We start from the raw sequence: 55,991 nt of genomic DNA on the forward strand, positions 1-55,991 counted from the left end.
GCGGGCGCTGGCCCTCACCGCCCCGGCCGACCCCCGGTGGTTCCCCCGTGCCCTGGCCGCGGTGAACGCCCTCCTCGCCGCGGGACGGCCGGCCGAGGCCGTCGAGCTCGCCGAGCCCGCGCTGCGCCACGGCACGGCCGGCCCCGCCACCGCCGAACTGCTGACCGCGCTGTCGTTCGCGCTGCTGTCGACGGGCCAGGTGGCCAGGGCGTCGGCGGCGGCCACGGCCGCGCTGGACATGCCCGGCCTGCCCGACGAGCTGCGGGACCGCGCCGAGCTGGCCCTGCTGCAGGCCGAGGCCGAGCGGGCCGGCGGCACCGGTGTCCGGGAACGGGCGCGGGCGATCGTCGCCGCGGACCGGCCGCACAGACGGGCCGTGACCACCGGGGCGCTCACCGTCCTGGCCCTGGGCTGCTGGGACGAGGGCGACCTGGGCGGCGCGCTGGAGTTCGCCCGCGCCGCCGTACGGCAGGCGGCCGACGGCCCCGCGGACGCGCGCCGCCTCCACCCGGGCGTGATCCTGGCCATGCTGCTGGCCGACGTCCGCCGCGCCGACGAGGGAAGGCAGGCGATGGCGGTCGCCGCCCGGGAGGCCGAGGCCCTCGGCCAGGCCGGCCAGGAGATCCCCCCGGCGATCCTGCGGTCCCGCCTGCACCTGGCCGAAGGACGGCCGGGCGAGGCGATCCGGGAGGCCGGGAACGCCCTGGAGACGGCCACCGCGATCGGTGCGCACCTGCTGGCCACCGCCGCGCGTTCGGCGCTGTCCCTCGCGGCCCTGCGCTCCGGCGACCTGCAGACCGCCGCCGGGCACCTGCGCGGCGACCGGGCCCGGCCGGCGCGTCCGGGCTCCTCCCTCACGGCCGACCGGGCGGAACTGATCGAGGCGCAGGTGATCGAGGCGTGCGAGGGCCCGCGGGCGGCCATGGCCGCGCTGACCGGGCTCTACGAGGGCCTGCCGGAGCACAACTGGGCGCTGGTCGGCGACCCTGCCACCCCGGCCTGGCTGGTGCGGACGGCCCTGGCGGCCGGTGAACGCGAGCGGGCCGAGCGTGTCGTGGCCGTGGCCGACCGGCTCGCCAGGATCAATCCCGGCTTCCCCGGCATCGTCGCCGCCGCCGTGCACGCCCACGGGCTGCTGCACCGCGATCCGGACGCGCTGGCCCGCGCCGCCGCCGAGCACCCCGACCCCTGGGCCCGCGCCTCGGCCGGCGAGGACCTGGGCGTGCTGCTGTGCGAGGAGGGCGGTGCGCGCAGGCGGGCGATCCAGTGCTTCGATGAGGCCCTGGCCGGATATCTGGCGACCGAGGCGACGCGGGACGCGGCCCGGGTGCGCGGGCGGCTGCGCCGGCTCGGTGAACGCCGCCGTCACTGGGAGCGCTCCGACCGGCCGGCCACCGGATGGGCCAGCCTGACCGGAACCGAGCGGCGGGTCTCCGGGCTGGCCGCCCAGGGGCTGACCAACCGGCGCATCGCCGAGCAGATGTTCGTCAGCTCCCACACCGTGGCGTTCCACCTGCGCCAGGTGTTCCGCAAGCTCGGCATCGGCTCGCGCGTCGAGCTGGCCCGCTTCGTCCTCGAACACGCCGAGGACCGGACGCCGCCGGAGAACGGGACCCGGCCCTCGGGGAAGCCGCGGGGATCGCGGTCCCGGCGGCCGGGGACCACCCGTTCGGGGACACGGGGGAACTGATCGTCGGCACCCGCCGTCGCGGGCGTCCCCGAGCCCGCCCTCGGCTCAGGGGGTCGCGTGTCGTTCCGCGCCGAGCAGGGAGGCGAGCCGGGCCGCGTTCTGCTGGGAGTGGTCGGCGCAGCAGTTGTTGAAGATCAGGTGGGTCGTCTCGGCGCGCTCGGTGAGGTCCTTGATCCTGGCCGCCCAGGAGCGCATCTCCTCCTCGCTGTAGAGGTAGGCGAACCGTTCGCGGACGTCGCCGCTGTTCCACCGCTCGCTGTGGCCGTGGAACCGGACGACGGCCAGGTCGCTGGTGGCCGCCAGCACCGGCGGAATGGAGGTCGGGTGGCCCTGCGGCATGTCCACGCTGACGTACGGCAGGTCGTGCTCGGCGAGGAAGCCCAGCGTGGCGGCCCGGTTCTCCTCGCTCATCCAGGTGGCGTTGCGGAACTCCACGCAGATCCGCATCGGCGCGCACCGCTCCTTCACCTGGAGGATGTACCGGCGGTTGCGCTCCCCGAACGGGAACCATCCCGGGAACTGGAACAGCAGCACCCCGAGCCGGCCCGCCTCGTGCAGCGGCCGCAGCGCGCCGAGGAACCGCTGCCACACCTCCTCGACGACGTCCGGGGGCACGTCCTGCGGATACAGGTTCCGCTTGTTCGGCACCCTGTCGCGCAGATCCCGGTAGAGCGCGCCCGGCCGGGTGGGGTGCCCGGTGAGCAACGAGAACGCCTTGACGTTGAACGTGAAGTCCTCCGGCGTGCGGTCCCGCCACAGGGCGACCGTCCGTTCGGCGGGCGGCGAATAGTAGGTCGCGTCCACCTCGACCAGCCGGAACCTGGAGGCGTAGAAACGCAGCCGGTCCTCGGCGGTCTTCGCCTCCGGCGGATACCAGCCCGAGGCGAGCAGCGTTTTGTCCGTCCAGGAGGCGGTGCCGACCAGGATCTTCCCCATGCCCGCAGCCTAGAGGCCCTCCGGGACGGCCCGCGGGGCTCAGCCCAGCGCGTTCACCGCCGCCGCGAAGACGCCGGGAAGGCGTTCGGCCAGCGGGACGATCCGGTGGCCGAGCGCGGGATGACGGCGGGCTCGTATCAGGCCCTCCGTCAACAGCCGGTAACGGCGGGTCGCGTTCCGCCAGTCCGTTTCGTAGTTGCCGGGGGTACCCCGGCGCAGGTTGCCGACCAGGGCTTCGGCGCCGGCGAGGGCCAGGCTGATTCCCTCGCCGGTGAGCGCGTCGATGTAACCGGCGGCGTCGCCGACGAGCAGCACCCGCCCGTGGACGCGCGTACGGGCGCTCTGGCGCAGGGGGCCCGCACCGCGTACGGCGGTGAGGGCGGCCTCGGCGGGGAACCGGGCGGCCAGGCCTGGAAAGGCGGTCAACTGAGTGTCGAAGGGGGACCGTTGGGTCGTCAGCAGGGCGACGCCGACGAGCGCGGGGCCGAGGGGGGTGACGTACGCCTCCCCGCACGGCCCCCAGTGCACCTCGACACAGGACGACCGCGGCGGCACGGCATAGTGGCGGCGCAGGCCGTACCGGGGCGTCCCGCGGGTTGCGGCCTCCAGGCCGAGCGCGCGCCGGATCGGCGAGTGCAGACCGTCCGCGGCGGCCAGCCAGCGTGCGCGCAGACCGGCGCCGACCGCCGTCACGCCCGTGGCGTCCTGCCGGATCTCTCCCACGCGCACGGGCAGCACGGGCACCCCCGCGTCGATGACGGCCTGGTGGAGGGCGGCGTGCAGGCCGGTGCGGCGCACGCCGAGACCGGGGGAGCGGCGGAACGCCGCCTGGACGTGGCACGCCCCCTGGACGTAGCGGATTCCCGTGATGGGATGGCCCGGAACGGGCACGCCGAGCGCATGCAGGGCGCGGACGGCCCCGGGCATCAGGCCCTCGCCGCACGCCTTGTCGACGGGCGTCCGGCGCGGCTCGGCCACGACCACGTCGAAGCCGGCGCGCACGGCGTGCAGAGCGGTCGCCAGACCGGCCGGGCCGCCTCCGACGACCAGCAGGTCGTGCCCGCCGCTCACTGGTGCACGATCCTCTTGTCGGTAGCCATGTGACTGCTCATGCGGACACGGCCCGGGCGAGCGCCGCATTCTCGCAGCGGATGCGGACGGTGAGCAGGGCCGCGTTGGCCACGGTGAACGTCGTGGCGGTCAGCCAGGCGGAATGCACCAAGGGCAGCGCGATGATCTCCGCCACGACGGCGACATAGTTGGGATGGCGCAGGAACCGGTAGGGCCCCGTACCGACCAGCCGGGCGCCGGGGACCACGATGACACGGGTGTTCCAGTACGGCCCCAGCGTCGTGATGCACCACCAGCGCAGGGCCTGGGCCAGCGCGGCGAGCGCCAGCATGGGCCACCCCAGCGCGGGCAGGAACGGCCGGTGGGCGAGCAGGGGTTCGAGGAGACAGCAGACCAGCAGGCCCGTGTGCAGGGCGACCATGACCGGGTAGTGGCCGCGGCCGTACTCCACACCGGCGTGGGCGCGGGTCCAGGCCGCGTTGCGCCGGGCCACGGCGAGTTCGGCGATCCGCTCGGCGGCGACGGCGAGGATGAGGAGTGCGTACCACTGCATGATGGGCGCTCACCAGCGCAGCAGGACGAGTTCGGAGGAGAAGCCCGGCCCCATCGCCATCAGCAGCCCCCACGTGCCGGGAGCGGGCCGCTCCGATTCCCAGGTGCTCTGCAGGACGTGCAGCACGGAGGCCGAGGACAGGTTCCCGACGGCGGCGAGCGAGCGCCGGGTGGCGTCCAGCGCGTCGTCCGGCAGGTCCAGCGCGTCGGCGACGGCGGAGATGACCTTGGGGCCGCCCGGATGGCACACCCAGGTGCCGATGTCGCCGACGGTGAGGCCGTGACCGGCGAGGAAGCCGTGCACCTCCCGGCCGAGATGGGCGCGTACCACGGCGGGGATGCCCGCGCCGATGACGACGCGGAAGCCGGTGGCGCCGACGTCCCACCCCAGGAGCCGTTCGGTGTCGGGGTACAGGCGGCTGCGCGTGGCGACCACCGCCGGCCCCGCGTCGTCCCGCCCCGCGTCGGCGCCGTACGCGACGACCGCCGCCGCGCCGTCGCCGAATAGGGCCCCGGCGACGAGGTTGGCCATGGAGCCGTCGCGTCGCTGCAGGGTCAGCGAGCACAGTTCGACGGAGAGCAGCACGGCGACGTCGCCGGGGTGCCCGCGCAGGTAGTCGTGCAGCCGGGCCAGCCCGGCGGCGCCCGCGACGCAGCCCAGGCCGAACACCGGGAGCCTCTTGACGTCCGGCCGTAACCCCAGCCGCCCGGCCAGCCGGGCGTCCAGCGACGGGGCGGCGACGCCGGTGATGGACACGCACACCAGCAGGTCCACCTCGGCCGGGGTGCGCCCGGCCGCCGTCAGGGCGCCGGTCAGGGCCTCCTCGCCCAGGTCGAGCCCGGCCGCTATCCAGGCGTCGTTGCTCTGCCCGAAGTCGCCGAGTCCGGCGTACCGCTCGATCGGCAGGGCGAGATGGCGGGTGCGCACCCCGGCGGCCGTGTGCACGCGGCGCAGCAGGGCGCGATCGTCGCAGGGGGCCAGGGACAGGTCGCCGATCAGCTCGGTGATCTGGTCCTGCGTGTACCGGTGAGGCGGCAGGGCGGTGTGGACGGCGGCGATCGTGGTCGCATGGCCCGGTCCGGTCGCCCGTCCCGGTGCGGCGGACAGATCACGCCTGCCACTGGATGTCACGCAGAGTCCTTCTGGCATACACATATCGTTACCATGTTGCCGTGTCCGCATTCTCATCCGAGGTCCTCGTACGCCCGGCCCGCCGCCTGGCGGCGCTGCTGCGCTCCTGCCACCCGGAGCCGGCGGTCGCGGTGACGGTGCTGCTGACCGCGCTGGCCGTGGCGGCGGGCCGGGGACCGGCCGGTTCGGCGGCGGTGGCCGCGGCCGTGCTGGCCGGCCAGCTCTCGGTGGGCTGGTGCAACGACGCGGCCGACGCGGAACGCGACAGGGCCGCCGGACGCCGGGACAAACCGGTGGCCGGCGGTGAGATCTCCTCGCGCACGGTGGCCGTTGCCGCGCGGACGGCCCTGGTGCTGTGCGTGCCGCTGTCACTGCTGAGCGGTGCCCTGGCGGGAACGGTGCACGTCATGGCCGTGTTGGCCGGAGGCTGGGCCTACAACCTGTGGTTCAAGCGCACGGTGCTCTCCCCGCTGCCCTACGCCCTGGCCTTCGGCGCGGTGCCCGCCTTCATCACCCTCGGCCTGCCGTCACACCCCTGGCCGGCCTGGTGGGTGATGACGGCGGGGGCGCTGCTCGGGGTGGGGGCCCACCTGGTGAACGTGCTCCCGGACATCGAGGACGACCTGGCCGCCGGCGTGCGCGGGCTGCCGCAACGGCTGGGCCGCACGGCCTGCCGATGGCTGGCCCCGTTCGTGATGCTGACCGCCGTGGGGGTGCTCGTCGCCGGGCCGCCCGGGCCGGTGGACGCCCTGAGCGGGACGCTGGCGGGGGCGGCGGCGATCATCGCGATCGCGGGCACCGCCCTGCCGTCCGGGGCCCGCGGCAGGCGGCCGTTCCGGGCGGCGATCGCGGTGGCGGGCCTGGCCGTGATGCTGCTGCTGTTGCGGGGCTCGGACCTGGCCTGAGCCCGGACGGTACGGGGCGGTCAGGGCGGCGCCGGTCAGGCCAGTTCCAGGACGCTCAGGACGGTGCGGGCGGTGTGGCCCCCCTCTTGCTCGGCGATGGCCAGGGCGGTGCCGGTGTCCAGGTCGTCGAGCAGCGCCGCGGTGGCCGCCTCCTCGGCCGCCGGCGCCGAGCCCGGACGGCCCGCCGCGGTGTGCAGCCGGTCCAGGCGCGCCGCGGCGGCGGGCAGGTCGTCGGGGGAGTAGTCCCACTCCTGCGCCCACGGCCTGCTCAGCAGGGCCAGCCGGATCACCGAGGCCGGGTGGTCGCGCAGCAGGTCGGCGACGAAGACCAGGTTGCCGGTCGACTTGGCCATCTTGACGCCGTCCTTGCGGACCACGCCGACGTGCAGCCAGGAGCGGGCGAAGGGACGTACCCCCGTCATCGCCTCGGCCAGGGCCGCCTCGTAGGCGTGGTGCGGGAAGCGCAGGTCGGCCCCGCCGGCGTGCAGGTCGAGGGCGGGACCGAAGGTCGTCATGGCCATGGCCGCGCACTCGGCGTGCCACCCCGGCCGCCCGGGGCTCCACGGGCTCGGCCAGGCCGGCTCCCCGCTGGTGGAGGGCCGCCAGACGGCGATGTCGAAGGGGTCGTCCTTGAGCGGGTCGTCCGGGTCGTCGCCGTACTCGGCCAGCAGGTCCAGGGCGGCCTGCCGGTCCAGCCCGGCCCGGGCGGGGACGTCGGCCCCCCGGAAGTACACCGCGCCCTCGCGCAGGTAGGCGTGGCCGAGGTCGAGCAGGGCCTGGGCGAGCGCGATCACCTCGCGGACGTGGTTGTGCGCGCGGGGCTGGTGGGTGACCGGGTGCACGCCGAGGGAGGCCATGTCCTGCTCGAAGTAGTACTGCTGGACGGCGGCGAAGCTGTCGTAGGGGCTGCCGGCGCGGTGCGCGGCGCGGGTCAGCACGTCGTCGACGTCGGTGACGTTGCGGCAGACCTCCACGCTGTTCCCGGCGTGGCGGAGGACCTGGGCGGCCACGTCGGCCCACACGAAGGTCCTGGCGTGGCCGAGGTGGGTGGTGTCGTACGGGGTGATCCCGCAGACGTACATCCTGGCGTGCCCGATGGCGGGCAGCGGCCGTCCGCCGAGCCGCAGCGAGGGAGCGGTGGAGTCTGGATGCACGGGTGGTCTCTCCTCCTACACGGGGCCGGGGCTGCCGTTCTCGGCCCTGTCCAAGGTACTTGCCCGCCGGGCGGGTCCCGCCCGGCGTCCCTTCACCAGGGCGGACGCGTGGGGTGCGTCACGTTGACACCCGAGGGACACTGAGACAAATTCAAGTAACTGTCTACTTATGCACTGGAGGGGTGGGGCCGTCGCGGCGCCGCCGGAAAGGCCGCACGAGGTGACGTCGACCGCTGTGACCCCGCTCGGGCCGGACTCGCTGACCTGGCGCTTCTTCGGCGACACCCGGCTGCTGCTGGTCGGCCCCCGGGCCGCCGTGCTGCAGAACATGCTGCCCGCGCTCGGCCAGGGCGTGCTCGACCACTCGGTGTTCTTCTCCGAGACGTTCGCCCGGCTCAGGCGCTCGGCCGGACCGATCCTGAACACCGTGTACGGCGGGGACGAGGCGGCCGCGACGGGACGGCGGGTCCGCGACTACCACACCGAGATCAAGGGCACCATGCCCGACGGCTCCCGCTACCACGCCCTGGACCCGGAGACCTACTACTGGGCGCACGCCACGTTCGTGGACCACATGCTGTACGGCGTCGAGACGTTCATCCGCCCCCTGTCGGAGGGGGAGAGACGGCGGATCTACGAGGAGTCCAGGACCTGGTTCCGCCTCTACGGGGTCAGCGACCGGGCCATGCCCGAGGACTGGAAGGGCTTCCAGGCGTACTGGAAGCACATGCTCGAAGAGGTGATCGTCCCGCACAAGACCGCCAGGTACGGCGTCGGCTACGCCACCAAGGGCCTGCCCGCCCCGCCGAAGGTCCCCGCCCGGTTGTGGCGGGCCGTCAGCCCGCCGCTGAACGGGATCGCCTCCTTCCTCACCATCGGCGGTATGCCCCCCGCCGCCCGTGAGCCGCTCGGCCTGCCCTGGAGCGCCGACGACGAGCGCCGTTACCAACGCTTCGCCGCCGCGGTACGACGCGCGGGCCGCCTGTGGCCCCTGCTCCCCGAGGCCGTGCGCTACTTCCCGCAGGCCCGCAGGGCGTTCGCCCGCACCCGCCGCACGTCCCGCTGACCCGCCGCGGGCGAGGCCGCCGAGCGACCGCCGTCCGGAGGACCGAGGCCGCCGCGGGCTCGGGCAATGCCGGGGGATCCTTTGTCCAAAGGATTCCCTATCTGGGGAAACGTGGCGTTCTGGCTGCTGTTCGCCCGGGTACGAGGGCGGGAACCCGCGGCCCTCTTCCGCGGCCGCGGTCACTTGTCCGGTGGGCAGGAGGAGCGGGCGTGACCAATCCGCAAAGGCCCGGGAAGACTCTCAGGCTGCTGAAGGAACAGGGCCGGGCGGTCGACGACCGGTACGGCGGCGCGAAGTTCGGGGCCAAGGCGATCAAGAAGGCGTTCCCCGACCACTGGAGCTTCCTGCTGGGCGAGATCGCGCTGTACTCGTTCGCGATCCTCGTGCTGACGGGGGTCTTCCTGACCTTCTTCTTCCGGCCCAGCGCCACGGAGATGATCTACCACGGCTCGTACGCCCCGCTGAACGGCGTGCGGATGACGGAGGCGTACGCCTCGACGCTGGACCTGTCCTTCGACGTGCGCGGCGGGCTGCTGATGCGGCAGGTCCACCACTGGGCGACGCTGATCTTCCTGGCCGCCATCCTGGCCCACATGCTGCGGAACTTCTTCACCGGGGCGTTCCGCAAGCCCCGCGAGGGCAACTGGGTGATCGGGGTGGTGCTGTTCCTCCTGGTGCTGCTGAACGGGCTGTTCGGGTACTCGCTGCCGGACGACCTGCTGTCCGGGACGGGGGTGCGCATCCTGGCGGGGGTGCTGCTGGCCCTCCCGCTGGTCGGCTCGTACCTGACGATGTTCGTGTTCGGGGGCGAGTTCCCCGGCGACGCCTTCATCCCGCGGCTGTTCACGGTGCACGTGCTGCTGATTCCGGGGATCCTGGCGGCGCTGATCCCGCTGCACGCCGTCGTGCTCACCTGGCGGCAGACCCACACCACCTTCCCCGGCCGGGGCGCCACCGACACCACGCAGAAGGGGTATCCCTTCTTCCCGGTGTTCGTCGCCAAGACCACCGCGTACCTGTTCTGGACGTTCGGGGTCATCGCGTTGCTGGCCACGTTCTTCCAGATCAACCCGGTGTGGCTGTACGGGCCGTACGACCCGGGGGCGATCAGCGCGGGCTCCCAGCCGGATTGGTACATGGGCTTCCTGGACGGCTCGCTGCGGCTGATGCCCGGCTGGGAGATCGACTTCCTGGGCCACACGCTGCCGATGAGCGTGCTGATACCCGCGCTGGTCATCCCCGGGCTGCTGTTCACCGGACTGATCGTGTACCCGTGGCTGGAACGCTGGGTCACCGGCGACCACGAGGTCCACAACGTGCTGGACCGGCCCCGCGACGTGCCCGTCCGCACCGGCATCGGCATCGGCGGCGTCGTCTTCTACGGGGTGCTGTGGCTGGCCGGCGCCAGTGACATCATCGCCAAGACCTTCCACGTCCCGCTGTACGGCACCATCTGGTTCTTCCGGATCGCCCTGCTGGTGGGGCCGGTCATCGGCTACTTCGTCGCCTACCGCATCTGCCTGGGCCTGCAGCGCCGCGACCGCGCGATGCTGGAGCACGGCGTGGAGACCGGCGTCATCGTGATGGCGCCCGACGGCAAGTTCGGCGAACTGGAGGCGCCGCTCTCCCGGGACCTGGCCTCGCCGCTCGTCGAGAGACGGCGGCCGACCGCGCTCCCGCTGAGCCGCCCGGAGCTCCCCGGCGTCCGGGCGCCGCGGGCCCGCGGCGGGCTCACCACCCGGTTCAGGATGGAGCTCAACCAGATCTTCATACGCGACCTGTGGGAGGCGACGAAGCCTCGCCCCGACGGCGAGGTCCGCAGCGAGGAGGAGCAGCGGGCCCTGGAGAAGTGACCCGTACCCGGCGCCGGGCTCACCGGCCGCTGCGCGGCGACAGGCGCCACCGCGGACCTGTGGCGGGCCGTGCGCGGGCGGGCCGAGGCCGCCAGGTGGCCAGGAGGGACAGCGCCAGCAGCATTTCGGCGATGTCGCCGCCGTAGTACATCAGCTCGCCCGCCCCGCGGAGTTGGTCGGCCGGAGCCGGGACCTGAACGAACAGCCCCGCGTACATCAACTGGGACAGGACGGCGTGGACGGTGACGGCCACGCCGAGGACGACCAGCCGTACCGGCACCGAAGGCCGGTGCGGGGCCGGATCCGGCCCGGTGATGACCCAGGCGAACAGGTAACCGGCGGCCAGGAAGTGCAGGTGCAGGAGAGGGTGCGTGCCCAGGACGCCGTACAGCGGGGTGAAGTACAGCACGCCCAGGCTTCCGACGTTCAGGGTCAGGGCGGTGACCGGATGTGTGATCACCCTGGCGGGACGGCTGCGCAGCGCCCGTCCGATCAGCCGGCCCGTACGGGGCGGGACGGAGCGCAGCACCAGCGTGATCGGGGCGGCCAGCACCAGCCCGAGCGGGGCCACCATCCCGATCAGCAGATGCTGGAGCATGTGACCGCGGAAGTCGCCCTCCGCCCACGGCGACAGGCCGGGGGTCAGGCCCACCGCGAGCACGGCGCATCCAGCCAGGAAGCTCACCGTGCGCCGGCCGCTCCAGTCCCGGTCCCGTACCGCCAGCAGCACGTAACCCGCGGCGGCGACCGCCACGGCGACCAGCGGGAGCAGCACGGCCAGCAGTGGTGAGCCATGGCCGTGACCCCCGTGCGCGGGCGTCATCTCGCGGTCTCCGGCGCGCCGATCTCCACGGGAGCCGCGCCATGCTGCAACGCCCAGCCACCGGCCACCAGCAGTGCGCCGAGGACCAGGAAACCGATGTCCCACCAGGTCTGGTACGCGTCGGTGCGCACATGGTGGATGCCCAGGACGTGGTGGTCGACGATCCCCTCGATCAGGTTGAACAGCCCCCAGCCGACCAGCACCCAGCCCCACAGCTTCCGGGAGGTCCACAGCCGGCCCCGGGCGTGCGTGACCCGCGAGTACAGCAGTGCCAGGCCGGTCAGCACCAGCAGCCAGGTGACCGCGTGGAAGAACCCGTCCCACATCGTGTTGATCTGCAGGCCGTGCACCGTGTTCGCCGGGTAGTACCGCACCCCGATGCGGGCGGTGTCCGTGCTGGTGAGCATGTGATGCCACTGCAGGATCTGGTGCAGCAGGATGCCGTCGACGAAGCCGCCGAGGCCCGCCCCCAGGAGGATCCCGGGAAGGCCGATCCGCGCCGCCCGCCGTTCCCGCCCGGCCGTCGTCTCTGAACCGATCACCATGGAGGCGCTCTACCCCTCCGCAGTGGATCTGGCACACAAAGTGATCGACGCCGTCCGTCCGAGGACGCGTCCTGCGTCCCGATGTCCGATACCTACAAGACACCTGGGGGCCTTGGGAGGTGAGCTGGGGCCATGACCTCCCCGCCCAAGGCGGGGATTCCCACGTTTCAGGAGCCTGATGACCACCGCACACGGCACCGGCCCGCAGGCCGGCTGGGCGGGCGTGGACCTGTCCGCCGCCGCGTCCTTCATGGCCGCCCACGCGCGCACCCTGGACCGCCGCCGCTTCCAACTGCTCACGGGCGACACCGACCCGTCCGCCGTCCTGGCGGCCCTGGACGGCTACCGTAACCCGGACGGCGGCTACGGCTGGGGCTTGGAGCCGGACCTGCGCTCCCCGGAAAGCCAGCCCGGCGGCGCACTGCACGCCTTCGAGACCTACGCGGACGTGACCCCGGCCAGGTCCCCGCACTCCGGCGCGCTCTGCGACTGGCTGGCGTCGGTGTCCCTGCCCGACGGCGGCCTGCCGTTCGCGTTGCCCGTGACCGACGACGCCGGCTGCGCACCCTGGTGGGCTCAGGCGGACCCCACGGTCTCCTCGCTCCACATCACCTCCGCCATCGCGGGCATGGCCCACCGGGTGGCCGCCCATGATCCGGCCGTCGCCGAACACTCCTGGCTCGCCCGGGCCACGCGGTACTGCCTCGAAGTGATCGAGGCCATCGACACCGCTCCGCACGCCCTCGAACTGCTCTACACGCTGCAGTTTCTCGACGCCGTCCACGACACCCACCCGGAGGCCGCGCCCCTGCTGGCCCGACTCGGCGAGTACCTCCCCGACGACGGCCTGCTGCACGTCGAGGGCGGCACCGAGGACGAGATGATGCGCCCGCTGGACTTCGCCCCGCTACCCGGCCGCCCCGTCCGGTCGCTGTTCACCCCGGACGCCATCGCCGCGGAGCTGCGCCGCCTGGCCGAAGGCCAGCAGGCCGACGGCGGCTGGACGGTCGAGTACGCCAGCTTCTCCCCGGCGGCCCGCCTCGAATGGCGCGGCTACATCACCGTGCGCTCCCTGGGGATCCTCCGCCACAACTCCTGAGCGGGTACGCCCGCCCGGCTTTCACAGCGACCGGCTGGGCGGGAGCGGGCCAGCCGGTCCTGACCACTGAGGTGAAACAGGTTCTACTATCGGGCCATGCGACATGGCATCGTGCTCTTCACCAGCGACCGGGGCATCACGCCCGCCGCCGCCGCACAGGCCGCCGAGGCTGCCGGGTTCAACACGTTCTATGTGCCGGAGCACACGCACATCCCGGTCCGGCGCGATGCCGCGCACCCGGTGACCGGCGACGGGGCGCTGCCGGACGACCGCTATATGCGCACGCTCGACCCGTGGGTCTCGCTGGCCTCCGCGGCCAGCGTCACCTCCAGGATCCGGCTGGCCACGGCGGTGGCCCTGCCGGTCGAGTCGGACCCGATCACCCTCGCCAAGACCATCGCCACGCTCGACCACCTGTCCGGCGGCCGTGTGACGCTCGGCGCCGGGTTCGGCTGGAACACCGACGAACTGGCCGACCACCAGGTGCCCGCGGACCGGCGGCGCACGGTGCTGCGCGAGTACGTCGAGGCCATGCGGGCGCTGTGGACGCAGGAGGAGGCGTCCTACTCCGGGGAGTTCGTCTCGTTCGGCGCCTCGTGGGCGTGGCCCAAGCCGGTCCAGCCGCATCTTCCGCTGCTGATCGGGGCCGGTGGCGGCCCGAAGACCCTCGCCTGGATCGCGGCGAACGCCGACGGCTGGATGACCACCCCCACCGAACGGGACATCACGTCCAAGGCGCAGGCCCTGCACCGGGCGTGGACGGACGCGGGCCGGGCGGGACGGCCGGAGATCTCGGTGCTGATCTCCGCACGGCCGTCACCGGAGCAGATCGACGACTGGGAGCGGGCCGGGGTCACCGAACTCATCTGGGGCCTGCCGGACAGGGCCGCCGACGAGGTCGTCGCCTTCATCGACCGGCACGCCCGGCGCCTCGGACTCGCACCGGCCTGACCGGCCGCCCGGCCCCGGTGACGCCGCCGCGCCGTGAGGGGTTGACGGCCCCATCTCTGCATGTAAGCATCATTCTCGTTTTAGAGAGCGTTATTCGCTCGATCTGGAATTGGCAATCCAGCATTGACATTCGAGCCGTGGTGCGAAGCCTGCATGGTGGTCGGATCGCCGCTGTCAGCGCGGAATCGCCCGGCGCGGATTGAGGAAGGACGGGCTTTTCCCGATGTTCTCGGCGATTGTCATCGAGAAGGGCGAGGCGGGACAGACCGTCGCGCTGAGGAGCCTGGACGAGGCGGAGCTCCCGGAGGGTGACGTCGGCATCGACGTCGAATACTCCACGCTGAATTACAAGGACGGTCTCGCCGTCACCGGCAGGTCGCCCGTGGTGCGCAGCTTCCCGATGGTGCCCGGCATCGACCTGGCGGGCGTCGTCACCGACAGCGCGCACCCGGACTGGAAGAAGGGCGACCGCGTCGTACTCAACGGCTGGGGCGTGGGGGAGACCCACTGGGGTGGCCTCGCCCAGTGTGCCCGCCTCAACGGGGACTGGCTCGTACCGCTGCCCGACGCCTTCACCGCACGGCAGGCCATGGCGATCGGCACGGCGGGCTACACGGCCGGCCTCTGCGTGGATGCCCTGCTGGACCGCGGCGTACGCCCGGACCAGGGCGAGATCCTTGTGACGGGGGCGACGGGCGGCGTCGGCAGCGTCGCGATCGCGCTCCTGGCCAAGGCGGGCTTCCCGGTGGCCGCCGCCACTGGGAAGCCCGCGGAGGCCGAGTACCTTCAGCGCCTCGGCGCCACCACGGTGCTGGACCGCGCCGAACTCGCCGAGCGCGGCAAGCCACTGCAAAAAGAGCGCTGGGCGGGCGTCGTCGACTCCGTCGGCAGCCACACGCTGGCGAACGCCTGTGCGCAGACCCGCTATGGCGGCACGGTCGTGGCGTGCGGACTGGCCCAGGGCATGGACTTCCCGGCCACGGTCGCCCCGTTCATCCTGCGCGGCGTGTCCCTGATCGGCATCGACAGCGTGATGGCGCCCAAACAGCGGCGCCTGGCCGCCTGGGACCGCCTGTCACGCGACCTGGACGTGAACGCCCTCGATGAGATCGCCCAGGAGATCGCGCTGGCGGACGCGATCGCCGCGGCGGACCGGCTCATGGCGGGCACGGTCCGTGGACGCATCGTCGTCGACGTCAACCGCTGAACGGGAGCACCAATGAGCGACCAGCCCGTAAAAGCCGAACTCGACCTGTCCGACGTCGACCACCGTGTGGGCAAGCCCGTCGGCGGAGGGCAGCTGTGGGAGCCGTGCAGCGCCTCCGACATTCGCCGCTGGGTGATGGCGATGGACTACCCCAACCCACTGCACTGGGACGAGGAATTCGCCCGCGAGACCAGGTTCGGCGGCATCGTCGCACCGCAGTCCGTCGCGGTGGCCCTGGACTACGGGCATGGCGCGCAGCCCGCGTGCGTAGGGCACATCCCCGGCAGTCACCTGATCTTCGGTGGTGAGGAGTGGTGGTTCTACGGCTGTTCCGTACGGCCAGGGGACAAGCTGTTCCAGGAGCGACGGTTCCACGACTACAAGGTGGTGGAGACCAAGTTCGCCGGGCCCACGATGTTCTCGCGCGGGGACACCATCCACCGCAACCAGCACGGCGCCCTGGTGGCACGCGAGCGGTCCACCGCGATCCGCTACCTCGCCTCCGAAGCCGAAAAACGCGGCATGTACGAGAACCAACTCGGCGCCGTCAAGCGGTGGACCGCCACCGAGCTGGACGAGATCGAGAAGGTCCGGCACGACTGGATCCTGTCGAACCGCACGGGCGTCTCACCGCACTTCGAGGAGGTGAACGTCGGCGACAGGCTGCCACGACGCGTCATCGGCCCGCACAGCATCGCCGGCTTCACCACCGAGTACCGCGCCTTCCTGTTCAACATCTGGGGCACCTTCCACTGGGTCGCGCCGCCCGGCGTCGAAGACCCGTGGATCAACCAGGACCCCGGCTGGGTGGAGGGCTTCGCCTTCGACGAGGAAGGCGCCAGGATCGACCCGCGCAAGCGCGACGGGCTCTACGTGGGTCCTTCCCGCGGCCACATCGACGCCGACAAGGCCGGCGAGGTCGGCATGGCCCGCGCCTACGGCTACGGCGCGACGATGGGCGCCTGGTGCACCGACTACCTCGCCTACTGGGCCGGCCATGACGGCATGGTGCGCCACTCCAAGGCGGACTTCCGGGGACCCGCCTTCGAGGGGGACGTGACCTACTTCGACGCCGAGGTCGTCGGCAAGCAGACCGAGTCGTCGTGGGGTGTGCCGCTCGTCCAGGTGAAGCTGCGCCTGACCAACCAGGACGGCGGGGTGCTGGTGGACTGCACGGCCGAGATCGAGCTGCCGTTCTAGCGGGCGGAAGCGAGAGGAGTGCGAGCGATGAACCCGGATCCGTCGATCGTGTCAGGCCCGCCGTTCGGTGAGGAGCCGGGGCTCGGGGCGCTCACGCTCCCCGGCTTCCTCCGCGAAGTGACGCAGATGTACGGCGAACGCGAGGCGCTCGTCCTGCACACCGCGGACGGGGTCACGCGCTGGACGTACGCCGAGCTCTGGGAACGCGCCGTCGAGGTCGCCCGCGCGCTGCGCGCGTGCGGGGTGGGCAAGGACGGCCGCGTGGGCGTCCTGATGACGAACCGCCCCGAGTGGGTCGCGGCGGTCTTCGGCGTCTCGCTCGCTGGGGGCGTGGCCGTCGCGCTCAGCACGTTCTCGACGCCGGCCGAGCTCGACCACCTGCTGCAGGTCTCCGGCGTGTCGGTGCTGCTGTTCGAGCGGACGGTGCTGGCGAAGGACTTCGCCGCCATCGTGACCGAACTGGAGCCGGAGATCGCCACGGCCGAGCCTGGCGCCCTGCGGTCGGCGAGGTATCCGTTCCTGCGCAGCCTCGCACTGGTCGGGGACGCCGCGCCCGGGATCGACACCTGGGGCACCTTCCTGGCGCGCGGTCGGCAGGAGCCACGCGAACTGGTCGAGGCGACGGCCGCCGCGACGCGGCCGAGCGACACAGCCGTGCTGTTCTTCTCGTCCGGCTCCACGAGCAGGCCGAAGGGGATCCTGAGCGCGCACCGCGGCGTCACCACCCAGTTGTGGCGGTTCCGCCGGATGTACGGGTTCAGCCCGCAGGACGGCGTCCGCTGCTGGACGGCCAACGGCTTCTTCTGGTCCGGCAACTTCGGCATGGCGCTCGGCGCGACCCTCTCCGGCGGCGGCGCCCTCGTGCTGCAACCCACCTTCGACGCCGCCGAGGCGCTCGAACTCATGCAGCGGGAGCGGGTGAACTTCCCGGTCGCCTGGCCGCACCAGTGGGCGCAACTGGAGGCCGCGCCCAACTGGAGCGAGACGGACCTGAGCAGCATGCGCTTCGTGGACTTCAACACCCCGATCGCGCGCCACCCCACGGTGTCGACCGAGTGGTACGAGCCGGGCCACGCCTACGGCAACACCGAGACCTTCACCATCTCCACCTGCTACCCGGCCAACACCCCTGCGGAGGTGCACGCGGGAAGCAGCGGCGAGCCGCTCCCGGGCGTGACCGTCAAGATCGTCGATCCGATCACCGGTGCCGTCGTCCCGCGCGGCGAACACGGCGAGATCTGCGTCAAGGGCCCCACCCTCATGCTGGGCTACCTCGGCACCCCGCTCGACGAGACGCTCGACGCCGAGGGCTTCTTCCCCACCGGCGACGGCGGCCGCCTCGACGCGGCCGGCCGGCTCTTCTGGGAGGGCAGGCTCACCGACATCATCAAGACGGGCGGCGCGAACGTGTCGCCGCTGGAGGTGGACGAGGCGATCGCCGGGCACCCCGGCGTCAAGATCGCCAAGACCGTCGGCGTGCCGCACGAGACGCTCGGCGAGGTCGTCGTCTCCTGCGTCGTGCCGCACGAGGGCGCGCGGCCACAGGCCGACGAGATCCGCAGGGCGCTGCGGGAACGCCTGGCGAGCTACAAGGTGCCCCGGCACGTCCTGTTCTTCCGCGAGGACGAGATCGCCCTCACCGGAAGCGCCAAGATCAAGTCCAGCGACCTGCGGAAACTGGCCGCCGAGCGGCTCCGGGGATAGGCGCCGTTCCGGCCGTTCACAGCCGGGACCCGGCGGGCAGCGACGTCGCCGATCCCCGGCTGTCGAAGGCCCGGATCATGCCGTCCTGGGTGAAGGACGCGAGAAGGCGCCCGTCCTCGGTGAGGATCTGGCCACGGACGTGGCTCATGCCGGCGCCGGCATAGACGCTCTCGTGGTGGTAGCGGATCCAGCCGTCCCACCGCACGGGATCGTGGAAGCTCACCCCGATGCCCATGACCGCGGTCGAGACCGTGTGATGCGCCTGGGAGGTGCCGATCCCGGGATGCGCGCGCATCGTGGTGGAGATGGACAGATGCCCGGTGAAGTGCGCCAGCAGCGCGCGGCGCAGGTCGTCGCGCTCGGGTACGGCGTCGTAGTGCACCCAGGCGTCGATGATCGGTGGCCCCACCTCGTCGGGGCTGCCGTAGTCCTTGATCCCTTCGAGGCGGATCCGCCTGCCGCGCAGCGGCATGTCCACAGGATGGGCCGCGTCGGGACCGGCGACCGGCGGCCCTGTCCACCTGTCGTGCCGGATGACGTCGGGCTGCGGGTGGTCCAGCAGTACGGTGCCGGTCGCGCAGATCCGATCGCGCTGCCCGACGGTGACCGTGGCGCTGGCGAACGAGCGCCCCGCACGTACCGGCGTGACGGTGAACTCCAGTCGCTCGTCCGGGTCGGCCACGGCGACGAACAGCGCGTGCGCCGAACGCACCGTCCGCCCCGGCAGGGCCTTGCCCGCGGCGATGAGGGACTGGGCGAGGATCTGGCTGCCGTCGACGACCTGCCGCCCCCCGCCGTCGCTGTCACCCGCGAAACGTGCCGGGGCCGCCGGGGCCGTGTCGAGCGGCTCTACATCGAAGATGGCGAGCATCCGCTCCAGCGACGACCCGGTCATGGCCGTACCCCGGTGAACCTGCCGGTGCCGATGGTCACGCGGACCGCGTCCTGGTCGAATGCGACATACCCCGCCAGCCGGGCGACCTGGGGAAACGGCTCCGGATAGCTCCACGCGACACCCGGCCCCGCACCGCCTGAGGCCCGCCAGTACACGGCCTGTCCCTTGAACGGGCAGACGGTCCGCCGGTCGATCGGCTCCAGACGTGAGAAGTCGACCGCGTCCCTGGGGAAGTACACGACCAGCCCGTGATCCTGCTCGTCGACGATCAGGCAGGCGTCGCTGTGGGCCAGCCGGGTCTCACCCAGCCAGGCGGTCATGGCATTGGTACGGGCAAGAAGCTCAACGCGGTAGTCCGGCCGCTCGTCGTACATGGACCGCACAGGTGCCGACCCCAAGGTTGCGACCTCACTCTCTCCGGCGAGGCGGACCCGAGGCGTCCATGGCCCGCTCCGCTCTGCCAGGCAGGTGCTCAGCCATCTCCCAGGCAGCATGCCAACCTTGAAGGGCCGTTCGCAAGTAGTGAAAAGCCTCATCTTCGCAAAGGAGAATGTGAATACCAGGAGGGCGGGGAGGGCGGTGCCGCCGTGCCGTTACGATCGGGTGCCACGGTCGCTTGTGCGGAAGGGGATCATGTCCGATCAGTACGAGGCGGTGTTCGCCCGCTACGACACCGATGGAGATGGGCAGCTCACCGTGGACGAGGTGACCGCGGCGATCGCGGGGATGTTCCCTGAGACCGAGGTGGACGATCTGTCGGGGATCGTCGCGGCGCTGTTCGCCGAGTACGACGCCGATCACGACGGGCTGCTGTCGGTGGCCGAGTTCGTGCCCCTGGCGGAGAACCTCCCCGAACTCGGCTCCGCGGACTGAGGCGCGGGCCGGGCGGCCCGCGCGTTCGCACGTCAGTACTGGTTCGTCTCGGCGTCCAGGTCCAGCCCCTTGTCGATCTCCTCCGCGGAGATCTCCTTGAGGCCCAGGTGGTCCTTGGCGATCCGGCCGAGCGTGGGCAGGCTCCCGCGGTCCGGCCAGGTCTCGGGCCGCCACAGCGACGAGCGCAGGAACGCCTTCGCGCAGTGCATGTACAGTTCCTCGACCTCGACGAGGATCGCCAGCCGCGGCCGCTTGCCCTGGACCGTCAGGTCCTCGAAGAACGGCGCGTCCGACACCAGCGTCGCGCGCCCGTTCACCCGCAGCGTCTCGTTCATCCCCGGCACGATGAACAGCAGCCCGACGTGCGGGTTGTGCAGCACGTTGCGGATGCTGTCGAGCCGGTGGTTGCCGGGCCGGTCGGCGAGCACCAGTCGGTGGTCGTCGAGGACCAGCACCGACCCGGCGGGGTCGCCCCGGGGCGAGACGTCGCAGGTCCCTTCCGAGTTCGCGGTCGCCAGCAGCACGAACGGCGAGTGCGCGATGAGCGTGCGCGCGTGCTCGTCGATCCGGGCGATGTCCTTGTCCCAGATGGTCTGTGACGGCTCCTGCACGATCTCCCGAAGCTCGGCCTCGGTCCGCACCGTACGGATCTCAGAAGAATGCACCGTCCAAATATAAGGTGAGCCTAACCAACCGGTGTGCCGAGGTGCCCACCGTCCGGGGAGCCCGCCGCCGGACGGCCGTGCGGCGGCCGGCGTTCAGCGGACGTGGCGCCTGGCGTTCGGCGGACGTGGCGCCTGGCGTTCGGCGGACGCGGCGAGCGGTCGCGCCTACCGCCCGGAGGGCGGATCCGGTGCCCTGACCAGCGCCTCCGCCCGAAAGTGCCGATCTGTCGTTGCAGTACCATGCCGCTCGTGTCCCGCCGTGCCGACCGCGCCCTCCCATGACCAGGCAGACCCGCACGCTGCCCGCCCTCGCGGCGGGGCCGGTCGAGATGCCGTTCGCGATCCTGAGCTGGAGCGAGACCTTCGCTCACGACACCACCTGGAACGAGCACTCCCACCCCTTCCACGAACTGCTGTGGAACGAGCGGGGCGCGTCCACGGCCGTGGTGGGGACGCGGGTCTGGACGATCACCCCCACCCTGGGCCTGTGGATGCCCGCGGGCACGCTGCACTCCGGCTCGGCGATCGCCGGCACCTGGTGCCGCGCCGGCTTCTTCGGCTTCGGCACCATGACCCCGATCTCTCCCACCCCCGTCGGCGTCGAGATCACTCCGCTGCTCCGGCTGCTGCTGGAACGGCTCGCCGACACGGAGCTGCCGGCCGGGTCGCGGGCGGTGACCGAGGCGATGGTGCTCGACGTTCTCACGCCCTCCCCGCGCGAACTGCTCGTGCAGATGCCCACCTCCGACCTGCTGCGTCCGATCGCCGAGGCGGTCAGGGACGATCCGGGCGATCGACGGACGCTGGAGGACTGGGCGTCCCGCCTCGGCGTGAGCGCCCGCACGCTCACCCGTGCCTTCAACGCGGAGACGGGCACCAGCTTCGCGCGGTGGGTTGCGGCGGTGCGCGCCCAGCACGCGGTCACGCTGCTCACCCGGGGCTGGGAGGTCGACGCCGTGGCCGAGGAGGTCGGTTATCGCTCGGCGAGCGCGTTCGGCGCGGCCTTCCGGCGGACGACCGGGCTGACCCCGGGATTCTTCCGGGCGCGCTGAGGCTCCGGAATGCCGAAGACCACCTTCGCCGCCCCTCTTCGAACGGTACGGCCTGGCGTACGTGCCGCTGCCCCCGCGCACGCGCCGGCACCCTCGGGTACGGACCGTCGCCCGGCCCGCATGTCCCGATCTCGACAACGGATGTCCGAAAAGGTTGATTGCGACAACTCGGTCATTTCTCCTACAGTGCGGACTAAGGCAAGCCTTACCTAACCGTTTTGGGGCTTGTGACAGTGCGGTGCGCCGCTGCACGGACGCGTTCCGCGATCCAGCCGTGCGAGGGCCGACACCGGCGGAATTCGGAAAGTGGAGTACGGATTGAAGCGTCCACGCAGCCTTCGCATCCTCGCCGTGGCGGCCGTCCTGCTGGGCGGCATCGTGGCCTGCGGTGACTCGTCGGAGAAGACCACCCAGGAGAGCACGAGCAGCAGCAGCTCGAACGCCTTCCCCATGACGATCGAGCACGCGCTGGGCAAGACCACCATCCAGAAGAAGCCGGCCCGGGTGGCCACGGTCAACTGGGCCAACCACGAGGCGCCGCTGGCCCTCGGCGTCGTCCCGGTCGGCATGGCCGCCGCGAACTTCGGCGACGACGACGGCGACGGGCTCCTGCCCTGGGTGGAGGAACGCCTGAAGGAGCTGAACGCCAAGACGCCGGTGCTGTTCGACGAGACCGACGGCATCGACTTCGAGGCCGTCGCCGACACCAAGCCGGACGTGATCCTGGCCGCCTACTCGGGCCTGACCAAGCAGGACTACGACACCCTGAGCGAGATCGCCCCCGTGGTGGCCTACCCGAAGGCCGCGTGGGCGACCCCGTGGCGCGAGATCATCCGGATGAACAGCAAGGCCATCGGGCTCGCCGACGAGGGCGAGCGGCTCATCGCCGACATCGAGGGCGACATCCGCACGGTCGTCGCGAAGTACCCGCAGCTCAAGGGCAAGTCGGCGATGTTCATGACGCACGTCGACCCCAACGACGTGAGCCAGGTCGGCTTCTACACCACGCACGACACCCGCACGCTGTTCTTCGAGGACCTCGGGCTGAAGATCCCGGGCAGCATCGCCGAGGCGTCCAAGGGCACCGACAAGTTCGCCCTGACCCGCAGCGCCGAGCAGTCCGACCTGTTCAACGACGTCGACATCATCACCGGCTACGGCGACGAGAAGGGCGAACTGCTCGCCAAGCTCCGCAAGGACCCGCTGCTGTCGAAGATCCCCGCCGTCCAGCGCGGCTCGGTGTACCTGCTGCCCGACAGCAAGCCGCTGGGCACCGCCGCGAACCCGACCCCCCTGTCCATCTCGTGGGTGCTGGAGGACTACGTCAAGGCACTCGCCGAGGCCGCGGAAAAGGTCAAGTGACGTCGGTCGGCATCGACCGCGCGCCGGACGCCGCCCTGGTGCGGCGTCCGGCGCGTGTCCGGTTCCTGTGGCTGCTCGTCACGGCCGGCGTCCTGGCCGCGCTCATGGTGGCCTCCGTCGCCCTCGGCTCGCGCGACGTCACCTGGTCCGACGTCTGGGCCGCGCTCGGCGGCGCGGACGACACCCTCGAACAGGCGGCGGTCGCCAAGCGGATGCCGCGCACCCTGCTCGCGGTGGTCATCGGCGCCGCGCTCGGCCTCGCCGGCTGCGTCATGCAAGGCGTGACCCGCAATCCGCTGGCCGACCCGGGAATCCTGGGCGTCAACATGGGCGCGTCGCTCGCCGTCGTCACCGCCGTCGCGTTCTTCGGGCTCACCTCGCCGACCGGGTACATCTGGGTCGCGATGGCGGGGGCCGCCGTCTCGGCCGTGTTCGTGTACGCCGTCGGGTCCCTAGGACGCGGCGGAGCCACCCCCCTCAAGCTCGCGCTCGCCGGCACCGCCACCTCGGTGGCCTTCGCGTCCCTCGTCAGCGCCGTCGCCCTGCCCCGCAACGACATCGCGGGTAGTTTCAAGCTCTGGCAGATCGGCGGGGTCGGCGGCGCGTCCTACGAGCGCATCGGGCAGGTTCTGCCGTTCCTGGCCGTCGGCCTCGCGGTGTGCCTGCTGTCCGCGCGGGGGCTGAACTCGCTCGCCCTGGGCGACGAACTCGCGGCCGGGCTCGGTGAGCGCGTCGCCGTCATTCGGGCCATGGCCGCCCTCGGCGCCGTCGTGCTGTGCGGCGCGTCGACGGCCGTCGCTGGGCCGATCGGCTTCGTCGGCCTCGTCGTCCCGCACGCGTGCCGCCTGCTCGTCGGCGTGGACCACCGCTGGCTGCTGCCGTTCTCGGCGCTGACCGGCGCGGCGCTGCTCACCGCCGCCGACGTCGCCGGCCGCGTGGTGACGCGCCCCGCGGATGTCGAGGTGGGCATCGTGACGGCGCTGATCGGCGCCCCGTTCTTCATCCACATCGTCCGCCGTCAGAAGGTGCGTGACCTGTGAGCGCCCCCGCCGCCGCCCGGCCGTCCGCCGCCCGGGTCGTCGCCCGCGGACGCCGTCGAAGCGCCACCCGGCGTCGCGTCATCATCGCGACCCTGGCGGTGCTCGTCGTCGCCGGGTTCGCCGTGACCCTGATGTTCGGGCAGACGTTCTACCCGCCCGACGACGTGGTCCGCGTCATCCTCGGCGAGCAGGTGCCGGGGGCGTCCTTCACGGTCGGGCGGCTCCGGCTGCCGCGGGCCGTCCTCGCCGTGGTCGCGGGATTCAGCTTCGGCATGGCCGGCGTCACCTTCCAGACGATGCTCCGCAACCCGCTGGCCAGCCCCGACATCATCGGCATCAGCTGGGGGGCGAGCGCCGCGGCGGCCATCGCGATCGTGTCGCTGTCCCTCGACCGGACCCAGGTGTCGGCCCTGGCCATCGTCTCCGCCCTCGCCGTCGCCCTGCTGATCTACGTCCTGGCGTTCCGGGACGGCGTCGTCGGTACGCGGCTCATCCTGATCGGCATCGGGATCTCCGCGATCCTGGAGAGCGTCACCTCCTACGTGCTGTCCCGGGCCGCCGAGTGGGACCTCCAGGAGGCCACCCGCTGGCTGACCGGCAGCCTCAACGGCGTGACCTGGGACCAGACCCTGCCCGCCCTCGCCGCGCTGGTCGTCCTCACGCCCGTCCTGCTGCATCAGGCGCGCGACCTGTCGGCGATGCAGCTCGGCGACGACACCGCCTCCGCCCTCGGGGTCCGCGTCGAACGCACCCGCGTCACGGTGATCGTCGCCGCCGTCGGCCTGATCGCCTTCGCCACGGCGGCGGCCGGGCCGATCGCGTTCGTGGCGTTCCTGTCCGGCCCGATCGCGGCCCGGCTCGTCGGCGTGGGCGGCTCCCTGCTGGTGCCCGCCGGGCTCGTCGGCGCCCTGCTCGTCCTCGTCGCCGACTTCGCCGGCCAGTTCGCGTTCGACACCCGCTACCCGGTCGGCGTCGTCACCGGCGTGCTCGGCGCGCCGTACCTCGTCTATCTGATCGTCCGCACCCATCGGGCCGGAGGCTCGCCATGACCACCTCCCACTCCCTCACGGCCGAGCGCCTCACGCTCGGCTACGGCGACCGCGTCGTCGTCGAGTCCCTCGACCTGACCGTGCCGCCCGGCCGGGTCACGGTCATCGTCGGCGCGAACGCCTGCGGCAAGTCCACGCTGCTGCGTTCCCTGTCCCGGCTGCTGGCGCCCCGTGAGGGCCGGGTCGTCCTGGACGGCAGGCAGGTGCACCGGATGCCCGCCAAGGAACTGGCCCGCACGCTCGGGCTGCTGCCTCAGTCGCCGGTCGCGCCCGAGGGCATCACCGTGCTCGACCTCGTCTGCCGCGGGCGCCACCCCCACCAGGGACTCTTCTCCCGGTGGAACGGCAGGGACGACGCGGCGGTGGCGGCGGCCCTGGAGGCCACGCAGACGACGGACCTCGCCGACCGCGCCGTCGACGAGTTGTCCGGCGGGCAGCGCCAGCGGGTCTGGATCGCCATGGCGCTGGCCCAGGAGACCGACCTGCTCCTCCTCGACGAGCCCACCACCTTCCTCGACGCCAGCCACCAGATCGAGGTCCTGGACCTGCTGACCGACCTGAACCGCACCCGCGGCACCACCATCGTGATGGTCCTGCACGACCTCAACCTCGCCGCCCGCTACGCCGACCACCTCATCGCTCTCGCCGACGGCCGCCTGCACGCCTGCGGCACCCCGGCCGAGGTCCTCACCGAAGACAACGTCCGCACCGTCTTCGGCCTCGACAGCCGCATCATCGAAGACCCCGTCTCCGGCCGCCCCCTGATGCTCCCCATCGGCCGCCATCACGTCCGCCCTCAGTAGTGGTAACGGGCCTGAAGGATAATGAGCTCGTTGTCGCGGGGGAGATAGACCAGGCGGTGCTCTTCAGTGATCCGCCGGGACCAGGCTCCCTGGAGGGCGTGCTTGAGCGGTTCGGGTTTTCCGATGCCTTCGTACGGGTCGCGTAGCGCGTCGTCGATGAGGCGGTTGATCCGTTTCAGGACCTGTCGGTCGGTGGAGAGCCAGGAGGTGTAGTCCTCCCAACCCTCGGGGGTGAAGGAGAGCTTCACTGCCGTTCGTCGGGGTCGATCAGCTCACGGATCTCATGACGGCCTTCCAGGGCGTGCTGGTAGGCCGCGATGAGCCGGCGCATGTTGGCCGGGGAACGCAGCAGGTGCGCGGTCTCCTCCAGCGCCTCGTACTCGGCGGCGGACACGAGGTAGGCGCGGTTGTTCTTGGCGACGATCTCTACGGGCGCCCCGTCGTCGTTGACCTCGTCGATGAGGGGGAACAGCCTGCGTCGCGCTTCGCTCGCGGTGATGGACATCGGCAACCTCCTCCAATCTGGTACCAGATATCGTACCATTCCACGGTGAGGTGGCGGCCGGTGGGCCCGGACGTCGTTGTGCGGGCCTACCGGGGTCGGTCAGGCCATGTGCGGGTAGCGGTGGCCGGTCGGCGGGACGAAGGTCTCCTTGATGGTCCGGGCGGACGTCCAGCGCAGCAGGTTCTGGGCGGAGCCGGCCTTGTCGTTGGTGCCGGAGGCGCGCCCGCCGCCGAACGGCTGCTGGCCGACGACCGCGCCGGTGGGCTTGTCGTTGATGTAGAAGTTGCCCGCCGCGAACCGCAGCACCTCGGTGGCGCGGGCGATGGCGGCCCGGTCGCGGGCGAAGACCGCCCCGGTCAGGGCGTACGGGCTGACCGACTCCATCTGGGCCAGCATCGGCTCGTAGTCGGCGTCGTCGTAGACGTGGACGGCCAGGATGGGCCCGAAGAACTCGGTGCGGAACACCTCGTGCCCCGGGTCGTCGCAGACCAGAACGGTCGGGCGGACGAAGTAGCCCTCGGTGTCGTCGCATGTTCCGCCCGCCGCGACGGTGATGGCCGGGTCCTTGGCGGCGCGCTCCAGGACGTCCTTCAACCTGCCGAAGGAGCGGGCGTCGATCACCGCGCCCATGAAGTTGCGCAGGTCGCGTACGTCTCCCATGGTCAGCGCCTCGGTCTCGGCGACCAGTTCGTCCCGGATCTGCTCCCACAGTGAGCGCGGCAGGTACGCGCGGGAGGCGGCCGAGCACTTCTGCCCCTGGTATTCGAACGCGCCGCGCAGTAGGGCGGTGACCAGGGCGGCCGGGTCGGCGGACGGGTGCGCGACGATGAAGTCCTTGCCGCCGGTCTCACCGACCAGCCGCGGATAGGAGCGGTAGCCGGCGATGTTCTCCCCGACCGTGCGCCACAGATGCTGGAATGTGGCGGTGCTCCCGGTGAAATGAACACCGGCCAGATCCGGATGGGTCAACGCCACCTCAGAAACCGCCCGACCGTCCCCGGTGACCATATTGATCACCCCGGGCGGCAACCCCGCCTCCTCCAGCAACCGCATCGTGAAATGCGCCGACACCTGCTGGGTAGGCGACGGCTTCCACACCACCACATTCCCCATCAACGCCGGCACGGTCGGCAGATTGGCGGCGATCGCGGTGAAGTTGAACGGGGTGACCGCCAGGACGAAGCCCTCCAGCGGCCGGTACTCCATCCGGTTCCACACCCCGGGACCCGACTCGGGCTGCTCGGCGAGGATCCCCCGGGCGAAGTGGACGTTGAACCGCCAGAAGTCGGCCAGCTCGCAGGGCGCGTCGATCTCGGCCTGCTGGGCGGTCTTGGACTGGCCGAGCATGGTGGCGGCGGCGATCGTCTCCCGCCAGGGGCCGGCCAGCAGGTCGGCGGCCCGCAGGAAGATCGCCGCCCGGTCATCGAAGCTCAGCGCCCGCCAGCCGGGGGCGGCCTGCCGGGCGGCGTCGACCGCGGCCCGCGCGTCGGCGTGGTCGGCGGCGGCGGTGACGCCGAGCACCTCCCGGTGGGCGTGCGGCTGGACGACGGGGATGCGCGCTCCGCCGCCCATCCGCTGCTGCCCGCCGATCGTGCAGGTCAGCTCGGCGCCGCCGGCGGACAGCTCGGCGAGCCTGGCCTCCAGCCGGGCGCGTTCGGGGCTGCCGGGACGGTAGTCGTGCACCGGCTCGTTGACCGGCGCGGGCACGTGGGTGATGGCGTCCATGGGGATCTCCCGGGGGTCAGCTGCGGGTGGTGAACGAACGCAGGAAGAAGACGAGGTTCGCCGGCCGTTCCGCCAGGCGTCGCATGAAGTAGCCGTACCAGTCGGCCCCGTACGGGACGTAGGCGCGGACCCGCCGCCCCTCGGCCGCCAGCCGGTGCTGCTCGGCGTCACGGATGCCGTACAGCATCTGGAACTCGTACGAGTCGGGGGCGCGGCCGTACCGCTCGGCGAGCCGTACGGCGATCTCGACCAGCCGGGGATCGTGCGAGCCGATCATCGGGTAGCCGTCCCCGGCCATAAGGGTCCTCAGGCAGCGCACGTAGGCCAGGTCGATGTCACGCCTGCTCTGGTAGGCCACCGACGACGGCTCCTTATAGGCGCCCTTGACCAGCCGGACCCGCGACCCTTTGACCGCCAGCGCCCGTACGTCCTCCTCGGTACGCAACAGGTACGCCTGCACGGCGACGCCCGTCCGGGGGAAGTCCCGTCGCAGCTCGGCGAGGATCGCCAGGGTGGAGTCGACGGTGGTGTGGTCCTCCATGTCGAGCGTGACGGTGGTGCCGATCGCCTCAGCGGCCTCGCACACCCGGCGGACCCCCGCCAGGGCGAGGTCATGGCCGCCCGGCAGCCCCTGGCCGAACGCCGACAGCTTCACCGAGACCTCGGCGCGCCCGCCCAGCCCTTCTCGACTGAGCGCGTCCAGCAGCGCGAGATAGGCGTCCCGGTTCCGGTGGGCCTGCGCGACCTCGGTGATGTCCTCGCCCAGATGGTCGAGGGTGGCGTCGATGCCGTGGGCGGCGAGCGCCCGTACGGCCACCAGCGCCTCGGGCAGCGCATCCCCGGCGACGAAGCGGTCGACGACGGGCCTTGTCATAGGAGCCCGGCCGACGAGCCGGCGTATCCGGTCACTGCGTGAGGCAGCGAGCAGCACAGCACCCAGCATTGGCGAACCCCCAGGTGAGGTGGTGGATGGCCGTCGCCTCGAAAGCTACGGTCTGGGCCGTGCGGCCACCATCGACAGCGGTCACGACCTCGGCCGCCACGCCTTGTACATTTGTCTGAAGTGAGCGACTACCAGAGCGTGGTGGACGAGGTGTCGGCGCTGCTGCGGGCACCGGTGACCCTGGAGGACCGGGAGTTCGCCCTCATCGCCTTCAGCTCCCACGACGACGACCTCGACCCGGTGCTCGACCCGGTGCGCACCCGCTCGATCCTGCGCCGTCGTTCCTCCCCGGCGGTACGGGCCTGGTTCGAGGGCTTCGGGATCGCCCGCGCGACCGGCCCGGTCCGCACCCCCGCCGACCCCGCCGCCGGGGTTCGCGCCCGGCTGTGCCTGCCCGCCCGGCACGAGGGCGTCGTCTACGGCTACCTGTGGCTGCTAGACGACGGCGCCGTCGATCCCGCCGATCCCCGCCTGACCCGGGCGATGGCCTTGGCGGCCCGGGCGGGGCGGCTGTTGGCCGCCGACACCTGGCGGGGAGAGGCCGCGCCGCGGGCGTTCGCACAACTGCTGTCGGGCTCGGCCGCGGACCGTGCCGAGGGCGCCCGGACCCTCGGCGCGCTGGAGCACCCGGCGTCGATGTCCGCGTCCGTCGCCGTCGTCTGGGCGAGCCCCGTCCCGGATTTCGTCCCGGCCCGGCTCCCGTACGGTGTGCTGGCTCATCGCACCCCGGGCGGCCTGGCGCTTCTCGTGCCCCTACCGGACCCCGCGGACATCGCTCCCGCCCGGACGATCGCCGCCGGACTGCTCGACCCGGCCGCCGGCTCCCACCGGTCGCTCGCGGGAGTGGGCGGTGCCAGAACAGAGCTGCCGGAGGTGCCGCACTCCTGGCGTGAGGCCCGGCTGGCCGTACGTGCGGCACGGGCCGAGCCCCGGCTGGGACCGGTGGCCTCCTGGAACGAGCTGGGCGCCTACCGGCTGATCGCCGCGCCCCCGACGATGCACGCAGACCCGGCTCTGCTCCCCCTCCTGGACCCCGCGCGCGCCGACCTGCTGCGCACTGCCGAGACCTACCTGGACCACGCCGGCCACGTCCAGCGCGCCGCCGCGGCCCTGTCGGTGCACCGGCAGACCCTGTACTACCGGCTGTCCAGAATCGAGGCGCTGACCGGCCTGGACCTGACCTCCGGAACGGACCGCCTCCTGCTGCACCTGGCCATCAAGACCTTCCGCCTGACCACCGCCCCCGAAGACCTCCCCTGACAGCCCCGACCGCAGATCCGCCCGACGCAGCGCGCCGTCCAGGCCCTCAAGGCGGTATTCCAAAGGCGATGTCGAGCTGCCGCTTCAGCATGTCAACGCGCTTCACGGCCATCCGGCGATCCTGCCAACGGCCGAGATCACCGCACCAACCGTTCGACCGGGTGTGCGGTGCACCCGCGGTGGCTCACTTCGCCTTGGCGGCTTCCAGGACGGGCACGGCCGCGGCCCGACGTGCGGGCAGCGACGAGGTCGCCAGCGTCGCCGCCGCCGCGCCCGCCGTCACCATCGGGAACAGCCACCACGGCGGATCCGGGCGCAGGAACGAGCTGCCGGTCGTCACGTGCAGCAGCGCCAGTGTGCCGGTCGCGATCGCGAGGCCGAGGATCGTGCCGAGGGCTACCACGGTGGCCGCCTCCCAGCGGACGATCGAGCGGATCTGCCTCATGGTCGCGCCCACGGCGCCCAGCAGCCCGAATTCCCGGGTGCGTTCGGCGACGCTCATCGACACCGTGGTCGCCATTCCGAACAGCGCGAGCAGCAGCGCCATGCCGACGAAGCCATAGGTCGCGCGCAGTGGGCGGGTGAGAGAGCCCGACGCCGCGTCCACGTACGCGTCTCGGTCGAGGACCCGCGCACCCGGCACTGCGGCCACGGCGCGCGCCAGGGCCTGCGAGGAACCGCCACGCACCAGGACCGCCTGGGTCGCGGCGTTGGCATCGAGCCGGTCCATCGTCGCGGGCGCCACGAGCGCCTGCTCGGCGAACAGGTGAGAGGGGTCGTGGTAGACGCCTGCCACCGTGAGCGTGACCCGGCCCTGGGCGCCCCGCACGACGATCTGCTGGCCGCGCCGGAGTTCCCGTTCCTTCATGACGGTCGATGACAGCGCGATCTGTCCAGGGCGCAGCGCGGGCGGCCGGCCGCCCAGCCGCAGGACGTCACGCAGCCCGGTCTGCTCGGCGCCGCTGACGAGGAAGTGGAACGGCTCGGGCTCCTCGCCCGGTTCGAGCCGGTCCGGCGGCGATACGAGCCTGACCCGGGTCCGGGTGAGGGCGGTCGCCCGTGACACCCCGGGCGTGCCCGCCAGCAGGGCCGCCACGTCCCGGGCCAGCGGGGCGGGCCCGCCCTCGGCGGTCCTGGCGGTCGAGGCGATCGCGTGCTCGGCCGCCAGGACCTGCCGTCCCGCCTCCTGGAACCGGTCGTGCACCGACAGCGTGACCAGCGCCACGGAGGCGACCAGTGCGACGCCCAGCATCAGCGACGAGGCGGCCGAGGAGACCCGGCGCGGGCTGCGGGTGATGGTGGCGTGCGCCAGCCGTCCGGTCTCCCCGCTGACCAGCGTCCCGAGGCGGCCCACCAGCCCGCCCAGCGGCCCGACGAAGAACGGGGTGAGGACGGCCAGCCCGGTCACGGCCGACATCGAAGCGAAAAGGACCATCAGTGCGACCGCGAACGTGCGGTCCGGTCCGGGGGGATCGCCGACGCGGACCGCGACCGCCACCGCGTACCAGAAGCCCGCACCGACGAAGATCGCGAACGCGGCCGGCAGCCGCCGCCGGCGACGCCCCCGGGTCTCGGTGACGGTGCTGCGCAACGCCTGCACGGGCGAGATGCCCGCGGCACGGTGCGCCGCCCGCCAGGCGGCCAGCTGGGTGACCAGGATCCCGGCCGCGACCGGGACGGCCAACGCGACCCAGCCGAACTGGGCGCCGGCGGCCGAGACGTCGAATCCGTCCCGCGCGAACAGCCGGGTGATCAGCGCCGACAGCGGATAGCCCGCGGCCACGCCGCCCACCGAGGCGATCGCGCCCAGCACCAGGGCCTCCAGCCGGATCAGCCGTTTGACCTGCCGCGGCGTGGCGCCGATCGCCCCGAGCAGCGCCAGCCGCCGGGTGCGCTGCCGTACCAGCGTGCCGAACGTGTTGGCCACCACGAACAGGCCGACGAAGATCGCCACGGAGGCGAGCATGCCGACGATGCCGGCGATCGAGGCGCCCTCGCTCGCCGCGGCGGCGGTCTGCGCGTGCCGTACGGACTGCGCGGTGCGCACCGTGGCCGCGCCGCCCAGTTCCCGGGCCAGCTCACCGCGCAACCGATCGGCGGGCACGCCCGGGGCGGCCTTCAGCCAGACGCTCTGCCAGGTGCCCGCGGGCAGCATCGCGGCGCGCCGCACGGTCTCGGGCGGGGCCAGCACCAGGTCGCCGGCGGCCACCGCGCTGCGGCCCTGGACGCTGACGATCCCGGCGATCCGCACCCGGCGCGTCTGGCGGGGCAGCGTCAGCGTCATCGTGTCGCCGACGCGCAGCCTCCCGGCGCGCGACATGTGCCGGACGACCGCCACCTCGCCGTCGGTGGCGGGGGCGCGTCCCGCCTCCAGCCGGTAGGGGTTCAGCCGTGGGTCGGACACCCAGGGACGCAGCAGCGTACGGCCCTCGGCCGACGCCGTGATCGCCCGTCCGTCGGGACGGGCGGCCGTCACCGCCACCGCGGCGTCCCCGGCGGCCGCCGCCACTCCCGGCCGGGACCCGACCTGGTCCAAGCGGATCCGGCCGTCGGGCGGCGCGTACGGGTCGTCCGCATCCACCGTCCCGCCCTGCACGAGCACGTCAGCGCGGAAGTACTCGCTGGCGTCGCTGCCCGACACCGCCTCCTGCGCGCGCAGCGCGAACTGCAGCGAGCCTGCGATGAGCGCGATCGATCCCAGTGCCGCCAGCAGCGTGGCGGTCAGCCGCGGCCAGCCCTCGGTGAACGAACGGCGCGCGATGAGCCACATGGCGTTGCCCACGGCGTCAGCCCTCCAGCTTGCGCATGCGGGCGTGCACGGCGTCGATGGTGGGCGCGGCCAGCTCGTCGAGGATCGTCCCGTCGGCCAGGAAAAGCACCCGGTCGGCGTGTGCGGCGGCCACCGGGTCGTGCGTCACCATGACCACCGTCTGCCGGTAGGAGTCGACGGCCGTGCGCAGGAACCCCAGCACCTCCGCGCCGGAGCGGGAGTCCAGGTTCCCGGTCGGCTCGTCGGTGAACACCACCTCCGGCCGGGTCAGCAGCGCCCGTGCCACGGCCACCCGCTGCTGCTGGCCGCCGGACAGCTCCGCAGGCCGGTGGTCCAGCCGCTCGCGCAGCCCGAGCGCGTCCACCAGCGTGTCGAACCAGCGCCGGTCCGCGTGGCGGCCCGCCAGCCGCCCGGTGAGCCGGATGTTCTCCGCGGCGGTCAGCATCGGCAGCAGGTTGAACGACTGGAAGACGAACCCCATCCGGTCGCGGCGCAACTCCGTGAGCCGGGTCCGCGACAGGCCGGTGATGTCGACGCCGTCGATGACGACGGTGCCGGAGGTCACGGTGTCCAGTCCGGCCAGGCAGTGCAGGAAGGTCGACTTCCCCGACCCGGACGGTCCCATGATCGCGGTGAATCGGCCCCGGGTGAACGCCGCCGAGATCCCGCGCAGCGCGGTCACCGCGCCGTCGCCGGCACCATAGGTCTTGACCACGTCGGCCGCGATCATGACCTGGTCGCGGACGCGCTCGTCGGGCGGGGTCCCGATCATCGCCGTCCTCCCGCGAGGCGGGGGAGCAGGCGCAGCGCGTTGTCCCGGGCGATGGCCCGGTGCGCGCGGCGGTCCAGACCGGGGTCGCGGTCGAGGTCCGCGGTGTTGCGGGTCACCTCGCGGGCGGAGTTGGCGGGCCAGTCGGTGCCGAACAGCACGCGGTCGGCGCCGACCGCGCCGAGCAGCGTCGGGGTGGCGTACGGGGACATCGGCAGCGCCGTGTCGTAGTGGAAGCGCCGGAGCGCCCGCCGGATCTTCGCCGGGTCGGGCCCGTCGTCCTCCCTGCCCCAGCGCTCGGCACGGCCGGCCATGTACGGCAGGAACCCGCCCGCGTGGGACAAGATGATCGACAGCCGGCGGTAACGGTCCAGGGCCCCGGCGGCGATCAGGCTGAGCGCGGTGCGGGTGGTGTCGAGCAGGAAGTCGCCGAGCCAGTCTCCCACCCCGGGCACCTCGACGATCCCCTTGGGCGAGAAGGGGTGGGTGAACACGACGGCGCCGCGGCGGTCGAGCTCGGCCAGCAGCGGGTCGAACGCCCGGTCGCCGAGGTAGCGCCCGGCGGCCGAGGTGTTGAGCAGCACCCCGTCGGCGCCCAGCTCGTCCAGCGCGTACGCGATCTGCGTGAGCGCCAGGTCCGGGTGGAGCATGGCCACGTTGGCGAAGAAGCCGAACCGGGTGGGATGGTCGCGCACCAGCTCGGCCAGGGACTCGTTGCACTCGCGCACACCCGACTCGGCGACCTTACGGTCCGCGAACACCTCGGCCGGTACGGGTGCGGAGGCCACCCCCACGGCGATGCCGTTGGCCTCCATGGTCGCCAGTGTGCTCGGCAGGGTCCACTGGGCCCAGGAGGGACCGCCGGTGGGCGGGATGATGCCCTGCTCGATCGCCCATTGCCGCATCCTGCGCGGTACGGCGTGGTGGTGAGTGTCGATCCGTCCGTACGAGGGCCGGTGCGGGCTCGCGGCGGCGCTGCGCATCGGCAGCGGCACGGGTGCGGTGACGGCCGCCGCCATGCCGGTCGCGGCGGTCAGCTTGAGTGTGCTCCGGCGGGTCAGTTCGGGCATGGACGTCTCCTGGTCGATCGCGGAGGTCTGCGCGCTTGAGATAATCTCAGATGAGACTATATCAGGTAGTACTAGACTGGGCGTATGCTCGACGACCTGCTCGAACGCCTGCTGTCCGGGGAGGGCGGCCCGGCCGCCGATCAGGTGGGGCTCGGCATGCTGCTGGCCGCGGCCCACAATCAGAGCCGGGAGCGCCTGAACCAGGCGCTGCGTCCGCTGGGCATCAACGTCCGCGGATTCGCCGTACTGCTCGCGCTGCCGATGTACGGCCCGGTCAGCCAGCGGGACCTGATCGGCCATATCGGCATCGACAAGTCCACCATGGTCCGGCTCATCGACGAGCTGGAGGACGGGGGACTGGTCTCCCGCGAGCGGGTGCCGCAGGACCGGCGCGCGTACTCGATCGTGCTGACGCGCCGCGGTGAGCAGACCCTGACGAAGGCACGGCGGATCGCCGAGCAGACGGACGAGCACATCTTCGGCCGGCTCACCGAGGCCGAACGTCAGCACCTCGTCGAGCTGCTGCGCCGCCTGGCCGAGCACACCGCCCCACCCCGGCCCGACGCTTCCCACCCGCGATGATCATCCGGTGGGCCGCAGCGCGTTCATGGGCGATGTGACGCGCCTGTGCGGGCCCAGGTCAGATGTCATTGGCGGATGGCTGCTCGGACTCGGCTTTGCGGCGTGCGTGGTAGGCGAGCCAGTTGGTTCGGGCGGCGCTGTGACCCCGGCCCGCTCCCGTCGCCGTGACCGCCGGGCTTGTCCTCGCCCTGCTGCCCGGCTGTCAGGGGTCGCAACCGAAGCCGTTGTGTCTCATGCGGCGCAGCGCAATGGGTGGAGATGAACAGAGTCGTTCATGATCTTTCGCTGTCCGATTTTGGAGCGCGAGTTAATCAACTTAACGGTTGGCCATATCGACCTGTGGTGTCAGATCGTCGGACGTGTGCCGTACAGTGCGTTTTGGTCATCGCGGGGAAGAAGGGGTTCGGTCGTGAGCACAGAGGGGCCCGTTGGCGATGACGCGCCGGTGCGGGGTTCGGGCGCGGACGCCGAGGGCAGGGTGCGGGCGGTGGCCGAACGGGCCCGGGTGAAATCGCTGGAGATCCATCCGCGCGTGATGGGACTTCCCGTCGATGAACTGGCCGAATGCAGTCGCACGGCGATCAATGCCGCATTGGACGATCTGCGCTCCAAACTCCCGTTCGACGCCGCCCCCGGAATGGACGCCGGTGCTGTGACCCGATATCTGGACGAGGTCCAGACACAGGGGTTGCAGACCATGGAGGCCCTGACGAGCTCATTGAGCGAGGCCATGAGCCTGCTTCGGGAGAGCGTCACCTTCCAGGGCGGTCCGGCGCCGCATGGCCTGCACGGCCTGCAGGGCCTGCTGGCGGAATCACAGCGGATGCTGGCGTCCGTGGCCGTCCCGCCGCACGAGCTCCCCGAGCTCGAGGGGACGGGGGAGGCTGCTCAGGGGCTGGTACGGGCCGTGGCCGAGCCGGGGGGACGGATCCGGAGCCTGGTCGTGGAGAAGCGGGCGATGCGTTCACCGTCCCAGGAACTGGCCGGTCACCTCGTCACCGCCGTCAACGCCGCACTGGACGATCTGCAGTCGCGTTCGGAGCGGGAGGCCGGATCCGCCGGCATCGACCAGGAGGAGATCTCCCGGCTTCGGGAGTCGAGCATGCAACAGAGCGCCGACTTCATGCGCTCACTCGCCGACATGATCAATTCGATTCAGCCAAGGTGACCCAGTGGGCAACGAACTGCAGGCACGCACCGGCGACCTGCGGAGCGCGGGTGAGCGGCTCCGTCTGGCCGGGCAGCGGCTTGACGCCGACTACAAGGCGCTGAGCGGGCAGATTCAGGGTTTGGGCGGGGTGTTCGGGGAGGACATGATCAGCTCCCTGCTCAAGGCCTCCTATGAGTCGGCCGAGGGGGTGGCGGCCGACTGTTACACCTCCGCCGCCGAGGGCTATGCCGATTTCGGCGCCGGGCTGGCGACGATGGCCGGTCATCTGGACGACACCGAGCGGGAGAACACCGACGGCGTCCAGCAGATAGGGATGCAGATCTGATGGGCCTGGTACTGCCCGGCCAGTTGGCGGGCCTGCTGGAGGACCTCGGCTACTTCTGGCCCAACAGCGACGAGACCAAGATGCTCCAGATGGGCCAGCTGTGGATGGAGCATGGCGGCAAGGTGTCGGCCACGGTCCAGCAGGCTGATCAGGCTGTCCAGAGCGCCCTGTCGAGCAACCAGGGCCAGGGGATGGAGGCGTTCAAGGCCAAGTGGGAGGCTGAGGACTCGGCCCATCGGGTGGCTCAGGACGGTGTCAGCGGAGCCCGCGTGATCGGGGCGGCGTTGTTCGCCTGCGCGATGATCGTGCTGGCGTTGAAGATCACGGTGATCATTCAGTTGACGCTGCTGCTGATCCAGATCATCCAGGCCATCGCCGCCTCGGTCGCCACCTTCGGCGCCTCCCTGGCGTGGATTCCGGTGGCCAAGAAGCTGGCCGACCTGGCCATCAACTTCGCCATCAGCAAGGCGGTGGAGGCCCTCCTTGGCTCCTAAGGGAGGCCGCGCCGGAGCCCGCGCCGTCAGCGGCGTCATCGGCCGGGCCGCCGCCCGGATCATGCCCAAGGTCGCCGGCAAGGCCACCCGCACCAGCACCCGCCAAGCCGGCCGCCAGGCAGGACGCCAGGCAGGACGCCAAGCCGGTCGACAGACCGGCCGCCAGGCAGGCCGTGAGGGCGGGCAGGCCGCCGCGAGGGGCGCCGGACGCGACACCGCCACGGCCGCGCGGCGTGGAAGGCCCGGGCAGACGCCTGCGAACCGTACGGCCAAGGGCGACCCGATCGATGTGGCCAGCGGGGAGGTGCTGCTGCCCCAGACCGATGTCGTTCTGCAGGCGGTCATGCCGCTCGTCATCGAACGCATCCACCTGTCCACGTACCGGCAGGGGCGGCTGTTCGGCACCTCATGGGCGTCCACTCTCGACCAGCACCTCGAAGTCGAACGCGACGGCGTCTGGTTCGCGGCCGCCGATGGCACGATCAGCACCTATCCGGCGATGCTGGTGACGGGGATCCCGCTGGTCCCGGAGAAGGGCCCGGTCCGCCCGCTGACCTGGAACGGCGACGGCACCTACACGATCGAGGACCCGCAGGCCGGACGGTTCCTCCACTTCCCGCGACTCGGCGGGGCCTTCGGCGCGCGGCTTCCGCTCAGCGCCATCACCGACCGTAACGGCAACCGGATCGACTTCCGCTATGACGAGAGCGGTGATCTGGTCGCCCTTGAGCATTCCGGCGGCTATCGGATCATGGTCGACGGTGACGGCACCGGCCCCCACCGCCGGGTCACCGCGCTCAGCCTGCGTTCCGGCGAGACCGACATCCCGCTCCTGCGGTACGGCCACGACCAGGCGGGGCGGCTGACCGAGGTCGTCAACTCCTCGGACCTGCCCCTGGTCTTCGAGTACGACGACATCGGCAGAATGACCGGATGGCGGGACCGCAACGGGTTCGAGTACCACTACGAGTACGACGACGCGGGCCGCGCCGTCCGCGGGCACGGCACCGGCGGTTTCCTGGACGTCCGGCTGGAGTACTCCGACAGCCGCACCACCATGGTCGACTCATTGGGCCGGCGGACGACCTACCACCTCGACGAGCATGGCCAGATCATCGCCGAGGTCGACGCGCTCGGCCGTACCACCACGTCCGAATGGGACGAAAGAGGCAACCTGCTTTCGCAGACCGATGCACTCGGCCATGCCTTCCGCTACACCTACGACGACGTCGGGGACATGACGGCCGTGCTGCGCCCGGACGGCACGGCCATCCAGATCGACTACAACGATCTCCGGTTGCCGGTACGGGTCCGCTCGCCCGACGGCGCGACCTGGACCTACGCCTACGACCAGGCCGGGAACCTCCTGCACGAGACCGATCCGGCCGGCGCGACGACCCGCTACACCTACGACTCCCACGGCGCGATCACCGGTCTGACCGACCCCCTCGGGTTCACCACCCGGATCGAGAACAACGCGGCAGGGCTGCCCTCGGCGGTCACCGGCCCGGTGGGCGACCGCGTCGAGTATCAGCGTGACGCACTCGGCCGCCTTGTCGTCTTCACCGACGAACTCGGCCGGCGGACACAGTACGGGTGGGATCTGGAAGGCCGGCCGACCTTGATGGCCGACCCGCTCGGCCACCGCTGGTCGTGGGATTACGACGCCGAGGGCAACCTGATCGCCCAGACCGACCCGCTCGGCCGGGTGGTACGGACCGAGTACGGCGCTTTCGACCGGCCGGTCCGCCAGGTCGGCCCGGACGGCGCGACCGTCGAGCTGACCTACGACAGCGAACTCCAGGTCGTCGCGGTCACGAACGCGGCGGGCGCACAGTGGCGCTATACCTATGACGCGGCCGGCCGGATCGTCGAGGAGACCGACTTCAACGGCCGCACCCTGCGCTACGACCACGATGCCGTCGGCCGGCTCGTACGGTCGACCAACGGCGCCGGTGAGATCATCGAGTACCGGCACGATCCGCTCGGGCGGGTCACGAGCCGGCGGTCGGCGGCCGGAACGAGTTCGTACGCCTATGACGCCAACGGACGCCTCGCCCGCGCCACCAACGCGCACGCGGATGTCGGCTTCCTGCGCGACGCCCTCGGCCGGGTCATCGCGGAGACCAGCAACCAGCGCACGGTTCGTTCGACCTACGACCCGCTCGGCCGCAGGATCGGCCGCCAGACGCCGTCGAGGGCCGAGGTCGCCTGGCAGTTCGACCCTGCGGGCCGGTTGCGGCGTCTGATGACGGGCGGCCGATGGCTGGACTTCGTCCACGACGCACGCGGCCGAGAGACCCAGCGGCGGTTCGGCACGAGCGTCATCATGGATCTCCGCTACGACACGGCGGACCGGCTCACCTCCCAGGCGATCTGGGGAGCGCCGACCCCGCAGTCCGGACCCGACCCGCGTCTGCTCGAACATCGAACCTACGCCTACCGGGCCGACGGGACCCCGACCGGGATCACCGAACGCCGGTCGGGACGACGCCTGCTCGAACTCGACGCGCACAGCAGGATCACCGCCGTCCAGGGGCCGCGCGGGGCGGAACACTACGCTTACGACGCGATGGGCAACATCACGACCGCCGACTGGCCCGCCCTCCCCGCCGACCGGGACGACCGGGGCGACCGGGCGTACACCGGCACCCTGCTGCGCCGGGCCGGGCGGACGAGCTACGAGTACGACCCCCAGGGCCGCCTGATCACACGGCGGCAGACGACGCTCTCCGGCACCCGCCGCGAATGGCGGTACTTCTGGGACGCCGAGGACCGGCTCGTCGGTCTGCTCACTCCCGGCGGCGACCGGTGGCGCTACCACTACGACGCGCTGGACCGCCGCATCGCCAAGGAGAAGATCGCCCCCGACGGCCGGACCGTCCTGGAGGGCACGACGTTCGTCTGGGACGGTCCGCTGCTCGCCGAACAGCAGCGCAACGGCACGGTCACGATGTGGGCGTACGAGCCCGAGCAGGGGAAACCGCTGGTCCAGATGGGCAGTGACGGCAGCTTCCACGCCGTCGTCACCGACGTCGTCGGCGCCCCCGCCGAACTGGTCGCCCAGGACGGCACCATCGTCCCGCTGGACACCGCCTCGATCTGGGGCCTGGGCGGTGGATCCGCGTGCCCGCTGCGCTTCCCAGGGCAGTACCACGACGACGAGTCCGGCCTGCACTACAACTACTTTCGCTATTACGACCCCGGCACCGCCCGCTATATCAGCGCCGACCCGATCGGTCTCGAAGGCGGCATCAACCCGCACGCCTATACGCCCAACCCGCTGGACTGGTCCGACCCCTTCGGTCTCGCACCCAACTACGACGGACTCAGCGAACGAGCCAAGTCCGCGCTCCAGAAGCTGAAGAACGTCGCCAACGACCCACTGGGCTCGATCAACCGGCAGACCAACAAGAACCACTTCGCGGCGGCACGACGCGAGGCCAACGGCGAGGTCATCGCACGCAAACCCAGCGGGGTCCCCTTCAGCCACATCAGCGACCTCCAGGGTGCCCGCAACGCGCTGCGGAACAACATCATTCCGGCGCTGAACGACGAGTATGCCGCCCTCAGCAGGAGAATGCCGGACAACCTCAGCTACGAGGCGCTGGACAACCTCCTACGTGCGCGCAGCGAGGCCAACCGCCTGTACAACGATGTCGAGGGCTTTTTGCGAGGCCTCGGTTATCAGTACGGCAAGCCGATGCACGAGTGGCCGCCCGGATCATAGGAGAATCGTCGGATGCCCACTCGGTTTCCCGCCGCGGACCTGGTCTGGCGTATGGAACGTTGGGAGGAGCCCGCCACGGCCGCCAAGCTCACCGAGGCCCTGGAGGAGGCACAGACCGGTGGCGACTGGGGCGCGGTCCTGGGCCGGCGGCCGGTCCATGACACGGAGAGCGACCTGGAGGGGGCTCCGCTGGCCGGCCGGGACCTGACGGGGATCGATCTCCGCGGCGCCTCGCTCGACTACGCGGACCTGTCCGGAGCGGATCTGACGGACGCGGTCCTGGTCGAGGTCCGCGCGGACCCGGCCGACTTCTCCGGCGCCATCCTCGCCGGCGCGGACATCTCCGGGAGCCGACTGCAGTGCGTACGGCTGACCGGGGTCCGAGCACCCCTGCTACGCGCCGTTGGCGCATGGATCTACGACTGCGACCTCACCGACGCCGACCTGTCCGGCGCCGACCTGTCCGACGGGACATGGATGGGCAACGTGCTCGACGGGACACGCTTCGATGGAGCCGTCACCACCGGACTGCAACAGCAGCATCCCGCCACCACCTGGAACTGTTCTCTCCCGTCACGTCAGGACGCTGTCGCCCTGCTCCCGCAGGAGGCGGCGGCGGCCCGGGCCCGCTGGTCGGACCCGGAACAAGCGGCCAACCTCCGCGACGTCGTCACGGCGGCCAGACGCGGGGAGGACTGGACCGACATCCGTTACTCCTTCAGCGACGGCTTCTACTTCGACCTGGCGGGCGCGCCCCTGGCGGGCGCGGATCTGCGCGGCACGAATCTGATGCAGGCCGAACTCACCTATGCCAACCTGTCCGGCGCCGACCTGACAGGGGCGAAGCTGCCTCATGTGCAAGCGCTCGGCGCCGACTTGCGCGGTGCGATCCTGGACGAGACCACGATCACGGCGTCGGTGTTCTCACGTGCCGACCTGACCGGGGCGTCCCTGCGCAACGCCACCATCGACAACGTCCACTTCATCAAGGCGACCCTGGACCACGCCCGCTTCACCGGCGCCACGATCACCCGCACGTCCACCTATGGAGCCTCTCAGGTCGGCACCGAATTCACCTGACTTCAGTGCGCATCCGCGCCGCCTACGACCACCTGCGGTGGTGCCAGTGGTCACGCATTCGGAGCCGTTTGCGGAATGATGTTCGGGGACCCGATGACGGAGAGAAGCTGGAGTTTCTCGTGGCTTTCGCTGCCGGGGACGGCGGTGTAGACGAGAAGGATGTGCGACTGCTCTGGGTCGAGAAGTGTCTGGCAGGTCAGTTCTAGAGCGCCGACTTCGGGGTGCATGTAGCGTTTGACGCTGTTGTAGTGGATGCCGATTTCGTGTTTGTTCCAGATGGCGCGGAATTCTTCGCTGCGGGCGAGCAGGAGTTCCATGAGGTGAGCGGCCCGTGATCCGGGGCCGCGGAGTGTGACCATCGCGCGTAGTCCGGAGGCGAAGACGCGGGAGTGCAGCGCATGGTCGTCGGGGTGGTACAGGGCCCGGGTGGCCGGGTCGGTGAACCACCGGTAGCCGATGCTGCGGGCCGGTCCGGTGTATCGGGTGGTGTCGCCGGTGAGCGCGACGCCGAGCGGGGTCTGCCGGAGTGTCTCGCCGAGCTCGGTGACGATCTCGGCGGGGGTGTCGGTGAGCCGGTCGAAGATGCGGAGCATGCCGGGACTGATGTGCTCGCTGGTTGCGCCCCTGGCGGGCGGGTTGTGCCCGGCCAGGCGGAACAGGTGGTCGCGTTCGTCGAGGGACAGGTGCAGACCCTGCGCGATCGAGGCGATCATCTGCTCGGACGGGTGCGGCCCGCGTTCCCGCTCGAGCCGGCTGTAGTAGTCGGCGGAGATGTGGCAGAGGGTGGCGACTTCTTCGCGGCGCAGACCAGCGGTTCTGCGTCGTTGCCCGCGGGGGAGACCGACGTCCTCGGGTTGAAGTGACTCTCGACGGCGGCGCAGGAACTCAGCGAGCCCGGCTCGATCGATCACGGCTGCTTCCTCCCCCGTACCGGCGCTGTTTTCATCCTGCCACCGGTGCCGGACAACTGCCTGGGACTGTGAATCCCCCCTTCAGGGCACGGCCGGCTGGGTCCGGCCTGCCTGGGATCGAGAGGCCGTGGATGTCCCCGTGGATCGGGCGCAGCCTGGGACCGCATCCACTTTCAGGGAAACCAGGAGCAGCACATGGCACGCACCCGACCGGACATCACCGTTCCCGACCTTTCTGGGAAACTCGCCGTCGTCACCGGCGCCAGCGATGGTGTCGGACTGGGCCTGGCGGCCCGCCTGGCCGCCGCCGGCGCCGAGGTGGTCATGCCCGTCCGCAACCGTCGCAAGGGCGAAGCGGCGATCGCGAAGATCAAGCAGCAGTACCCGGAAGCGACCCTGTCCCTGCGGGACCTCGACCTGTCGTCGCTGGGCTCGGTTGCCGCGCTGGGGGCGACGCTGCTCGGTGAGAACCGTCCGATCCACATCCTCATCAACAACGCCGGTGTGATGACCCCACCGACCCGGCAGACCACCACCGACGGGTTCGAGCTGCAGTTCGGCAGCAACCACCTGGGGCACTTCGCTCTCGTCGCCCACTTGCTGCCCCTGCTGCGCGCGGGACGCGCGCGCGTGACCTCGCAGATCAGCATCGCCGCGAACGAGAACGCCATCAACTGGGATGACCTGAACTGGGAACGGTCCTACCACGGCCGCCGCGCGTACAGCCAGTCCAAGATCGCGTTCGGCCTGTTCGGGCTTGAACTGGATCGGCGCAGCCAGGCCGGAGGCTGGGGGATCACCAGCAACCTGTCCCACCCCGGCATCGCCCCGACCAGCCTCCTGGCCGCGCGCCCCGAGGTCGGCCGGGCACGGGACACCACCGCCGTGCGCGTCATCCGTACGCTGGCCCGCCGCGGCATCCTCGCCGGGACGGTCGAGACCGCGCTGCTTCCGGCCCTGATGGCCGCCACCTCGCCGGACGCACGCGGCGCCCGCCTGTACGGCCCCAGCGGTCTCGGGCACCTGTCCGGCGCGCCCGCCGAACAGGCCGTCTACTCCCGGCTTCGCAGCGAGGACGACGCCAAACGCATCTGGCAGATCTCCGAGAACCTCACCCACACCTCCTTCCCGGCCGACGAGGGTGTCCGGCCTGGCCTGGGATAGGGGAGTCCTGACAGCCGTCAAGTCCGGTGATAACAGTGGGCGGCCGCTTCCGGGGATGGCCTGGCCTCCCTGGCGTCGTAAGTGGAGGACCTCGGGTCCGTGACCGCCCAGGGAAGGGCCGACGCTACCGGAGGCCCGGGGTCCTGGTCGGCGCCCAGCGTCGCGCCGGGCTCATGGGCATTCCGCTGCGCCTGGCCGCCCCCGCCCCTGCGAAGGTCCTGAACGTCACTGGCCTGGACCACAGCCTCATGATCTGCGTCACCTTGGCCGAGGCGCTCGCGTTCCCCTTCCACCGGTCCGTCTGCGCAGGATGACGAGGACGAACTCCTGGCATCCCGTACAGAGCGGGGAGCGGGGCGCGTCGCGGCCTGTTACAGCGGCTCGGTCACCCACCGCCACCCCTTTTCGTCGCACACCGCCCGCACCAGCTGGGCGCCGCTGGACTCGGCCAGCTCGGCGACCGTCCGGACGAGCCGGCGATGGAAGTCGGCCGGCGGGTTCGCACCGGTCACCCCGTCGATCAGCGTCACGGTCTGCTTGGACTCATCGCGCAGCTGAGCCGTCAGCCTTTCCCCGTCCAGGCGCACGACGACGATCGCGTCCGCGCGGACCATGTCCCGGCCGTCGGCCGTCGCGATCCACACCTCGGGCCCTACACCACCCATAGGAAACACCTCCAAGCCCACGGGACCGGGCCCCACATCCAGGATCGCACGGCGGACGGCCGGCCCCACCGGCCCAAGCGCCCGAATCTCACCGGCGGGCCCCTTGACCACCACCTCGTGATCACTCGATCCCCGGCCTCCGGGACAGGACCACCGTCTCCCCGACGTCCGACCCACTCCGTTCAACGGCGGAGACCAGGCCGCCGGACAGGGGCCGGTCGCGTACGGGCGGGTGCTCTCGCGATGACCGTCAATCAGGGACGGCCGTGGCCGGGGACAATGCCCCATCCGGCCGTAGGGGCCTCCGTCATTCCGAATACGTCCGGCTATGTGTCGTGTGTTTCCAACCTCTGATCAGTACGCCTGGCGGGGCGGGACTGCAGGGGAGGAGCGCCGGGCATGTCCGGCTGATCTGCGCCGAGGAGGCTTGTGCGAGCCGCCACTGCGGGATGTGGTGCGGCCGTTGGACGGGGCGGGGACGGTGACAGGTGCCCTGCCGGGCGTGCGGGCGCCGGTGATGTGGGCGAGTTCCCCGTCGCCGGGTTGCACGTGGGTGCTTTGCGGAGTGATCCCGGCGGCGGACATCACACGGGCCATCTCGCGGCGCTGGCCTGGCAGGACGAGGGTGACGACGGTTCCGGAACGTCCGGCCCGGGCGGTGCGTCCGCCGCGGTGGAGATAGTCCTTGTGATCGGTGGGCGGGTCCACGTTGACGACCAGGTCGAGGTCGTCGACGTGGATGCCGCGGGCGGCGACGTTCGTGGCGACCAGCACGTCGAGGTCCCCGGTGCGGAATGCCTCCAGCGTGCGGTTGCGCTGCGACTGCGTCCTGCCGCCGTGCAGCGCGGCGGCGCGGACGCCGCCGGCCAGCAGTTTGCGGGCCAGCCGGTCGGCGGCGTGCTTCATGGCGACGAACATGATGACCTGGCCGTCACGGGCGGCGATGTGCATGATCGCGGCGTGCTTGTCGGCCTCGGCGACGTGCAGCAGATGGTGCTCCATGGTGGTGACCGCCCCGGCCGGCGGGTCGACCGAGTGGGTGAGCGGGTCGTGCAGGAACCGGCGGACCAGCCGGTCGACGTCACGGTCCAGCGTGGCCGAGAACAGCATCCGCTGTCCGCCGGGCGCGACCCGGTCGAGCAGTCTGGTGACCTGGGGCAGGAAACCCATGTCGGCCATCTGGTCGGCCTCGTCCAGGACGGTGATCTCCACCTCGCCCAGCTCGCAGTCGCCCCGGTCCACCAGGTCGTTGAGCCGGCCGGGTGTGGCGACCAGCACCTCCGCGCCGTGCTTGAGCGCGTTCGCCTGGCGGGAGATGGACAGCCCGCCGACCACCGTGGTCAGCCGCAGCCGCACCGCGTCGGCGTAGGGGATGAGCGCGTCGGTGACCTGCTGGGCCAGTTCCCGGGTGGGGACGAGCACCAGCGCCAGGGGCCGTCGCGGCCGGGCCCGCCGACCCGCGGTGCGGGCGAGCAGCGCCAGCCCGAAGGCGAGGGTCTTGCCGGAGCCGGTACGCCCCCGGCCGAGGATGTCCCGGCCGTTCAACGTGTTCGGCAGGGTCGCCGCCTGGATGGGGAACGGGGCGGTGACGCCTTGTTCCTTCAGCGCCGCCAGCAGGGCCGGTGGCATGTCCAGGTCGGCGAAGGCCGAGACGGCGGGCAGGGCGGGCGCCGATTCCCGCGGTCGAGCGGGCTCGTCGTGGGGTTGCCGCCCCGTGGCCGGCGGCCTGCGGGCACGGTCGGCCTGGGCGGCGGGCCGGGATGAACGATCGGGACGTGGACGAGCGTTACGGGGCATGGAATGCCTTCCTCAGGACGGTACGTCGAGGAGCACTCCGCTGCACACAACCGGGCACCGTACGACCGGGCGAAGAGGTCTCGAGAACGAACCAGGGAGATGACGGACGACGGAGGCGCCGCCAGGGCCGACGCCGGCCGGAGCGCGGTGTCCCGCCGGTGACGGACGGCGGCGGCGGGGCGCTGAGAGCGGACGGCCGTCCGGCGACGGATCTGCCGGCCCGATCCCGCCGCGCCCCACCCGCCGGGCCTCAGGCGGGAACGATGTTCTCCGCCTGCAGGCCCTTCTGGCCCTGGGTGATGTCGAAGGACACCTTCTGGCCCTCCTGGAGCTCCCGGAAGCCCTGGGCCGCGATGTTGGAATAGTGGGCGAAGACGTCGGCGCCGCCGCCGTCCTGCTCGATGAAGCCGAAGCCCTTCTCCGCGTTGAACCACTTCACTGTGCCGGTGGCCATGGCCGTCTCCCTCTAGATCGATTCCCGGTCCCACACCGTGTGGTCCGGGGGCGTAAAAGAGCATAAACAAAAAATGCGCCTGGGTTGAGACCGGCAGGCGCACACAAGAAATCCATGGGAACCGCAACTTCCCCACCGTAACACAGCGATCGCCCGGCCACCAAAACCGGCCGATTCCTTCGGCTTCCGGCCGGCGCGACGGCCACCTGCGACACCTCGCCTTCACGCCGGCCCGCTTCGGAGAGCAGGACCGGGGACACCCGAGAGCATTCCGCACGCCCCGGCGAGCCGTAAGCCCCGGGCCGTGTCACCGCACGTCGGATTCGACTGCCGGCGAGTTCCCGAGACGGCCGCTGATCGTTGTCCCGACCGCCTGAGCCGGGCGGCGGCCGGCAGGCCGGGCTCCCGCGATCGGCCGGGTGAGCGCATACTGGCGTCATGACCTCTTCTCGGGCCGCCCGGCGGCGGCACCTGCCCACCAGCCCGTTCAAGCCTCCATCGGTGGGCCCTGAACCGGAGACCTACGCCCTGGACGACCAGGTGACCCACGAGAAGTACGGCCTCGGCCGCGTCATCGGCGTCGAGGAGGGCGTCGCCGTGACCATCGATTTCGGCCTGCCGATCCTGCGGATCGTGGCGCCGTACCACAAACTCGTCAAACTCTGAACCTCACCAGTATCCGAGAACGGAAAGATCACGCCGGCTTCTCGGCCTCCGGCGCGCACCGACCCTCACTCCACCATCGCCGGGCCGCATGAACCTCTCGGCTGTTCCCATCCTGATCTTGCTGGCCGCTGGCTGGTCGCAGGGTGCGGGTTCCGGCCGCGAAGAAGGGAAGCTCCCGGTAGATGCGGAGTCGACCAAAACGACCGGCTCCACTACAGCGGCAAGCACCGCCGGCACGGGATGAACGTCCAGTTCCCGACCGACCCGCCCGGCCGCCCACCGAGGTCGGAAACAACTGATCGGTCGGGTGACCGGAAGGGATCTCACCTCCCGGCCGCCCGGCCAATGATCTGGAGTGCTCCTCAGATGAGCCCGTGTTCTTTGGCGTACAGGGCGGCCTGGGTACGGTCGCGCAGGCCCAGCCGCTGGAGGATACGGGAGATGTGGTTCTTGACCGTGCCCTCGCTGACATGGAGACGGGAGGCGATCTCCCGGTTGGTGGCGCCCGCCGAGATCAGCCGCAGCACCTCGGTCTCGCGTGGGGTGAGCGGGGTGAGCACGGCGGGGCCGTGCAGTCCCGCCGCCAGCCGGGTGACGATGGCCGAGTCGAGCTGGGCGACGCCGGCGTGCGCGAGCCGGACGGCCCGGGCGAGATCGGCGGCGGGCAGGTTCTTCAGCAGGTAGCCCACCGCCCCGGCTCGCAGCGCCCCGGCCACGTACTCGTCGTCGTCGAACGTTGTGAGCATCACGATCGTGCACTCGGGCGCCCGGCGACGCAGCTCGGCCGTGGCGGCCACCCCGTCCAGGCCGGGCATCCGGACGTCCATCAGCACCACGTCGGGCCGGGCGGCGACGATCGCCTCGACGGCCTCGGCGCCGTCGCCGGCGCTGCCGACCACCTCGATGCCCGGCTGGAGCCCGAGCAGCGCGGTGATGCCCTCGCGGACGAGGTCCTGGTCGTCGACCACGAACACGCTCACCACGGCACGTTCACCCGTAGCTCGGTCCCGGTCGAGGAGGACTCGACCGTCATCGTCCCGGCGGCCTGCCGCACGCGCTCCCGCAGGCCCTTGAGCCCGAACCCCTCGCGGCCGTCACCGAACCCCCGGCCGTCGTCGGTCACCCGCAGTTCGGCTCCCCGCTCGTGATAGCGGACGGCCACCCGGATCTCGGTGGCGTCCGCGTGGCGGCACGCGTTGGTGAGCCCCTCCTGCGCCGCCCGGTACAGGACGTGCAGCGGACGGCGTTCGGCACCGGAGACGCTGAGGGTGATCCGGCGTTCCCCGTCGTCCAGGGCGCGGACGAGGTCGGCCAGCGCCGCCGAGATGCCCTGCGCGTCCAGGGCGCGGACCGACGCGCGCACCTCCTCCAGCGCCCTGCCCGCCGACCAGCGGGCACTGGAGACCGCCTGCGCCGCGCCCGCCGGGTCGAGCGCGGCGAACGCCTCCGCCTTCTCCAACTGGATGCCGATCGCGGTGAGGTGGTGCCCGAGGCTGTCGTGGATCTCCCGGGCCAGCCGGTTGCGTTCGCGCGCCGCCGACAGTTCGGCGATCTGCTCCAGCGTGGCCTCCAGCCGCGACCGCGCCCGCTGCTCGCGTACGGCCACCGCCGCCATGGTGACCGACAGGACGACGCCGAGGGCGAACATCAGCAGGTCCGAGATGTACTCCGCGCGCACCTGCCAGTTCGGGACGGTCAGCGTGAAGGCGCCCACCAGCACGGCCACGCAGGCGGCGCCGAGGGCCACGGCCGCCATGGGGCCGAACGCGAAGTACCCCAGGAACGGGACGAGCACGAACAGCACCCGGGACAGGCCGGAGACGTCCAGTCCGGTCACCGCGCCGAACAGCACCACCCGGACGGCCAGCAGCAGGCCGGGCGGAACGCGGCGCTCCCGGGCGTCCAGGACGATCAGAACGCACAGCAGAGCCGTGTAGCCGGCGGTCCGCGCACCGAGGCCTGGGCCGATCGCCGCGTAGTAGACGCCTCCGGCGAGCACCGCCCCGTACAGAACGGGCGGCACCCAGGGGACCGGCCGTACCATCCCGCCCTCCTGATGACCGCGTTCGGAACGCACCTTATGCCGGTGGGCGCGGCGGGCGACAGCCGCGCCGGACAGGTTTGGCCGAAGGTCATGTGCCGCCTGGAACGCCGATTTTGGCCGCACTGCACTTATCCGCCATGACCTGCGGTTCCTAGCGTTCCGGTAGCACATTGTCTGCCTGAAGGGGCGTTATGCGCCGCATGCTTCTCCTCGTCCCGGCCCTGCTGGCGACCACCCTGGCGGCCCCCGCCGCCGCTGCCGACGCCGACGGCTGTACCGCCGTGCGGGTGCCGGGAGCCGAGCACTCGACCACCGCATGCCTGACCGACCTGACCACCGCGGGAACCGTGTCCACCGGTCACACGGACCCGGCCGACTGGGCCGGTCTGGAGGCCCCGGGCACGGTGACGCCGTCCGGGGTGCCGGGGGTGCAGATCGACGGCTACTTCCCCGACACCTCGACCACCAACACCAACCACGGCTGGAACCACGACAGCCAGTTCGTCATCCGCCTGCCGAAGCGATGGAACGGAGGGCTGGTCGTCGCGGGACCGCCCTCCACCCGGGAGCAGTACGCCAACGATCGGATCATCAGCGACCAGGTGCTGGCCAGGGGCTACGCCTACGCCGCCACCGACAAGGGCAACACCGGACTCCAGATGTACCGGGACGGCAGACGTCCCGGTGACGCGATCATGGAGTGGCACCACAGGGTCACCCAGCTGACCCGGGCCGCCGAGCGCGTCGCCGCCCGCCACTACGGCCGCGCCCCCCGGCGCACCTACGCCGCGGGCCTGTCCGCCGGCGGCTACCTGGTCCGCTGGCAACTGGAGCACCACCCGTCCCTGTACGACGGCGGCCTCGACTGGAACGCCCTCGTCTTCACCGCTGACGGCCCCAATCCGCTGACCACCCTGCCACCCGCCCTACGGGCCTACCCCCGCTACGCCGCCGGGGACGGCGACGCCCACTCCGCCATGCTGAACGCCGGATATCCCGCAGGTTCCGAGCCCGTCTGGGGCTACAACCACAAGAACCAGTGGGACCTCCTCCAGCGGCTGATCCGCGAGGAACTCGACCCTGCCTATGACGGCGACACACTGGCGGGCACCCCGTTCTGCCCCGAAGGCACCGGCCCTGGCTGCGACACCGACTATGACTACGGTTCCCGGCCGTCCTCGGTGCACCGCGCCGTGGCCCGCATCTCCCTCACCGGAAGGCTCACCCGCCCTCTCATCAGCATCCAGGGCTCTCTGGACGCTCTGCTCCCGCCGACCGAATACGGCGACCACTACCACCGCATGGTCGCCGCCTCCGGCCGGAAGTCCCTGCACCGCCTGATCACCGTGCCCGGCGGCACCCACACCGACGGCATGGTCCCGCTGGCCCCCGGCGTTCTGCGCCCCATGCTGCCGTCGTTCGTGGCGGCCTTCGCCCAGTTGGAGGCCTCCTCCTGAGGGGCGGGCCGCCGAGCCATCAGGGCCGGTGTCATGGTCGGGGGCCGGCCGGCCCGTACCAATGCCGCCGAGCCGACAACGAGCCAACATGGCCGCCGATGGCGTGGTTGGTGAGCTACATGGAAGGACCGATTAAAGACCGGCGGGTAAGGCGGCGTGGTGAGCGAGCGACTCGACTGTGCCTTCCGAGGGGTGTTCCGCAGGATCACATGTGGGGTGTCGCGACGAGACGGTGCCGCATCTCGCCGATGGTCTCGATATAGGTGACGAGTTCGTCGCCTGGGGCCAGCCATCGCTGCGGGGTTCGTCCCAGCCCCACGCCGGCGGGAGTTCCGGTGAAGATCAGGTCACCGGGGAGCAGCGGCAACTGCGCCGAGAGGACCTCGACGAGGCGGGGAATGGAGAAGATCATGTCGCCGGTGCGGGCCTGCTGCACGCACTCTGCTCCGACGCGGCAGCCGAGGGCCACGTCATCGGGATCGTCGAACTCGTCGATCGTCACGACGCATGGTCCGATCGGTCCAAATCCGGGCAGTGACTTGCCCAGGCTGAACTGGGGCGCGGGGCCCGCAAGTTGCGTGATGCGCTCGGACAGGTCCTGGCCTGCCGTCAGGCCGGCGATGTGGTTCCAGGCGTCGGCCTCGGGGACGTGGCGGGCGGTTCTGCCGATCACGGCGACGAGCTCGACCTCCCAATCGGTGTGGCCGCCTTCGGGCAGGGTGATGTCGTCGTACGGCCCGGTGATGCAGGTGGGGAACTTGGTGAAGACGACGGGCTGCTCGGGTGCTGCCAGACCGGATTCGGCAGCGTGTGCGTGGTAGTTCAACCCGATCGCGAACACTTGCCGTGGTGCCGGTACGGGCGCGCGTAGATCTGCGCGGGAGTAGGGCTCGGGGTCCGGGAGCCGAGGGGCGTTCGTGGCCCAGGCGGAGAACTCGTCCCAGCGTTCGTAGACGGCGGAGAGGGCTGGGCCGAACCGGCCGGAGCTGGCGTACTCGACGTCGATGGCGCCGTCCCCTGCCAGCAGGACCGCCCGGTCGTTCAGGTTGGCGACACGCATGGACGCTCCTTACGGGGCTTCGACGATTTCGATGGTCAAGCCCTGCGGGTCACGGAAGTACGCGACGCGGCGGCCCTGGTTGGGGCCGGAGGTGATCATTACCGGGGCGGCGCTCCGTGGACGGGCTCCCAGGGACGTCAGCCGGGCGAACTCGGTGGCGAGATCGTCGGTGACCAGGCAGAGATGGGCGGTGCCGGGGTTCTTGGTCTCGATGTCGACCGGGGTTCCGGCGGGTTCGAGATATTGGATCAGCTCCAGCCGGACGTCGCTGCCCGGGATGCGGAAGATCGCGATGTCCAGTCGCGCGCCCGGGTAGCCGACCTGGTCGGCGGTGTAGGGCGCGTCGTAGATCCGCCGAACCTCCGGCGGACCGCCGAGCAGCCGCTCGTAAAAAGCCGCCGCCGCGCTGATATCGGCGACGGTGAAGCCCATGTGCGAGACACCGGTGAGCATGGCGACCTCCTAGACGTCCGCCGGGTCGACGATCCGGCCCTCGCGCGCCGACTGGTAGACGGCGGCGACGAACTCCACCGCCCCGAGCCCGATCTCGCCGGATGAGCCGTTGCTGGCGCGGCCGAGGACCACGTCGATGAGGTTGTGGGCGGGTGCGTGCTCGGGATTGCGCTGTTCGTGGGGCAGTTCCAGCAGGTTCTTGGTCATGCCGGCGACGTGGATCGAGGCGGTGCCCCGGTTGACGTCGAACAGGACGTGGCCGTCGCGGCCGAAGATCTCGAACCGGGCGATCTCGTCGTGGCCGGGCAGTACGGCGCCGGTCGAGCTGAGCACGCCGATCGCGCCCCCGTCGAACCGGATCGCCACCCCGTCGGCGAGGTCGACCGGGAGTTCAAAGTTGGCGGAGAAGGCGCTGACACCGCGCGGGCGCAGGCCGGTGAGCCACAGCATCAGGGCGGCGGCATGGGTGATCTGGGTCTGGCCCTGCCCGCCTCCCGACAGGGCCGGGTCGCTGTAGGTGCTCGCGCCGGGGGCGTTCACGGGATATCCCCACAGGTCGCGGTACGGCTCCGGGTTGCCCCGGTAGAGTTCGCGGACGCTGGAGGCGTACAGGCAGGACACGTGCTCGATGGGGCCGATCACGCCGTCGGCCAGTTCCTTGCGGATGGTGAGCGCGTGCCGGTTGTAGTGCCAGGGGTAGTCGATGAGCAGTTCGGCATCGCGCCGCTTGGCCAGGGCGAGCAGCTCGCGGCCGTGCCGGGGCTCGATGACCATGGGCTTTTCCAGGAGGGTGGGCAGACCGTGGTCGAGGGTGAGCCGGGCGATCGGGTAGTGCAGTGTGTGAGGGACCGCGATGACGGCCGCGTCGGCCTTCACCTCGTTCAGCAACTCCTCGGCGGTGGCGAACGTGGCGTCCACCTCGAACGCCTCGGCCGCCGCCGCCAGCCTGTGCCGGTCGGGATCGGCCAGCGCGGCGATCTCCGCATCGGGATGCCCGGCGATCGCGGGAAGGTGGGCGAACGTCGTCCACCAGCCACAGCCGATCACCGCTACCCGCACCTTGCTCACGTCGCCGCCTCCTCGGTGCCGAGCCGGAAGATCCGCTCGGCGTTGCCGCTGAACATCGCCCGCCGCTCGGCCTCGGCGAAGTCCGAGATGATGTCGGCGTAGGCGTTCACCACGTCGCCGTAGGAGCTGTAGAGCCGGTCGACCGGCCAGTTGGTGCCGAAGAAGGCCCGTTCGGTGCCGAACGCGTCGATGCACTCCAGGACCCATGGGCGCAGGCTGGCGGTTGTCCAGCGGTGGTCGGCCTGGCCGAGGCCGGAGATTTTCACCACGACGTTGGGGGCCTTGGCGATGTCGCGCATGGCATCCCGCCACCGGCGGAAGTACTCGCTGTCACGGTGGCGTGGATAGCCCGCGTGGTCGATGCACAGGGTGACGCCGGGAACGCGTTCGGCCAGCCGCCGTGCCTCGGGGAACTGTTCCAGGAGCGGATCGTCGCAGCAGACCAGTTCGTGGCGTTCCAGCAGGGCGTAGCCGCGCAGCCACGACTCGTCGGTGAGGTAGGCGTCGTAGCGCAGGTCGCGTATCCCGCGGAAGTTGGGGAACTCGGCGTGCCTGGCCAGCGTCTCGGCGGTGTCGGGGCGGGTGAGGTCGGCGTAGCCGACGATGCCGTGCGGGACGCCGAGCCGGTCGGCGAACGCCTGGAGCCAGCGAGTCTCCTCCACGGGGTCGTCCGTCCCGATGGCGGCCTGGACGTGGACGACCTTGTGGACGTTGTGGAAGCGGGTCTCGGCGACGAAGTCGTCGGCCCAGTAACGGCGTGCCCGGATCGCCTCGTCGGGGCCGACGACCGGATCGTGCGGCGCGTCCGGCTCCAGCCATTCGTAGCGGAGCCGGGGATGGCCGAGGTCGTGGAAATGGACGTGAGTGTCGACGAACGGCAGGTCGGCCATGTCACAGGGTCCCGGGGATGGCGCCGAGGCGGGCGCCGCCGTCCACGTCGAGCGTGACGCCGGTGAGGAAGCCCGCCTGGTCGGAGAGGAAGAAAAGAGCGGCGTCGGCGACGTCGTCCTCGGTGGCGTTGCGGCCGAGCGGGTTGGTGGCGGCGGTCGCCTCCATGATCCGCTCGACCGACAGGCCGGTGCGGCCGGTCTTCCAGTCGAGGACCTGCCGCCCCATCTCGGTGGTGGGGCAACCGACCGGGCAGACGCAGTTGGCCGTCACACCGGCGGGCGCCAGCTCCGCCGCCACCGACTCGGTCAGCCCGATCAGCCCGAACTTGGACGCCACGTAGGGGGCCTGGCCAGGGAACCCTCGCCGGCCGCAGTCGGAGCCGATGGTCACGATTCGTCCTCTGCCGGACTCGCGCAGCGCCGCCGCGGCGGCCTTGACGGTCATGAAGGCGCCCTTCAGGTTGACGTCCAGGGTGCGGTCCCAGTCGTCCTCGTCGGTCTCTTCCAGCGTGCCGACGTGGAAGACCCCGGCCGATACCACCAGGGTGTCCAGCCCGCCGAAGTCGCCGACCGTCCGTGCCACGGCCGCGCGCATCTCCGCGGCCGAACGGACGTCGGCGGCGATGCCGAGCGAGCGGGCTCCAAGGTCGGCCACCGTCTCCTTGACCCGCTCTCCGTCGATGTCGAGCACCGCCACCATGGCTCCGGCCTCGTGCAACCGCCGGGCGATCCGCCGCCCGAATCCGGCCCCGCCTCCGGTGACCAATGCCCTGCGGTCCTGAGCGATCCGCATGCCCCTCCACCTCCACCAGCTGCCGCGAAGCCTGCACCTGGACGCTATAGCAACTAGCGGATCATGGTCAATGAGCGCTAGATGCTATAGCTTTTTCCCATGACGCTCGAGCCTCTTTCCGACCACAGCCTCACCGATCGGGTCGCCGGGCGGATCCGCGATGCGATCCACGAAGGCCGCTATCCGCCGGGCGCCCGCCTGGTCGAGCGGACGCTGGCCGCCGAACTGGGCGTCAGCCACATCCCCGTCCGCGAGGCACTGACCCGGCTGACCGATGAGGGCCTGGTCGAGCGGGCGCCTCGGCGAGGGGCGCGGGTGGCCACGCTTTCTCCCAGGGAACTGGAGGAGCTCTCCTCGCTGCGCATCGTGCTGGAGCGCTTTGTGGTCACCCGCGTCCAGGAGAGGCTTACCGCGGTCGAGGAGAAGGAGCTTCGGCGCATGGTCGCGTCGATGCGGCAGGCCGCCGTCCGCGGTGACTACCGCCGGGTGTTCGACCTCGACCAGCGCTTCCATGAACG

General features: G+C 71.5%; 55 protein-coding genes (2 of these 55 cut by a window edge). 27 read left to right on the forward strand and 28 right to left on the reverse strand.

Annotated elements, in window-relative coordinates; translation table 11 throughout:
- Window positions 1–1,690: the 3' portion of a helix-turn-helix transcriptional regulator gene (locus C4U03_RS24720; protein ID WP_103940562.1), read on the forward strand. The gene continues 1,160 nt to the left of window position 1, outside the view; only the last 1,690 of its 2,850 coding nucleotides appear in the window; its start codon lies beyond the left edge, outside the window; it ends in the stop codon at window positions 1,688–1,690.
- A gap of 45 nt (window positions 1,691–1,735) precedes the next feature.
- Here C4U03_RS24720 and C4U03_RS24725 read toward each other — a convergent pair whose 3' ends face one another.
- From C4U03_RS24725 to C4U03_RS24740, 4 genes are read right to left on the reverse strand one after another with little or no spacing between them, the layout of a single operon-like run.
- Window positions 1,736–2,626, reverse strand: a complete 891-nt coding sequence (locus C4U03_RS24725; protein ID WP_103940564.1) for a DUF72 domain-containing protein — start codon at window positions 2,624–2,626, stop codon at window positions 1,736–1,738.
- 39 nt (window positions 2,627–2,665) lie between these two features.
- Window positions 2,666–3,697: an NAD(P)/FAD-dependent oxidoreductase gene (locus tag C4U03_RS24730; protein WP_103940566.1), complete on the reverse strand. Its 1,032-nt coding sequence runs from the start codon at window positions 3,695–3,697 to the stop codon at window positions 2,666–2,668.
- 37 nt (window positions 3,698–3,734) lie between these two features.
- Window positions 3,735–4,250, reverse strand: a complete 516-nt coding sequence (locus C4U03_RS24735; protein ID WP_103940568.1) for an isoprenylcysteine carboxyl methyltransferase family protein — start codon at window positions 4,248–4,250, stop codon at window positions 3,735–3,737.
- A gap of 9 nt (window positions 4,251–4,259) precedes the next feature.
- On the reverse strand, window positions 4,260–5,381 hold the full coding sequence (locus tag C4U03_RS24740) for a type III polyketide synthase (protein WP_235018099.1): 1,122 nt from the start codon (window positions 5,379–5,381) through the stop codon (window positions 4,260–4,262).
- A 41-nt stretch (window positions 5,382–5,422) separates the two neighbouring features.
- On the opposite strand from C4U03_RS24740, the gene C4U03_RS24745 reads away from it, so the two are divergent.
- Window positions 5,423–6,286, forward strand: coding sequence for a UbiA family prenyltransferase (locus C4U03_RS24745; RefSeq protein ID WP_235018100.1), 864 nt, complete (start codon window positions 5,423–5,425; stop codon window positions 6,284–6,286).
- 35 nt (window positions 6,287–6,321) lie between these two features.
- On the opposite strand, the gene C4U03_RS24750 is transcribed toward C4U03_RS24745, so the two are convergent.
- The gene (locus C4U03_RS24750; RefSeq protein WP_103940572.1) at window positions 6,322–7,440 is read right to left on the reverse strand and encodes a class I tRNA ligase family protein; all 1,119 of its coding nucleotides are present in this window, start codon (window positions 7,438–7,440) and stop codon (window positions 6,322–6,324) included.
- Window positions 7,441–7,660: 220 nt separating this feature from the next.
- Between C4U03_RS24750 and C4U03_RS24755 the strand changes: the two genes are divergently transcribed.
- Window positions 7,661–8,506: an oxygenase MpaB family protein gene (locus tag C4U03_RS24755; RefSeq protein WP_235018101.1), complete on the forward strand. Its 846-nt coding sequence runs from the start codon at window positions 7,661–7,663 to the stop codon at window positions 8,504–8,506.
- A 209-nt stretch (window positions 8,507–8,715) separates the two neighbouring features.
- Entirely contained in the window at window positions 8,716–10,359 is a 1,644-nt protein-coding gene (gene qcrB / locus C4U03_RS24760) for a cytochrome bc1 complex cytochrome b subunit (RefSeq protein ID WP_103940576.1), read from the forward strand.
- A 19-nt stretch (window positions 10,360–10,378) separates the two neighbouring features.
- On the opposite strand, the gene C4U03_RS24765 is transcribed toward qcrB, so the two are convergent.
- Complete coding sequence (locus C4U03_RS24765) at window positions 10,379–11,182, reverse strand: cytochrome c oxidase assembly protein (RefSeq protein ID WP_103940578.1); 804 nt, start codon at window positions 11,180–11,182, stop codon at window positions 10,379–10,381.
- Entirely contained in the window at window positions 11,179–11,727 is a 549-nt protein-coding gene (locus C4U03_RS24770; protein WP_103940580.1) for a DUF2243 domain-containing protein, read from the reverse strand. The genes C4U03_RS24765 and C4U03_RS24770 overlap by 4 nt, the downstream gene beginning before the upstream one ends.
- A gap of 178 nt (window positions 11,728–11,905) precedes the next feature.
- Between C4U03_RS24770 and C4U03_RS24775 the strand changes: the two genes are divergently transcribed.
- The 5 genes from C4U03_RS24775 (at window position 11,906) to C4U03_RS24795 (ending at window position 17,888) form a co-directional block, all read left to right on the forward strand.
- Window positions 11,906–12,826: a hypothetical protein gene (locus C4U03_RS24775; RefSeq protein WP_103940582.1), complete on the forward strand. Its 921-nt coding sequence runs from the start codon at window positions 11,906–11,908 to the stop codon at window positions 12,824–12,826.
- Between the two features lie 96 nt (window positions 12,827–12,922).
- Entirely contained in the window at window positions 12,923–13,777 is an 855-nt protein-coding gene (locus C4U03_RS24780) for an LLM class F420-dependent oxidoreductase (protein WP_103940584.1), read from the forward strand.
- Window positions 13,778–14,000: 223 nt separating this feature from the next.
- On the forward strand, window positions 14,001–14,984 hold the full coding sequence (gene acuI / locus C4U03_RS24785; protein ID WP_103940586.1) for an acrylyl-CoA reductase (NADPH): 984 nt from the start codon (window positions 14,001–14,003) through the stop codon (window positions 14,982–14,984).
- Window positions 14,985–14,996: 12 nt separating this feature from the next.
- Window positions 14,997–16,184 (forward strand): FAS1-like dehydratase domain-containing protein, encoded by a 1,188-nt coding sequence (locus tag C4U03_RS24790; RefSeq protein ID WP_103940588.1) that lies wholly within the window; start codon window positions 14,997–14,999, stop codon window positions 16,182–16,184.
- A 27-nt stretch (window positions 16,185–16,211) separates the two neighbouring features.
- Window positions 16,212–17,888 (forward strand): class I adenylate-forming enzyme family protein, encoded by a 1,677-nt coding sequence (locus tag C4U03_RS24795; protein ID WP_103940590.1) that lies wholly within the window; start codon window positions 16,212–16,214, stop codon window positions 17,886–17,888.
- Window positions 17,889–17,904: 16 nt separating this feature from the next.
- Here the strand turns inward: C4U03_RS24795 and C4U03_RS24800 are convergent, their stop codons facing one another.
- Window positions 17,905–18,783 (reverse strand): acyl-CoA thioesterase, encoded by an 879-nt coding sequence (locus C4U03_RS24800; protein WP_103940592.1) that lies wholly within the window; start codon window positions 18,781–18,783, stop codon window positions 17,905–17,907.
- The gene (locus tag C4U03_RS24805; protein ID WP_160147085.1) at window positions 18,780–19,181 is read right to left on the reverse strand and encodes a DUF427 domain-containing protein; all 402 of its coding nucleotides are present in this window, start codon (window positions 19,179–19,181) and stop codon (window positions 18,780–18,782) included. The genes C4U03_RS24800 and C4U03_RS24805 overlap by 4 nt, the downstream gene beginning before the upstream one ends.
- 235 nt (window positions 19,182–19,416) lie before the next feature.
- Between C4U03_RS24805 and C4U03_RS40580 the strand changes: the two genes are divergently transcribed.
- A complete protein-coding gene (locus C4U03_RS40580) occupies window positions 19,417–19,656 on the forward strand; it encodes an EF-hand domain-containing protein (protein ID WP_160147086.1) in 240 nt (79 codons plus the stop codon).
- 32 nt (window positions 19,657–19,688) lie between these two features.
- On the opposite strand, the gene C4U03_RS24815 is transcribed toward C4U03_RS40580, so the two are convergent.
- Window positions 19,689–20,321 carry a pyridoxamine 5'-phosphate oxidase family protein gene (locus tag C4U03_RS24815; protein ID WP_103940597.1) on the reverse strand — a complete coding sequence of 211 codons (633 nt, stop codon included), beginning with the start codon at window positions 20,319–20,321 and terminating at the stop codon, window positions 19,689–19,691.
- 278 nt (window positions 20,322–20,599) lie between these two features.
- Here C4U03_RS24815 and C4U03_RS24820 point away from each other — a divergent pair, with 278 nt between their 5' ends.
- The 5 genes from C4U03_RS24820 (at window position 20,600) to C4U03_RS24840 (ending at window position 25,627) form a co-directional block, all read left to right on the forward strand.
- Window positions 20,600–21,373, forward strand: coding sequence for a helix-turn-helix transcriptional regulator (locus C4U03_RS24820; RefSeq protein WP_103940599.1), 774 nt, complete (start codon window positions 20,600–20,602; stop codon window positions 21,371–21,373).
- A 318-nt stretch (window positions 21,374–21,691) separates the two neighbouring features.
- On the forward strand, window positions 21,692–22,735 hold the full coding sequence (locus C4U03_RS24825; RefSeq protein WP_103940601.1) for an iron-siderophore ABC transporter substrate-binding protein: 1,044 nt from the start codon (window positions 21,692–21,694) through the stop codon (window positions 22,733–22,735).
- Complete coding sequence (locus tag C4U03_RS24830; RefSeq protein WP_103940603.1) at window positions 22,732–23,775, forward strand: FecCD family ABC transporter permease; 1,044 nt, start codon at window positions 22,732–22,734, stop codon at window positions 23,773–23,775. Before C4U03_RS24825 ends, C4U03_RS24830 begins: the two co-directional genes overlap by 4 nt.
- Window positions 23,772–24,824 (forward strand): FecCD family ABC transporter permease, encoded by a 1,053-nt coding sequence (locus tag C4U03_RS24835; protein ID WP_103940605.1) that lies wholly within the window; start codon window positions 23,772–23,774, stop codon window positions 24,822–24,824. The genes C4U03_RS24830 and C4U03_RS24835 overlap by 4 nt, the downstream gene beginning before the upstream one ends.
- On the forward strand, window positions 24,821–25,627 hold the full coding sequence (locus tag C4U03_RS24840) for an ABC transporter ATP-binding protein (protein WP_103940607.1): 807 nt from the start codon (window positions 24,821–24,823) through the stop codon (window positions 25,625–25,627). Before C4U03_RS24835 ends, C4U03_RS24840 begins: the two co-directional genes overlap by 4 nt.
- Here C4U03_RS24840 and C4U03_RS24845 read toward each other — a convergent pair.
- The 4 genes from C4U03_RS24845 to C4U03_RS24860 form a co-directional block, all read right to left on the reverse strand.
- Window positions 25,621–25,875 carry a Txe/YoeB family addiction module toxin gene (locus tag C4U03_RS24845; RefSeq protein WP_103940609.1) on the reverse strand — a complete coding sequence of 85 codons (255 nt, stop codon included), beginning with the start codon at window positions 25,873–25,875 and terminating at the stop codon, window positions 25,621–25,623. The genes C4U03_RS24840 and C4U03_RS24845 overlap by 7 nt on opposite strands.
- Window positions 25,872–26,132, reverse strand: coding sequence for a type II toxin-antitoxin system Phd/YefM family antitoxin (locus tag C4U03_RS24850; RefSeq protein WP_103940611.1), 261 nt, complete (start codon window positions 26,130–26,132; stop codon window positions 25,872–25,874). Before C4U03_RS24850 ends, C4U03_RS24845 begins: the two co-directional genes overlap by 4 nt.
- 99 nt (window positions 26,133–26,231) lie before the next feature.
- Window positions 26,232–27,857 (reverse strand): L-glutamate gamma-semialdehyde dehydrogenase, encoded by a 1,626-nt coding sequence (gene pruA, locus C4U03_RS24855; protein ID WP_103940613.1) that lies wholly within the window; start codon window positions 27,855–27,857, stop codon window positions 26,232–26,234.
- 16 nt (window positions 27,858–27,873) lie between these two features.
- Window positions 27,874–28,800, reverse strand: coding sequence for a proline dehydrogenase family protein (locus C4U03_RS24860; RefSeq protein ID WP_103940615.1), 927 nt, complete (start codon window positions 28,798–28,800; stop codon window positions 27,874–27,876).
- Window positions 28,801–28,920: 120 nt separating this feature from the next.
- Between C4U03_RS24860 and C4U03_RS24865 the strand changes: the two genes are divergently transcribed.
- Entirely contained in the window at window positions 28,921–30,060 is a 1,140-nt protein-coding gene (locus C4U03_RS24865; protein ID WP_235018102.1) for a PucR family transcriptional regulator, read from the forward strand.
- Window positions 30,061–30,244: 184 nt separating this feature from the next.
- Here the strand turns inward: C4U03_RS24865 and C4U03_RS24870 are convergent, their stop codons facing one another.
- Genes C4U03_RS24870 through C4U03_RS24880 form a run of 3 tightly spaced genes read right to left on the reverse strand, consistent with a single transcriptional unit; the run spans window position 30,245 to window position 34,669 of the window.
- Window positions 30,245–32,842, reverse strand: a complete 2,598-nt coding sequence (locus C4U03_RS24870) for an FtsX-like permease family protein (protein ID WP_103940619.1) — start codon at window positions 32,840–32,842, stop codon at window positions 30,245–30,247.
- Window positions 32,843–32,846: 4 nt separating this feature from the next.
- Window positions 32,847–33,602 carry an ABC transporter ATP-binding protein gene (locus C4U03_RS24875; protein ID WP_200827450.1) on the reverse strand — a complete coding sequence of 252 codons (756 nt, stop codon included), beginning with the start codon at window positions 33,600–33,602 and terminating at the stop codon, window positions 32,847–32,849.
- On the reverse strand, window positions 33,599–34,669 hold the full coding sequence (locus C4U03_RS24880; RefSeq protein ID WP_160147087.1) for an amidohydrolase family protein: 1,071 nt from the start codon (window positions 34,667–34,669) through the stop codon (window positions 33,599–33,601). The genes C4U03_RS24875 and C4U03_RS24880 overlap by 4 nt, the downstream gene beginning before the upstream one ends.
- A gap of 84 nt (window positions 34,670–34,753) precedes the next feature.
- Here C4U03_RS24880 and C4U03_RS40045 point away from each other — a divergent pair, with 84 nt between their 5' ends.
- The 6 genes from C4U03_RS40045 (at window position 34,754) to C4U03_RS24905 (ending at window position 42,051) form a co-directional block, all read left to right on the forward strand.
- Window positions 34,754–35,251: a MarR family winged helix-turn-helix transcriptional regulator gene (locus C4U03_RS40045; protein WP_146087508.1), complete on the forward strand. Its 498-nt coding sequence runs from the start codon at window positions 34,754–34,756 to the stop codon at window positions 35,249–35,251.
- 487 nt (window positions 35,252–35,738) lie between these two features.
- Entirely contained in the window at window positions 35,739–36,419 is a 681-nt protein-coding gene (locus C4U03_RS24885; RefSeq protein ID WP_146087509.1) for a YbaB/EbfC family nucleoid-associated protein, read from the forward strand.
- Window positions 36,420–36,423: 4 nt separating this feature from the next.
- Window positions 36,424–36,747, forward strand: coding sequence for a hypothetical protein (locus tag C4U03_RS24890; RefSeq protein ID WP_103940625.1), 324 nt, complete (start codon window positions 36,424–36,426; stop codon window positions 36,745–36,747).
- Window positions 36,747–37,241, forward strand: a complete 495-nt coding sequence (locus tag C4U03_RS24895) for a WXG100-like domain-containing protein (protein WP_103940627.1) — start codon at window positions 36,747–36,749, stop codon at window positions 37,239–37,241. Before C4U03_RS24890 ends, C4U03_RS24895 begins: the two co-directional genes overlap by 1 nt.
- The gene (locus tag C4U03_RS24900) at window positions 37,231–40,971 is read left to right on the forward strand and encodes a polymorphic toxin type 28 domain-containing protein (protein WP_103940629.1); all 3,741 of its coding nucleotides are present in this window, start codon (window positions 37,231–37,233) and stop codon (window positions 40,969–40,971) included. The genes C4U03_RS24895 and C4U03_RS24900 overlap by 11 nt, the downstream gene beginning before the upstream one ends.
- Window positions 40,972–40,983: 12 nt before the next feature.
- Window positions 40,984–42,051, forward strand: a complete 1,068-nt coding sequence (locus C4U03_RS24905; RefSeq protein ID WP_103940631.1) for a pentapeptide repeat-containing protein — start codon at window positions 40,984–40,986, stop codon at window positions 42,049–42,051.
- Between the two features lie 50 nt (window positions 42,052–42,101).
- Here the strand turns inward: C4U03_RS24905 and C4U03_RS24910 are convergent, their stop codons facing one another.
- A complete protein-coding gene (locus C4U03_RS24910) occupies window positions 42,102–42,962 on the reverse strand; it encodes a helix-turn-helix transcriptional regulator (RefSeq protein WP_103940633.1) in 861 nt (286 codons plus the stop codon).
- A gap of 195 nt (window positions 42,963–43,157) precedes the next feature.
- On the opposite strand from C4U03_RS24910, the gene C4U03_RS24915 reads away from it, so the two are divergent.
- Both C4U03_RS24915 and C4U03_RS40585 read left to right on the forward strand, forming a co-directional pair.
- Window positions 43,158–44,126, forward strand: coding sequence for an SDR family oxidoreductase (locus tag C4U03_RS24915; RefSeq protein WP_103940635.1), 969 nt, complete (start codon window positions 43,158–43,160; stop codon window positions 44,124–44,126).
- Between the two features lie 173 nt (window positions 44,127–44,299).
- Window positions 44,300–44,440: a hypothetical protein gene (locus C4U03_RS40585; protein WP_160147088.1), complete on the forward strand. Its 141-nt coding sequence runs from the start codon at window positions 44,300–44,302 to the stop codon at window positions 44,438–44,440.
- Between the two features lie 57 nt (window positions 44,441–44,497).
- Here the strand turns inward: C4U03_RS40585 and C4U03_RS24920 are convergent, their stop codons facing one another.
- From C4U03_RS24920 to C4U03_RS24930, 3 genes are all read right to left on the reverse strand, one after another.
- A complete protein-coding gene (locus C4U03_RS24920; protein WP_146087510.1) occupies window positions 44,498–44,791 on the reverse strand; it encodes a hypothetical protein in 294 nt (97 codons plus the stop codon).
- Between the two features lie 354 nt (window positions 44,792–45,145).
- A complete protein-coding gene (locus tag C4U03_RS24925; RefSeq protein ID WP_103940639.1) occupies window positions 45,146–46,588 on the reverse strand; it encodes a DEAD/DEAH box helicase in 1,443 nt (480 codons plus the stop codon).
- A gap of 250 nt (window positions 46,589–46,838) precedes the next feature.
- The gene (locus C4U03_RS24930) at window positions 46,839–47,042 is read right to left on the reverse strand and encodes a cold-shock protein (RefSeq protein WP_024936225.1); all 204 of its coding nucleotides are present in this window, start codon (window positions 47,040–47,042) and stop codon (window positions 46,839–46,841) included.
- Between the two features lie 438 nt (window positions 47,043–47,480).
- On the opposite strand from C4U03_RS24930, the gene C4U03_RS24935 reads away from it, so the two are divergent.
- On the forward strand, window positions 47,481–47,708 hold the full coding sequence (locus C4U03_RS24935; protein ID WP_103940641.1) for a hypothetical protein: 228 nt from the start codon (window positions 47,481–47,483) through the stop codon (window positions 47,706–47,708).
- Window positions 47,709–48,070: 362 nt separating this feature from the next.
- Here C4U03_RS24935 and C4U03_RS24940 read toward each other — a convergent pair whose 3' ends face one another.
- Together C4U03_RS24940 and C4U03_RS24945 are read right to left on the reverse strand one after the other, a co-directional pair.
- Window positions 48,071–48,688 carry a response regulator transcription factor gene (locus C4U03_RS24940; protein ID WP_327373588.1) on the reverse strand — a complete coding sequence of 206 codons (618 nt, stop codon included), beginning with the start codon at window positions 48,686–48,688 and terminating at the stop codon, window positions 48,071–48,073.
- Window positions 48,685–49,752 (reverse strand): sensor histidine kinase, encoded by a 1,068-nt coding sequence (locus C4U03_RS24945; RefSeq protein ID WP_160147089.1) that lies wholly within the window; start codon window positions 49,750–49,752, stop codon window positions 48,685–48,687. Before C4U03_RS24945 ends, C4U03_RS24940 begins: the two co-directional genes overlap by 4 nt.
- A 191-nt stretch (window positions 49,753–49,943) precedes the next feature.
- Between C4U03_RS24945 and C4U03_RS24950 the strand changes: the two genes are divergently transcribed.
- A complete protein-coding gene (locus C4U03_RS24950) occupies window positions 49,944–51,209 on the forward strand; it encodes a tannase/feruloyl esterase family alpha/beta hydrolase (protein WP_103940647.1) in 1,266 nt (421 codons plus the stop codon).
- Window positions 51,210–51,414: 205 nt separating this feature from the next.
- Here the strand turns inward: C4U03_RS24950 and C4U03_RS24955 are convergent, their stop codons facing one another.
- Genes C4U03_RS24955 through C4U03_RS24975 form a run of 5 tightly spaced genes read right to left on the reverse strand, consistent with a single transcriptional unit; the run spans window position 51,415 to window position 55,473 of the window.
- Window positions 51,415–52,269, reverse strand: coding sequence for a fumarylacetoacetate hydrolase family protein (locus tag C4U03_RS24955; RefSeq protein ID WP_103940649.1), 855 nt, complete (start codon window positions 52,267–52,269; stop codon window positions 51,415–51,417).
- Window positions 52,270–52,278: 9 nt separating this feature from the next.
- Window positions 52,279–52,722: a VOC family protein gene (locus C4U03_RS24960; RefSeq protein ID WP_103940651.1), complete on the reverse strand. Its 444-nt coding sequence runs from the start codon at window positions 52,720–52,722 to the stop codon at window positions 52,279–52,281.
- Window positions 52,723–52,731: 9 nt separating this feature from the next.
- Window positions 52,732–53,790: a Gfo/Idh/MocA family protein gene (locus C4U03_RS24965; RefSeq protein ID WP_103940653.1), complete on the reverse strand. Its 1,059-nt coding sequence runs from the start codon at window positions 53,788–53,790 to the stop codon at window positions 52,732–52,734.
- Window positions 53,787–54,680, reverse strand: coding sequence for an amidohydrolase family protein (locus tag C4U03_RS24970; RefSeq protein ID WP_103940655.1), 894 nt, complete (start codon window positions 54,678–54,680; stop codon window positions 53,787–53,789). Before C4U03_RS24970 ends, C4U03_RS24965 begins: the two co-directional genes overlap by 4 nt.
- A 1-nt stretch (window position 54,681) precedes the next feature.
- Complete coding sequence (locus C4U03_RS24975; protein ID WP_103940657.1) at window positions 54,682–55,473, reverse strand: SDR family NAD(P)-dependent oxidoreductase; 792 nt, start codon at window positions 55,471–55,473, stop codon at window positions 54,682–54,684.
- 99 nt (window positions 55,474–55,572) lie between these two features.
- Here C4U03_RS24975 and C4U03_RS24980 point away from each other — a divergent pair, with 99 nt between their 5' ends.
- Window positions 55,573–55,991, forward strand: partial view of a GntR family transcriptional regulator gene (locus tag C4U03_RS24980; protein WP_103940659.1) — the 5' portion only. The gene runs 259 nt beyond the window's last position; the window shows 419 of its 678 coding nt (coding positions 1–419); it begins with the start codon at window positions 55,573–55,575; the stop codon falls past the right edge of the window.

This window comes from Thermomonospora echinospora, from assembly GCF_900108175.1.
Taxonomy (GTDB): Bacteria; Actinomycetota; Actinomycetes; order Streptosporangiales; family Streptosporangiaceae; genus Thermomonospora; species Thermomonospora echinospora.

Excerpts from the sequence above, each read along its gene's own strand:
- C4U03_RS24770 (WP_103940580.1), bottom strand. The coding sequence starts at position 11,727 with ATGGTGATCGGTTCAGAGACGACGGCCGGGCGGGAACGGCGGGCGGCG.
- C4U03_RS24800 (WP_103940592.1), bottom strand. The coding sequence starts at position 18,783 with ATGACCGGGTCGTCGCTGGAGCGGATGCTCGCCATCTTCGATGTAGAG.
- C4U03_RS24790 (WP_103940588.1), top strand. The coding sequence starts at position 14,997 with ATGAGCGACCAGCCCGTAAAAGCCGAACTCGACCTGTCCGACGTCGAC.
- C4U03_RS24905 (WP_103940631.1), top strand. The coding sequence starts at position 40,984 with ATGCCCACTCGGTTTCCCGCCGCGGACCTGGTCTGGCGTATGGAACGT.
- C4U03_RS24820 (WP_103940599.1), top strand. The coding sequence starts at position 20,600 with ATGACCAGGCAGACCCGCACGCTGCCCGCCCTCGCGGCGGGGCCGGTC.
- C4U03_RS24860 (WP_103940615.1), bottom strand. The coding sequence starts at position 28,800 with ATGCTGGGTGCTGTGCTGCTCGCTGCCTCACGCAGTGACCGGATACGC.
- C4U03_RS24895 (WP_103940627.1), top strand. The coding sequence starts at position 36,747 with ATGGGCCTGGTACTGCCCGGCCAGTTGGCGGGCCTGCTGGAGGACCTC.
- C4U03_RS24850 (WP_103940611.1), bottom strand. The coding sequence starts at position 26,132 with ATGTCCATCACCGCGAGCGAAGCGCGACGCAGGCTGTTCCCCCTCATC.
- C4U03_RS24875 (WP_200827450.1), bottom strand. The coding sequence starts at position 33,602 with ATGATCGGGACCCCGCCCGACGAGCGCGTCCGCGACCAGGTCATGATC.
- C4U03_RS24950 (WP_103940647.1), top strand. The coding sequence starts at position 49,944 with ATGCGCCGCATGCTTCTCCTCGTCCCGGCCCTGCTGGCGACCACCCTG.
- C4U03_RS24765 (WP_103940578.1), bottom strand. The coding sequence starts at position 11,182 with ATGACGCCCGCGCACGGGGGTCACGGCCATGGCTCACCACTGCTGGCC.
- C4U03_RS40580 (WP_160147086.1), top strand. The coding sequence starts at position 19,417 with ATGTCCGATCAGTACGAGGCGGTGTTCGCCCGCTACGACACCGATGGA.
- C4U03_RS24880 (WP_160147087.1), bottom strand. The coding sequence starts at position 34,669 with ATGCCCGAACTGACCCGCCGGAGCACACTCAAGCTGACCGCCGCGACC.
- C4U03_RS40585 (WP_160147088.1), top strand. The coding sequence starts at position 44,300 with ATGGGCATTCCGCTGCGCCTGGCCGCCCCCGCCCCTGCGAAGGTCCTG.
- C4U03_RS24975 (WP_103940657.1), bottom strand. The coding sequence starts at position 55,473 with ATGCGGATCGCTCAGGACCGCAGGGCATTGGTCACCGGAGGCGGGGCC.
- C4U03_RS24960 (WP_103940651.1), bottom strand. The coding sequence starts at position 52,722 with ATGCTCACCGGTGTCTCGCACATGGGCTTCACCGTCGCCGATATCAGC.
- C4U03_RS24735 (WP_103940568.1), bottom strand. The coding sequence starts at position 4,250 with ATGCAGTGGTACGCACTCCTCATCCTCGCCGTCGCCGCCGAGCGGATC.
- C4U03_RS24935 (WP_103940641.1), top strand. The coding sequence starts at position 47,481 with ATGACCTCTTCTCGGGCCGCCCGGCGGCGGCACCTGCCCACCAGCCCG.
- C4U03_RS24840 (WP_103940607.1), top strand. The coding sequence starts at position 24,821 with ATGACCACCTCCCACTCCCTCACGGCCGAGCGCCTCACGCTCGGCTAC.
- acuI (WP_103940586.1), top strand. The coding sequence starts at position 14,001 with ATGTTCTCGGCGATTGTCATCGAGAAGGGCGAGGCGGGACAGACCGTC.
- C4U03_RS24780 (WP_103940584.1), top strand. The coding sequence starts at position 12,923 with ATGCGACATGGCATCGTGCTCTTCACCAGCGACCGGGGCATCACGCCC.
- C4U03_RS24970 (WP_103940655.1), bottom strand. The coding sequence starts at position 54,680 with ATGGCCGACCTGCCGTTCGTCGACACTCACGTCCATTTCCACGACCTC.
- C4U03_RS24930 (WP_024936225.1), bottom strand. The coding sequence starts at position 47,042 with ATGGCCACCGGCACAGTGAAGTGGTTCAACGCGGAGAAGGGCTTCGGC.
- C4U03_RS24795 (WP_103940590.1), top strand. The coding sequence starts at position 16,212 with ATGAACCCGGATCCGTCGATCGTGTCAGGCCCGCCGTTCGGTGAGGAG.
- C4U03_RS24945 (WP_160147089.1), bottom strand. The coding sequence starts at position 49,752 with ATGGTACGGCCGGTCCCCTGGGTGCCGCCCGTTCTGTACGGGGCGGTG.
- C4U03_RS24925 (WP_103940639.1), bottom strand. The coding sequence starts at position 46,588 with ATGCCCCGTAACGCTCGTCCACGTCCCGATCGTTCATCCCGGCCCGCC.
- C4U03_RS24725 (WP_103940564.1), bottom strand. The coding sequence starts at position 2,626 with ATGGGGAAGATCCTGGTCGGCACCGCCTCCTGGACGGACAAAACGCTG.
- C4U03_RS40045 (WP_146087508.1), top strand. The coding sequence starts at position 34,754 with ATGCTCGACGACCTGCTCGAACGCCTGCTGTCCGGGGAGGGCGGCCCG.
- C4U03_RS24920 (WP_146087510.1), bottom strand. The coding sequence starts at position 44,791 with ATGGGTGGTGTAGGGCCCGAGGTGTGGATCGCGACGGCCGACGGCCGG.
- C4U03_RS24955 (WP_103940649.1), bottom strand. The coding sequence starts at position 52,269 with ATGCGTGTCGCCAACCTGAACGACCGGGCGGTCCTGCTGGCAGGGGAC.
- pruA (WP_103940613.1), bottom strand. The coding sequence starts at position 27,857 with ATGGACGCCATCACCCACGTGCCCGCGCCGGTCAACGAGCCGGTGCAC.
- C4U03_RS24775 (WP_103940582.1), top strand. The coding sequence starts at position 11,906 with ATGACCACCGCACACGGCACCGGCCCGCAGGCCGGCTGGGCGGGCGTG.
- C4U03_RS24915 (WP_103940635.1), top strand. The coding sequence starts at position 43,158 with ATGGCACGCACCCGACCGGACATCACCGTTCCCGACCTTTCTGGGAAA.